The 51,897-nt window shown below is 70.7% G+C and carries 42 protein-coding genes; 22 read left to right on the top strand and 20 right to left on the bottom strand.

Annotated features, from left to right (window positions below; all coding sequences use genetic code 11):
- Positions 1-28 precede the first annotated feature (28 nt).
- The 8 genes from D7Y21_RS00760 (at position 29) to D7Y21_RS00795 (ending at position 8,726) form a co-directional block, all read left to right on the top strand.
- A complete protein-coding gene (locus tag D7Y21_RS00760; RefSeq protein ID WP_121710596.1) occupies positions 29-700 on the top strand; it encodes a phosphoribosyltransferase in 672 nt (223 codons plus the stop codon).
- Positions 701-720: 20 nt separating this feature from the next.
- Positions 721-1,422, top strand: a complete 702-nt coding sequence (locus D7Y21_RS00765) for a dienelactone hydrolase family protein (protein ID WP_121710598.1) — start codon at positions 721-723, stop codon at positions 1,420-1,422.
- Positions 1,419-2,363 carry a ribokinase gene (locus D7Y21_RS00770; RefSeq protein ID WP_121710600.1) on the top strand — a complete coding sequence of 315 codons (945 nt, stop codon included), beginning with the start codon at positions 1,419-1,421 and terminating at the stop codon, positions 2,361-2,363. Before D7Y21_RS00765 ends, D7Y21_RS00770 begins: the two co-directional genes overlap by 4 nt.
- Before the next feature lie 217 nt (positions 2,364-2,580).
- Positions 2,581-3,873 carry an AHH domain-containing protein gene (locus D7Y21_RS00775; RefSeq protein WP_121710644.1) on the top strand — a complete coding sequence of 431 codons (1,293 nt, stop codon included), beginning with the start codon at positions 2,581-2,583 and terminating at the stop codon, positions 3,871-3,873.
- 108 nt (positions 3,874-3,981) lie between these two features.
- Positions 3,982-4,467 (top strand): imm11 family protein, encoded by a 486-nt coding sequence (locus D7Y21_RS00780; RefSeq protein WP_233611887.1) that lies wholly within the window; start codon positions 3,982-3,984, stop codon positions 4,465-4,467.
- 60 nt (positions 4,468-4,527) lie between these two features.
- Positions 4,528-4,821 carry an SMI1/KNR4 family protein gene (locus D7Y21_RS00785; protein ID WP_121710603.1) on the top strand — a complete coding sequence of 98 codons (294 nt, stop codon included), beginning with the start codon at positions 4,528-4,530 and terminating at the stop codon, positions 4,819-4,821.
- 659 nt (positions 4,822-5,480) lie between these two features.
- The gene (locus D7Y21_RS00790; protein ID WP_233611888.1) at positions 5,481-7,340 is read left to right on the top strand and encodes a serine/threonine-protein kinase; all 1,860 of its coding nucleotides are present in this window, start codon (positions 5,481-5,483) and stop codon (positions 7,338-7,340) included.
- A 75-nt stretch (positions 7,341-7,415) separates the two neighbouring features.
- A complete protein-coding gene (locus tag D7Y21_RS00795; protein WP_121710607.1) occupies positions 7,416-8,726 on the top strand; it encodes an AarF/ABC1/UbiB kinase family protein in 1,311 nt (436 codons plus the stop codon).
- 22 nt (positions 8,727-8,748) lie between these two features.
- On the opposite strand, the gene D7Y21_RS00800 is transcribed toward D7Y21_RS00795, so the two are convergent.
- Positions 8,749-9,144, bottom strand: a complete 396-nt coding sequence (locus D7Y21_RS00800; RefSeq protein ID WP_120548103.1) for a response regulator — start codon at positions 9,142-9,144, stop codon at positions 8,749-8,751.
- Between the two features lie 257 nt (positions 9,145-9,401).
- Between D7Y21_RS00800 and D7Y21_RS00805 the strand changes: the two genes are divergently transcribed.
- Both D7Y21_RS00805 and D7Y21_RS00810 read left to right on the top strand, forming a co-directional pair.
- The gene (locus tag D7Y21_RS00805) at positions 9,402-9,821 is read left to right on the top strand and encodes a hypothetical protein (RefSeq protein ID WP_120562391.1); all 420 of its coding nucleotides are present in this window, start codon (positions 9,402-9,404) and stop codon (positions 9,819-9,821) included.
- 115 nt (positions 9,822-9,936) lie between these two features.
- Positions 9,937-10,986, top strand: a complete 1,050-nt coding sequence (locus D7Y21_RS00810; RefSeq protein WP_121710609.1) for a chemotaxis protein CheB — start codon at positions 9,937-9,939, stop codon at positions 10,984-10,986.
- A 10-nt stretch (positions 10,987-10,996) separates the two neighbouring features.
- On the opposite strand, the gene D7Y21_RS00815 is transcribed toward D7Y21_RS00810, so the two are convergent.
- Together D7Y21_RS00815 and D7Y21_RS00820 are read right to left on the bottom strand one after the other, a co-directional pair.
- A complete protein-coding gene (locus D7Y21_RS00815) occupies positions 10,997-12,250 on the bottom strand; it encodes a sensor histidine kinase (RefSeq protein ID WP_120562389.1) in 1,254 nt (417 codons plus the stop codon).
- A complete protein-coding gene (locus tag D7Y21_RS00820; RefSeq protein ID WP_120562388.1) occupies positions 12,247-14,181 on the bottom strand; it encodes a CheR family methyltransferase in 1,935 nt (644 codons plus the stop codon). Before D7Y21_RS00820 ends, D7Y21_RS00815 begins: the two co-directional genes overlap by 4 nt.
- Positions 14,182-14,413: 232 nt before the next feature.
- Here D7Y21_RS00820 and D7Y21_RS00825 point away from each other — a divergent pair, with 232 nt between their 5' ends.
- Complete coding sequence (locus D7Y21_RS00825; RefSeq protein ID WP_120562387.1) at positions 14,414-15,103, top strand: response regulator transcription factor; 690 nt, start codon at positions 14,414-14,416, stop codon at positions 15,101-15,103.
- A gap of 10 nt (positions 15,104-15,113) precedes the next feature.
- Here the strand turns inward: D7Y21_RS00825 and D7Y21_RS00830 are convergent, their stop codons facing one another.
- The 9 genes from D7Y21_RS00830 to D7Y21_RS00870 all read right to left on the bottom strand — a co-directional run bounded on the left by D7Y21_RS00830 (position 15,114) and on the right by D7Y21_RS00870 (position 28,770).
- Positions 15,114-15,776: a dienelactone hydrolase family protein gene (locus D7Y21_RS00830; RefSeq protein ID WP_121710611.1), complete on the bottom strand. Its 663-nt coding sequence runs from the start codon at positions 15,774-15,776 to the stop codon at positions 15,114-15,116.
- Between the two features lie 334 nt (positions 15,777-16,110).
- On the bottom strand, positions 16,111-17,157 hold the full coding sequence (locus D7Y21_RS00835; protein WP_233591465.1) for a methyltransferase: 1,047 nt from the start codon (positions 17,155-17,157) through the stop codon (positions 16,111-16,113).
- Positions 17,154-18,293 (bottom strand): aminotransferase class V-fold PLP-dependent enzyme, encoded by a 1,140-nt coding sequence (locus D7Y21_RS00840; protein ID WP_233611890.1) that lies wholly within the window; start codon positions 18,291-18,293, stop codon positions 17,154-17,156. The genes D7Y21_RS00835 and D7Y21_RS00840 overlap by 4 nt, the downstream gene beginning before the upstream one ends.
- 2 nt (positions 18,294-18,295) lie before the next feature.
- A complete protein-coding gene (locus D7Y21_RS42155; protein WP_199735339.1) occupies positions 18,296-19,984 on the bottom strand; it encodes a tryptophan 2,3-dioxygenase family protein in 1,689 nt (562 codons plus the stop codon).
- Between the two features lie 212 nt (positions 19,985-20,196).
- Complete coding sequence (locus D7Y21_RS00850) at positions 20,197-20,616, bottom strand: response regulator (RefSeq protein ID WP_014393466.1); 420 nt, start codon at positions 20,614-20,616, stop codon at positions 20,197-20,199.
- A complete protein-coding gene (locus tag D7Y21_RS00855) occupies positions 20,609-23,575 on the bottom strand; it encodes a response regulator (protein ID WP_121710615.1) in 2,967 nt (988 codons plus the stop codon). The genes D7Y21_RS00850 and D7Y21_RS00855 overlap by 8 nt, the downstream gene beginning before the upstream one ends.
- 7 nt (positions 23,576-23,582) lie before the next feature.
- Positions 23,583-24,746: an FIST signal transduction protein gene (locus D7Y21_RS00860; RefSeq protein ID WP_120562383.1), complete on the bottom strand. Its 1,164-nt coding sequence runs from the start codon at positions 24,744-24,746 to the stop codon at positions 23,583-23,585.
- 27 nt (positions 24,747-24,773) lie between these two features.
- Positions 24,774-26,645, bottom strand: coding sequence for a cytochrome C (locus tag D7Y21_RS00865; RefSeq protein WP_121710617.1), 1,872 nt, complete (start codon positions 26,643-26,645; stop codon positions 24,774-24,776).
- Between the two features lie 268 nt (positions 26,646-26,913).
- Positions 26,914-28,770: an ATP-binding protein gene (locus D7Y21_RS00870; RefSeq protein WP_121710619.1), complete on the bottom strand. Its 1,857-nt coding sequence runs from the start codon at positions 28,768-28,770 to the stop codon at positions 26,914-26,916.
- A gap of 342 nt (positions 28,771-29,112) precedes the next feature.
- Here D7Y21_RS00870 and D7Y21_RS00875 point away from each other — a divergent pair, with 342 nt between their 5' ends.
- From D7Y21_RS00875 to D7Y21_RS00895, 5 genes are all read left to right on the top strand, one after another.
- A complete protein-coding gene (locus D7Y21_RS00875) occupies positions 29,113-32,157 on the top strand; it encodes a helicase-related protein (RefSeq protein WP_121710621.1) in 3,045 nt (1,014 codons plus the stop codon).
- Between the two features lie 101 nt (positions 32,158-32,258).
- On the top strand, positions 32,259-33,053 hold the full coding sequence (locus D7Y21_RS00880; RefSeq protein ID WP_121710623.1) for a TadE/TadG family type IV pilus assembly protein: 795 nt from the start codon (positions 32,259-32,261) through the stop codon (positions 33,051-33,053).
- Complete coding sequence (locus tag D7Y21_RS00885; RefSeq protein WP_120562378.1) at positions 33,032-34,570, top strand: pilus assembly protein; 1,539 nt, start codon at positions 33,032-33,034, stop codon at positions 34,568-34,570. The genes D7Y21_RS00880 and D7Y21_RS00885 overlap by 22 nt, the downstream gene beginning before the upstream one ends.
- Entirely contained in the window at positions 34,570-35,550 is a 981-nt protein-coding gene (locus D7Y21_RS00890; protein ID WP_121710625.1) for a TadE/TadG family type IV pilus assembly protein, read from the top strand. The genes D7Y21_RS00885 and D7Y21_RS00890 overlap by 1 nt, the downstream gene beginning before the upstream one ends.
- A complete protein-coding gene (locus tag D7Y21_RS00895) occupies positions 35,547-36,260 on the top strand; it encodes a hypothetical protein (RefSeq protein WP_120562376.1) in 714 nt (237 codons plus the stop codon). Before D7Y21_RS00890 ends, D7Y21_RS00895 begins: the two co-directional genes overlap by 4 nt.
- 36 nt (positions 36,261-36,296) lie before the next feature.
- Here D7Y21_RS00895 and D7Y21_RS00900 read toward each other — a convergent pair whose 3' ends face one another.
- The gene (locus tag D7Y21_RS00900) at positions 36,297-36,851 is read right to left on the bottom strand and encodes a hypothetical protein (RefSeq protein ID WP_199724210.1); all 555 of its coding nucleotides are present in this window, start codon (positions 36,849-36,851) and stop codon (positions 36,297-36,299) included.
- A 2-nt stretch (positions 36,852-36,853) separates the two neighbouring features.
- Entirely contained in the window at positions 36,854-37,615 is a 762-nt protein-coding gene (locus D7Y21_RS00905; RefSeq protein WP_120562375.1) for a hypothetical protein, read from the bottom strand.
- 145 nt (positions 37,616-37,760) lie between these two features.
- Here D7Y21_RS00905 and D7Y21_RS00910 point away from each other — a divergent pair, with 145 nt between their 5' ends.
- A complete protein-coding gene (locus D7Y21_RS00910) occupies positions 37,761-38,453 on the top strand; it encodes a hypothetical protein (protein ID WP_233611891.1) in 693 nt (230 codons plus the stop codon).
- Here D7Y21_RS00910 and D7Y21_RS00915 read toward each other — a convergent pair.
- From D7Y21_RS00915 to D7Y21_RS00925, 3 genes are all read right to left on the bottom strand, one after another.
- Complete coding sequence (locus D7Y21_RS00915; protein ID WP_147443143.1) at positions 38,422-39,354, bottom strand: hypothetical protein; 933 nt, start codon at positions 39,352-39,354, stop codon at positions 38,422-38,424. The genes D7Y21_RS00910 and D7Y21_RS00915 overlap by 32 nt on opposite strands.
- Before the next feature lie 82 nt (positions 39,355-39,436).
- Positions 39,437-39,829: a hypothetical protein gene (locus D7Y21_RS00920; protein ID WP_121710629.1), complete on the bottom strand. Its 393-nt coding sequence runs from the start codon at positions 39,827-39,829 to the stop codon at positions 39,437-39,439.
- 126 nt (positions 39,830-39,955) lie between these two features.
- Positions 39,956-41,719, bottom strand: a complete 1,764-nt coding sequence (locus tag D7Y21_RS00925) for an ABC transporter ATP-binding protein (RefSeq protein WP_121710631.1) — start codon at positions 41,717-41,719, stop codon at positions 39,956-39,958.
- A 159-nt stretch (positions 41,720-41,878) separates the two neighbouring features.
- On the opposite strand from D7Y21_RS00925, the gene D7Y21_RS00930 reads away from it, so the two are divergent.
- The 4 genes from D7Y21_RS00930 to D7Y21_RS00945 all read left to right on the top strand — a co-directional run bounded on the left by D7Y21_RS00930 (position 41,879) and on the right by D7Y21_RS00945 (position 47,526).
- Entirely contained in the window at positions 41,879-42,319 is a 441-nt protein-coding gene (locus D7Y21_RS00930; RefSeq protein ID WP_014393482.1) for a hypothetical protein, read from the top strand.
- Positions 42,320-42,445: 126 nt separating this feature from the next.
- Entirely contained in the window at positions 42,446-43,567 is a 1,122-nt protein-coding gene (dnaJ, locus tag D7Y21_RS00935; protein ID WP_120562370.1) for a molecular chaperone DnaJ, read from the top strand.
- 189 nt (positions 43,568-43,756) lie between these two features.
- Positions 43,757-45,901 carry an ABC transporter substrate-binding protein gene (locus D7Y21_RS00940; RefSeq protein ID WP_233611892.1) on the top strand — a complete coding sequence of 715 codons (2,145 nt, stop codon included), beginning with the start codon at positions 43,757-43,759 and terminating at the stop codon, positions 45,899-45,901.
- Positions 45,898-47,526: a WD40 repeat domain-containing protein gene (locus D7Y21_RS00945; RefSeq protein ID WP_121710635.1), complete on the top strand. Its 1,629-nt coding sequence runs from the start codon at positions 45,898-45,900 to the stop codon at positions 47,524-47,526. The genes D7Y21_RS00940 and D7Y21_RS00945 overlap by 4 nt, the downstream gene beginning before the upstream one ends.
- Here D7Y21_RS00945 and D7Y21_RS00950 read toward each other — a convergent pair.
- The gene (locus D7Y21_RS00950; RefSeq protein WP_121710637.1) at positions 47,520-48,212 is read right to left on the bottom strand and encodes an NAD-binding oxidoreductase; all 693 of its coding nucleotides are present in this window, start codon (positions 48,210-48,212) and stop codon (positions 47,520-47,522) included. The two genes, D7Y21_RS00945 and D7Y21_RS00950, sit on opposite strands and share 7 nt — an antisense overlap.
- Positions 48,213-48,267: 55 nt before the next feature.
- On the opposite strand from D7Y21_RS00950, the gene D7Y21_RS00955 reads away from it, so the two are divergent.
- The gene (locus D7Y21_RS00955) at positions 48,268-49,053 is read left to right on the top strand and encodes a transglycosylase domain-containing protein (protein WP_120562366.1); all 786 of its coding nucleotides are present in this window, start codon (positions 48,268-48,270) and stop codon (positions 49,051-49,053) included.
- A gap of 7 nt (positions 49,054-49,060) precedes the next feature.
- Here D7Y21_RS00955 and D7Y21_RS00960 read toward each other — a convergent pair whose 3' ends face one another.
- Positions 49,061-49,543 carry a hypothetical protein gene (locus tag D7Y21_RS00960; protein WP_120562365.1) on the bottom strand — a complete coding sequence of 161 codons (483 nt, stop codon included), beginning with the start codon at positions 49,541-49,543 and terminating at the stop codon, positions 49,061-49,063.
- Between the two features lie 10 nt (positions 49,544-49,553).
- Positions 49,554-51,281: a serine/threonine-protein kinase gene (locus D7Y21_RS00965; protein WP_121710646.1), complete on the bottom strand. Its 1,728-nt coding sequence runs from the start codon at positions 51,279-51,281 to the stop codon at positions 49,554-49,556.
- Between the last annotated feature and the right edge of the window lie 616 nt (positions 51,282-51,897).

The following is a 51,897-nucleotide window of genomic DNA, read 5'->3' on the forward strand; positions in this document are numbered from 1 at the left end:
AGGAGGAGGACCTCACTGGGGGCACGCCATGCAATTGTTTCGAGACCGCGTCGACGCCGGCCGTGCGTTGGGCCAACGGCTCCGCGTCCTGCTTGGCGGAGGCGGTGACCTGTTGGTGTTGGCGCTGCCGCGCGGCGGTGTGCCCGTGGGTTTCGAGGTCGCTCGGATTCTCGGGGTGCCGCTGGACGTGTTCATGGTGCGCAAGCTCGGCACACCAGGGCACGAGGAGCTGGCCATGGGGGCCATCGCCACGGGCGGCGTCACGGTCCTCAACACGGGCGTCGTGCGAAGGCTGGGGATTCCCCGGTCGGCCATCGCCGCGGCCACGGAGCGTGAGACGCGGGAGCTGGCCCGGCGGGAGCATCTCTTCCGTGAGGGCAGGCCGCCCGCGCGGGTCGAAGGGCGGACGGTCATCCTGGTGGATGACGGGCTGGCGACGGGCTCCACCATGCGGGCGGCGCTCCGGGCGCTTCGTCGTCAGAAGCCCGCGCGCATCGTGGTGGGCGTGCCGGTGGGCGCGCCGGAGACGTGCGCGGAGTTCGAGCGCGAAGCGGACGCGGTCGTCTGCGTCCACACCCCAGAGCCCTTCTATGCGGTGGGCCAATGGTTCGAGGACTTCACGCAGACCACCGACGACGAGGTGCGCGAGCTGCTGGCGCGCGCGGCGCAAGGTGAAGAGGCTGCCCCGGTGGCGCCGTGAGTCCGGCGGAGGATTGAGACATGACTGAATACAGAATTTCGGAGCACGCGGTGCGGCTGGAGGCGGAGCCCGGTGTCTGGTTGGACGGAACGCTGAGCGTGCCGGATTCGGTTTCGGGCGTGGTGCTGTTCGCGCATGGCAGTGGCAGCAGCCGCTTCAGCCCGCGTAACCAGTACGTCGCGAGAGTGATGCAGCAGGCGGGGCTGGCGACCCTGCTCATGGACCTGCTCACGCCGGAGGAGGAGGAGGCCGAGCGGTGGACGCGGCACCTGCGCTTCGACATCGAATTGCTGGCGCGGCGGCTCGTGGGGGCCACGCGGTGGCTGGCGCGGGTGCCGGGGCTGGGGGGCCAGCCGCTCGGGTTGATTGGTTCGAGCACGGGGGCGGGAGCGGCGCTGGTGGCCGCGGGGCGGATGCCTGAAGCCATCCAGGCAGTGGTGTCCCGGGGTGGCCGTCCGGATCTCGCGGGCGCCGTGCTGCCGGCGGTGCGGGCGCCCACCCTGCTCATCGTGGGTGGGGATGACACGCAAGTGATTGCGCTCAACCAGGAAGCACTGGAGGCGCTGCGCACGCACAAGCGGCTGGAGATTGTCCCCGGGGCGACCCACCTCTTCGAGGAGCCGGGGACGCTGGAGCAGGCGGCCCGGCTGGCCCGGGGCTGGTTCCTTCAACACCTGGCCACGGCCGCACGGGAGCGTCCGTCCGGCGAGGCTCCGCCATGAGCCCGCACATCGTGGTGGTGGGGGGCGTGGCCACGGACTACCTGGTGCGCGGGCCATCGCTGCCGGAGCCGGGAGGCAGCGCCGAGGGCGACGTCTTCCAGGAGGCGCTCGGAGGAAAGGGGGCCAACGGCGCGGTGGCCGCCGTGAGGTTGGGGGCGCGTGCCTCGCTGGTGGCGCGGGTGGGGACGGATGGGCGCGGCCTGAGGCAGGTGGCGTTGCTGGAGCGGGAAGGCGTTGCGCTGGAGGGGGTGGTGCCGGATCCGAATGCGCCCTCGGGCGCGGTGCTGGTGATGGTGGATGGAGCCGGGAGGAAGCAGACCCTCTTCTCGCCGGGCGCCAATCACAGACTGTCCATCCGGGATGTGTTGAGGAGCGCGGAGCGGATCGCCACCGCGAAGGTGTTGCTCGTGCAGTTGGAGGTGCCGCTGGCCGCGGCCCAGGCGGCGGTCCGTCTGGCGCGAGCGGCCGGAGTCCGGGTGGTGTTGGATCCCGCGCCCGCCGTGCCGCTGCCGGAGGTGTTGCTGGAGGATGTGCACGTCATCCGGCCCAACGCCTCCGAGGCGCGGATACTGACAGGCATCCCGGTGCATGGCCGGGCTTCCGCGCGGAGAGCCGCCCGCAATCTGCTGATGCGTGGCGTGGGGGCGGCCATCATCGCGGCGCCTGGGGGCAGTCTGCTCGTGTCGCGGGAGGAGGAGGCGTGGCTGCCTGAGCTGCCGGTGGACACGGTGGATACCACCGGAGCGGGGGATGCGTTCTCCGCGGCGCTCTGTGTCGCCCTGGCGGAGTCCCAGTCGCTGCTCTCCGCCGCGCGCTTCGCGCATGCCGCCGCCGCCATCGCGACGACACGGCTGGGCGCGCAGGCGGGACTGCCGTACCGGGATGAGGTGCTCGGACTGCTCGCGGACGTGGTGCCAGACGTGCAGCTCGCGCCGCCGTAGCGAAGACATCCGGCACGTGTCGGCAACACGCTGTCACTATCGAGCAGCGCACCCATGGCGGTGAGGTGCGCCGCTCGCAGCTGGTGCTCCCTGACGAGCTGGTCTGCTGATGACTGTGGTGCGCTGAGGGCACCATGGGATTCGTCGAGGTTGTCAGTCCCACTCAAGACTATGATGCTGCGTTTCATTGTTCTTGTGGCTGTCTCGGGGGGATTTCATGAGATGGGTTTCGAACATCTGGCTGTTCTTTCTCGTGTCTGGGTGTGCGACTGCCCGTGTTGTCCATGTCGATACCGGGAACGGTCAGCGGATCGTCCACGAGTCGGTGGCCGTTGAACCGGTCGAGGTGAATGAGGCTGAGTTCAAGGCTGCACTCACACAGCTCATCCTCGGCATGCGCATGGACGTCGCCTTCCGTGAGGCGGAAGAGGCGGACGCACGTGGTTGGGTGCGCTCCCGGGCGCTGTTCGCATCTTCGAGTGGCCTCGTGGATTCTGGCTCGAGGAATTCCCCTGAGTCGCTGTATGCGCGCATCTGCCCCGAACCGGACGACTGCCTGTCCCTGATGGGTGGGACAGGGCTGACGTTCTCGCGCAAGGATCGGACCCTCATGGCCCTGTCCTTCGCTCTCGATACCGTGTGGGAGGGCGTCGAGGCGGAGGTTGGCAAGATGCTGAACCCGGCCGCGCTCAAGGCCATGGTGACCTCGGCGGCACTGAGCGTTCTCCTCACGATGACCCTGCCTGAACCCGTCACCAAGCTCATCGCGGTCGCGCTGACGGCGGCGATGGTGGCCTACCTCGGCGTGGTGCCGGTCTGGCAGATGGGTCAAGGCTTCATCCAGTTGTGGGAGGATGCGGGCAAGGCCATGAGCGTCATCGAGCTGCAAGACATCGGGCACCGGTTCGGGCGGGTGTTGGGAACGAACGGCTCGCGCGTCCTCGTGCTGCTGGTCACCGCGGCCCTCGGCGGAAAGAGCGCGATGGCGGCCCAGGGCCCCAGACTTCCGGGCTTCACCCAGGCGGCGCTTCGCGGGCAGGCCGAGGCGGGATTCCCACTGCGAGCAGCCCTGACTGGTGGCGTGACCTCGATCGCGATGCCCGCCGCTGGAGTGCTCAACGTGGCACTGGCTCCGGGGGCTGCCGCGGCGCTCGCGATGTACTCGGACAACCGGATTCCAGGTGACGCCGAGGGGCCGGTTCACCACATCTGCACGAACAAGAACAGGGTCTCTGCTGTGTCAGGGGGGCCCTGGACGCCCGCGTGTGAGGAAATCTTCGAAAAGGCTGGGATGACGCTTGAGGATGTCGCGAACAAGGTGCGGCTCAAGGGGCACGAAGGGCCTCATCCCGAGCTTTATCACAATCAGGTTGTGAATCGCCTGCAGGCGTCCGTGCGGACTTGCAGGACCACGGAGGCCTGTCGTGCGAAGTTGCTGAATGAGCTTGCGAGGATTGCGAGCGAGCTGCTTGCGCCGGGCTCGGAGTTGCGTAGCTACATCGTGAAGTAGGAGGGCGGAGTGAGGCGGAACTTCTATTGGGTGAATATTGCGGATGTGCCTCAATGGTATGTCGCGACCCCTGTGCCCGCATCAGGCGGATCATTCAATGAGCCGTGGATGTTCGGAGAAGGCCACCCTCTTCCGGACCCTGGACTCATCAAGGCACGGGTCAGGAGCCCAGGGGAGAAGCGCGCCTTTGTGTTCGCGGGGGTTGAACGCACGCCTATCGTCAGCGAGGCGGTCGCGGACGTCTTCAGGACGCACGCTCCCGGCGACGTTCAACTCTTTCCAGTCAACGTGGAAGGGGAGTCTGAGCGGTATTTTGTCGTCAACGCGGCCAGGACGGTTGATTGCATTGACGAGGCGAGATGCCGCGAAGTGCAGCACTACGCCGAAGACGACCCCTTCCCTGAGTATGCAGGGGAGTACCGGTGGATCAACGGCCTGCGCATTGACCCCGCGAGGACCGACGGCGCGCATGTCTTGCGGCCGAAGAGATTCAGGACGGCCTTCATCGTGTCAGAGGAGATCAAGGATGCACTCGAACGGGTCGGGAGTCTGGGGGTCGCGTTCGAGCGCGTGACGACATCCGATGGGGGATAGGATGAGCAGCGTGCCTGACCGGTGGACGTTCAATGTCGACACGCAGGTGGTCCACTTTCGATGAACGCCCTGCTCGAAGAGGTCTCGCGCCTCCACGACGCGCGCCCTCCCGCGACGCCCGCACAGCTCGATGCCTTCGAACAACGCGTCGGATTCCGCGATGGGAACTACGTCCTGCTCGACGTGAGCCAGCAGCACGACGGCCGCTATCCCCTGCGCGACGGCTTCCGCGAAGGCTTCCCGGATCCGACGCAGTGTCCCCAGATCGCCAGCTCCTTCTCCGAGTTCCTGGCGGGCGCGCTCCGCTCCAACGGCCGCTGGTTCTGGCTGAAGAAGCGGATGCAGGACGGGTGACGGACCCCGCGTCCCCACCGCACGCAGCCGCGTCCCGCCAGAAGCCCGGAAACCCCCGCCATCCTCGGAGGACGCTTCATCCCAGGCCGATTTGTCGGCCTCCCGACACAGTCGGCTCCGTATGTTCCTCTCGCGCCACAGCGCCTTCCCGGCACCCGCAGCCAGATGCGCAATCACGGCTTTCTTCGAGAGTGAACGAGATGTTTTCCAACATGGGTGTTCGTGTCGCTGCGGACTGGAAACCCGCACGGCGTGCTGTCATCTTGAAGGGACTTTCGCGGCGCGGCAGGACGGTTGATGGGAAGGCGGGGCGGAAGTCGTCCAAGGTCTTGCGGACCGAACGTATAGGGATGTGCTGGACGGAAAACTGTTCCGTCCCGGGGCTGTAAAAACTCCCCGTAACCGAGGGGTGTCTGCCGATGAGCTGGGACCCAGGTCGCATCCGAGTGTCGCAAAAGCGAAGCGGATCAACCGGTTGGCGCGCCCGTCCGCGCGAGCCGGAAAACCCCGGTTCCTGGCACACCGCTCGCATCGGCCGCTGACGCTGTCCTCACCCCCACGTCGCCTTCCCTGGTTACCGGTCCCTCGTGCTCGCCCAGTCGCCTCTCATCTGTTCCTGCGGTCAGCCCCACTCGGACGCGGAGGCGTGTCCCACGCTGATGCGCGGGCTGGACCTCAACGGCGGCACGCTTCTCTACGCCGGCACGCCGCCGCCGGGACCCGCGGCGTCACTGCCCGCTCCGCCCACGCCCATGTCGTCTCCCACGCCCGTGGTGCCTTCCCTCGTGGGCCAGGAGTTCGGCCGCTTCCGCATCGTGCGCGAGCTGGGCCGCGGCGGCATGGGCACCGTGTTCCTCGCGGAGCACGCGCTCATCCAGAAGCGCGTGGCCATCAAGGTGCTCCACGCGCACCTGGCCCAGGCCCCGGAGCTCGTCGCGCGCTTCCTCTCCGAAGCCCGCACGCTCACGCTCGTGCAGCATGAGAACGTCGTCACCCTCTATGACCTGGACTCGCGCGACGGGCGCCCGTACCTCGTCATGGAGTACCTGGAGGGTGACAGCCTGGCCAACTTCGCCCGCGGCCCCATGGCCCCGGCGCTGGTGGTGGAGCTGATGTCGCAGGTGTGTGACGCCCTGGGCGCCGCGCACTCGCACGGCATCGTCCACCGCGACCTGAAGCCCGCCAACGTCTTCCTCGTCCCCAGCCCCAGCGGCAAGCAGCGCGTGAAGCTGCTCGACTTCGGCATCGCCAAGCTGCTGTCCCGCCCCGCCGGGGAGATGACCACCGAGGTGGGCGTCCTCCTGGGCACGCCGGAGTTCATGGCCCCCGAGCAGTGCGGCGACGGCATCGTGGACGCGCGCAGCGACCTCTACGCGGCCGGTGTGCTCGCGTACCTGCTGCTCACCGGCCAGGTGCCCTTCTACGGCCGCACCGCCGCCGAAATCCTGGTGGGCCACCTGCAGAAGGAGCCCGTCCCGCCGCACGAGCTGAACCCCGCCGTGCCGGAGCCCCTGTCGCGCGTGCTCCTGCGCGCGCTGGCCAAGCGGCCCGAACACCGCTTCGCCTCCGCCGCGGAGCTGCGAGCGGCCCTGGAGGCGTCGCTCGCGCCGCCGCCCGCGCCCACCGCCCCGCCGCTCACCGCGCTCATGCGCGGCCAGGGCACGCAGGCCCCCGTGGAGCTCAAGGGCGAGTGGGTGGGCCGCTCCGGCCTCTTCTTCCAACTGGCCACCCCGCCGCCCGCGCTCCTGTCGGACGTGTCGCTGGTGCTGCGGCTGCCCGGCGGCGAGCTGCCGTGCTCCGCGCAGGTGGTGCGCCACGTCACCGCCGAGCAGGCCCAGGCGTGGAACATGTCCCCGGGCTTCGGCGTGCAGCTGCGCGACGCCAGCCCCGCCTTCCAGGCCCAGCTGGCCCAGCTTCGCAACGCCACGCGCGCGACGTCCGCGCAGGCCGCCGCCACCGCCGCCATCCCCACGCCCGAGGACGCGCAGGCGGAAGGAGTCCTCCAGGGGTTCCGCCGGCGGCTCGCCGGGGACCCGTACGCCGTGCTGGAGCTGCCGCGCGACGCCACGCTGGAGTCCGTGCGCACCGCGGCCCAGCGCGCTCGCGGGGCGCTGGAGCTGCTCAAGGCCCGCCCGCTGTCGGACAGCCAGCGCGCCCAGGTGGACCGCGCGATGGAGCGCGTGGCCGGAGCGCTCCACACGCTGGGCCACGTGGAGCGGCGCGTGGAGTACGACGCCACGCTGGGCAACGTGGAGGGCATCGAGCGGTGCCTCGCCGCGGGCCTCACCGCCACCATGCTGGAGCAGTGCCGCCGCCGCTTCCTCGCGGGCAACACCGGCCGCGAGGGCCGCGCCGCCGTCCACCGCCTGTCCGGAGACGCGCTCGCGTCCGTGGGCCGGCTGGAGGAGGCGCTCGCCGCCTATGAGCTGGCGGTCCGCGCGGACCCCCTGGATCTGGAGGGGCTCAAGCGCTGGCGCTTCCTCCGGGCCCGGGTGCGGGGCTCGGCCGCTCCCCGGTAGGGGAGCCGGGCTCGCATCCACCCCGGGGGCGTCTTGCGTATGGGAGAGGAGTCTTCGTTAATCCTCTGCTCTCCCATGGCTTCCGAACCCGACGACAAGCTGCCGCCCCAGGGGCGCTTCAACCGCCTGCGCAAGCTGGCGGGCCTCTCCCTGCACGTGGGCTCGGAGGTGCTCAAGACGGGGGCCAAGAAGCTCTCCGGGACGAGCCCCACGGAGCTGCTCAGCCTGGGCACCGCGGAGAAGCTGGTGGCCACGCTGGGGGAGATGAAGGGCGCGGCCATGAAGCTGGGCCAGGCGCTCTCCATGGACCCGGACCTGCTCACGCCAGAGGTGCGGCAGATGATGGCCCGGCTGCAGAACCAGGCCCCCGCCATGTCCTACGCGCAGGTGTCGCGCGTGGTGCAGGAGGAGCTGGGCGCGCCGCCGGAGGCGCTGTTCAAGGAGTTCTCCCCGGACGCGCTCGCCGCCGCGTCGCTCGGCCAGGTGCACCGCGCGGTGCTGCACGACGGCCGCCCTGTCGCCGTGAAGGTGCAGTACCCCGGCATCGACGTGTCCATGGGCCACGACATGGACAACCTGGGGCTCATCGTGAAGACGGTGTCCAAGACGTCGCGGATGATGGACGGCACCGCCTACTTCCAGGAGCTCCGCGACGAGCTCATGCTGGAATTGGACTACCGCCGCGAGGCGAAGCTCGCCCAGGGCTTCGCGAAGAGCGTGGCGCGGCTGCCGGACCTGTACGTGCCCCAGGTCATCGAGGAGCGCAGCGCCCACCGCGTGCTCACGCTGGAGCTGTTGGAAGGCCAGACGCTCAAGGACTGGGTGACGACGTCGCCGGATGACGCCGCGCGCTTCCGCGTCGCGCGCCAGCTCATCCGCGCCACCTACGGGCCGTTCCTGGACGCGGGCGAAATCCACGCCGACCCCCACCCCGGCAACTTCATGGTGATGCCGGACGGGCGCATGGGCCTGTTGGACTTCGGCTCCATCAAGCGCTTCAGCCCGGGCTTCGTCGCGGCCAACCGCCGCATGTTCCAGCAGGCGCTGCGGCTGGAGACGCTGGACGTGCTGGGCCTGTGCCGCGAGGTGGGCTTCTCCGTGGAGTTGCCGGAGGCGGAGGCCGAGGTGCTCCTGCGCGAGGTGCTCCACATCGCCGGGCGGCCCATGCGCACGGCGCCGTATGACTACGGCACCTGCGACATCAACCGCGACATGCGCAACCACTTCACGCGCAACGCCGCGCGCATCATGCGCATCCGGCCGCCCCCGGAGGCGATGATGTTCTTCCGCGCCACCGGCGGGCTGGCGCAGAACCTGCGCCTCGTGGGCGCGCAGGGCGACTTCCGGCAGGTGTTCCTGGAGGTCGGCGCGCTCGTGGGCGAGTGAGCCCCGTGTGAGCCCAGGGGCGCTACGTGCCGGCGGCGACGCGCGGGCGCTTGTGCAGCCGCTCCAGCTTGCGCGCCAGGTCCGCGCCCTGCGTGCTCTTGGACAGGTAGCCGTCCGCGCCCGCCGCCAGCGCCAGCGCGCGCAGCTTCGACTCGTCGGAGGCGGAGTAGAGGACAAAGCGGGTGTTCTCCGGGGCCTGCTGCCGGGCCAGCGCCAACACCTTGTCGCCGCTCAGCGCGGGGATGTTCACGTCCAGGAGCACCAGGTCCGGCGCCGTGGTGCGCACCAGGTTGGAGACCCCCAGGGACGAGCGGTGGGTGCGCACCTCGAAGTTGTACGAGGACAACGAGCGCTCCGTCAGCGCGAGCTGGTCCGGGTCATCGTCCACGATGAGGACGCGAATCTTGGTCTCCGACATGGTGGCTCCCCCTGGAACCGACAGTTGGGCGCCCCGGTCGGCAGGATGCCGCCCCAAGGAAGACAGTGGACCCAGGCACTTCCCGAGTATGACCCACCCCCCTCCCTTCTGGCCACCCTCCCTGGAATTTTCTGGAAACTTCCGATTGAAACCACATGCCTCGCCCCGCCGGGTGGGCAGCCCGGGGGCTCGTCCCTAGCCTTGGAGTGGACACACGTCACGTGACAGGTGGGTGTCCGTCCGACCTGGAGGTACCCATGGCATCCCAGTGGAAGGTGCAGGAGCCGGACTCGCGGGAGCATGCCCTGGAGGTCCGCGCGGAGGCCCGGCGGCTGGAGTCCCTGGCGGCACAGGCACAGGCGGAGGCCTACGCCGCGCTCTCCCGAGCCTGCGCGCGGCGGGCCCAGGCGCTGAAGGCCGTTTGGCTGGCGGATCACGCCGTGGCCCGGCTGGGCGGGAGCGAATACGAGCGGAGCTGGGCCTGGCACGACGGTCAACGGGCGGAGACCCACTCGGAACTGATGGAGCGCGAGGCCTCGCTCCACGCGACACAGGCCCGCCGGGCGGAGGCCGAGGCGGGCCGGGCGGAAGCGGAGGCGCAGGTGTCCTGGCAGAAGGCGCACCTGGCACCCATCGAGGGGCCCGCCAGCCCGCCGCCAGCAGAGGACAGCGCCTGAGCTCCGGCCAGGCGGCGGTGTCCCGCCGTCCCGGGCTGCACGGGGACAGGGCCCCTGCCTAGCTTGAGACAGACGCGCCCGACTCCCCTGGCGCGCCGACAGGGAGACGCGCCACGTGCAACGTCACGACATCATCGTCATCGGCGCATCCATGGGGGGAGTGGAGGCGCTGACCGCGCTGGCGCGGCAGCTGCCCGGAGACCTGGCAGCCTGCGTGCTGCTGGTGCTGCACGTGCCAGCGCAGCACCGCAGCTACCTGCCGGAGATCCTCACCCGTTCCGGTCCGCTGCCGGCCCACCATCCCCAGGACGGGGAAGGCCTGGAGCCGGGCCGCATCTACGTGGCGCCCAATGACAGACACCTGTTGGTGGAGCCGGGCCGCGTGAGGGTGATGAAGGGCCCCAAGGAGAACGGGCACCGTCCGGCGGTGGATCCATTGTTCCGCTCGGCCGCGAGTGCCCACGGCCCGCGCGTGGTGGGCGTGGTGCTGACCGGCGCGTTGGACTGCGGCACCGGTGGCCTCCTGGCGGTAAAGCGGGAGGGGGGGCTGGCGGTGGTGCAGGACCCGCGCGACGCGCTCTGTCCGGACATGCCCCGGAGCGCGCTGGAGTTCGTGGCGGTGGACCACTGCGTGCCCCTGGAGGACATGGGCGCGCTGCTGACGCGGCTGGTGGCCACGCCCGCTGCGCCGCGCTCGCGCAAGCGGTCGCGGCAGGTGGAGACGGAGGTGAAGGCGATGAAGGTGGACATCCCCTCCATGGACGACCCGCCCTCTCCGCTGGAGTACGCGAAGCCGTCCTATTACGGCTGCCCCGACTGTGGCGGCGTGCTCTTCGAACTGGAGGAGGACGGCCTGCTGCGCTTTCGCTGCCGCACGGGCCATGCGTACACGGCGGAGGCGTTGTCCGGCTCGCAGCAGAACCAGCTGGACGGCGCGATGTGGGCCGCGCTGCGAGCGCTGGAGGAGAGCGCGTCCCTGTCGCGCCGGCTGGCGACGCAGGCCCGGGAGCGCAGCCATGAACGTTCCGCGCTGCGCTTCGATGAGCGTGCCCGCACGGCCGAGGCCCAGGTGCAGCTGCTGCGCCAGGCGGTGCTCGCGGCGCCTCCGTCCGGCGCCGCGTCCGCGGAGTCCAGGCTGCCCGGCGAGTCGAAGCAGATGGGCTGAGGCCCCAGGGTCAGCGCGCTCCGCCGCGCGGCGGGGCGGGAGCGGCCTTCATCGCGGGGAAGGTGAGCGTGAACACCGCGCCGCCTTCCGGGCGGTTGGCCGCGGTGAGCGTGCCGCCCGCTTGCGTCACCACGCCATGGGCCATGGACAGCCCCAGGCCGGTGCCCTTGTCGCCCTTGGTGGTGAAGAAGGGCTTGAAGATGTTCAGCAGGTGCTCCTCCGGGATGCCGGTGCCCTCGTCCTTCACCGTGACCCGCACCGCCTTGCCGAACCGGAAGGCCCGCACGTGGATGGCGCCGCCCCGGGGCATGGCGTCACGCGCGTTGATGATCAGGTTGATGATGACGTAGCGCAGCTCCATGGCCGAACCGGACACCGGGGGAAGCCCTTCGGGCAGCTCCACCTCCAGGTGCAGGGGATGGCCGCCCTGGCGCGCCTGGTGCTCGATGCCGCCCCGGACGATGTCCACCGCGTCGCGGACCACGTCCGTCAATTTGACGCGCTCCAGGATGGTGCCGGGCTTGCGGCGGGAGAAGTCCTGGAGCCGGTCCACGCGCGCCTCCGCGTCGGACACGACGCGCACGAGCGCGTCCAGGTGCTGCTGGCCCTGGCCGGCGGGGTCCACGTCGCGCTGGAGCAGCTCCAGCCGCAGCCGCATGGCGTTGAGCGTGGCGCGCAGGTCGTGCGCGGTGCCCGCCGCCAGCTCCCCCAGGGCGCGCACCTTCTCGCGCTCCAGCAGGGTGGCGCGCGCGTTCGCCAGCTCGTCCTCGGCGCGCGCCTGTTCGGTGATGTCGCGCGCGAGCACCAGCACCTGCCCCTGCATGTGGCCGGTGACGCGCTCGGCGCGCACCTCCAGCACCCGGGGCTGGGCCTCGCGCGCCTGCCGGTAGCGGGTGACACGCGCGCCTTCGCTGAGCGCGATCACCGCCGCGGCCTCCGCCTGGCCCACGTCGCGCAGGGCCATCCGCTCCGCGCCGTCCTCCTCGCGCCGCCAGGGGCCACGCAGCCGTCCCAGCGCGTGCCAGCGGCTGTTGGCCAGCACCACGCTGGTGGTGTTCATCACCGCGAGCGCGCTGTCGTTGGTCTCCAACGCCCATCGCGACAGCTTGAAGGTGATGACCTGCCGCCGGGTGTGCTCCCCCAGCTTGCGCACCAGGTCGGTGTGCTTCTTCATGAGCTCGCGGTACTTGCGCAAGAGCCCCTGGGACTCCCGGACGCTGGGGCCCGGGACGGCGGCGGGCGGGGGCTCGCGGCGCGGGCTCATGCCTTGAGCTTCTCCTGCAGGGTCCGGTTCTCCTCCAGGAGGGCGGTGGCCCGGGTGGTGTCCTCGAAGAGGATGATGGAGCCCAGCACGTGCGTGTCGGTGATGAGCGGCGTGGCCACCAGCGTGGCGCTGCCCTTGCCCCCGTGCGGCAGCTGGTAGGGGATGCTCTCCAGGCGCAGCGAGCGCTTCTCCTGCAGGTGGCGGCGCAGCTTGAGCAGCAGCGCGCGCTTGAGCGCGGGCACGTGCAGGGACCACAGCAGCTGGCCCACCGTTTCGCGCTCGGTGAGGCCCAGCAGCCGCTCCGCGGCCAGGTTCCAGGTGGTGATGCGGCCGTCGCCGTCCAGCACCAGCACCGCGGCGGAGAGCGTGCGGATGATGGTGTGCTGGCAGAAGGTGAGCGCGTCCATCTCCAGCGTGCGGTGCGCCAGCTCGCGGTTGGTGGCGTCCAGCTCCGAGTTGGCGGACTGCAGCTCCTCGTTGGTCGTCTCCAGCTCCTCGTTGGTGGACTGGAGCTCCTCGTTGGTCGTCTGCAGCTCCTCGTTCGCGGACTGGAGCTCCTCGTTGGTCGTCTCCAGCTCCTCGTTGGACGCGCGCAGCTCCTCCGTGGAGGACTGCATCCGCAGCTGCATGGCCTGCAGCTCCTCCTGCGCCGCGCGCAGGTTCTGCTCCACGTCGCGCAGGTGGGAGATGTCGTGGACGATGTACAGCAGGCCCTGCCGGCCTCCCGCCGCCTCGCGCAGGGGCACCACCTGGATGCGCAGGGCGAGGGGCTCTGCGTTGGCGACCTCCATCATCCCGTCGTCCACCTCGCGCTCGGAGGCGCCGGAGCGCACGCGATGGCTCTGTTCGACGAGCAGGTCGCCGCTGAGGCCCGGCAGGCCCAGCGCGGCCAGCTTCTTGCCCAGCATCTCGCCCTCGTTGCGGTTCCACATCCGGGCCGCCGCGCGGCTCCACAGCGTCACCGTGCCGTCGTTGTCCGTGGCGATGTGCGGACAGGGATGCGAGTCCACGAGGTTGCGCAGGAACGAGCGCTCGAAGTCCATGCTGGGTTCGAGGATGCGCGGCAGGGACGAGGGCTCCGGCGGCAGCCGGTCCTGCGTCGTGCTGGTCACCTCCGATTGGCCGTCCTTGCGGTAGATGCGCCGGGCCAGGTCGATGGGCCGGAAGAGCCGGGCCGCGAAGGGGATGAGCTCCGAGCGGCCCAACACCATCAGGCCGTTGCGGCGCAGCGCGAACTGGAAGCGCGCCAGCACCCGCTTCTGCAGCTCCGAGTCCAGGTAGATGAAGACGTTGCGGCACAGGATGATGTCGATGCGCGACACCGGCGCGTCCGACACCAGGTTGTTCACGCCGAACACCACCGCGCGGCGGATCTCCTTGCGCACCGTGTAGCTGTTGCCGGTGCGGATGAAGAAGCGCGCCAGCCGCTCCGGGGAGACGTTCTCCAACTGCTCCGGCGAATAGATGCCCCGGCGCGCGGTGGCGATGGCGTCCTCGTCCACGTCCGTGCCGAACACCTTCAGCTCCGCGCCCGGGTAGCCCGGCCCCATCGCCTCCGCCGCGATGATGGCCAGCGAGTACGCCTCCTCGCCGGTGGCGCAGCCCGCGCTCCAGATGCGCAGCTCCGTGTCCGGCCGCTGGCGCACGAGCTCCGCCACGCACTGCTCCAGCGCCTGCCAGACCTCCCGGTCCCGGAAGAAGCACGTCAGCTTGATGAGCATGGAGGAGACGAGCGTGCTCACCTCGGCGGGGTCCCGCTCCAACAGCGACAGGTAGGCAGCCCGGCTCCGGCAGCGCGTGGCCTGCATGCGCCGCTCGATGCGCCGCTGCAGCGTGGCCCGCTTGTAGTTGCGGAAGTCGAAGTTCCGCACCTGTCGGACCTTCTCCAGGATGGCTTCGAGCTCACTGTCTCGTGGGGGCTTGTTCGCCATGTGGAGGGAGTAGCCCAGTGATGTTTACCGGGCAAGACCCGCACTCTCCTCTCGTAGAGACAACGTTGGGCATACTCCTCGTCCGGGTTTCGAACGACAAAACGTTCGCTGCCCTTCTCCTCGGCCGCCCTCATGCGGGGAGTGGTTTCACAGGGGGCGGCGGGATGGCGTAGGGTGGACATCCCTTCCCAGGGGGTGATGACCAATCGATGGGAAGGCGAGGGTGTCATCCATGGAATTGAACTCAACGGGGCGGGAGATCCGCGTCGCACTGCTGGAAGATCAGCAGGTGTTCCGCGAGAGCCTGGTGGCCCTACTCGAAGGCGCGGGAATGAAGGTGGTGGCCCGTTGCGCGGAAACAGGCTCGTTCCTGTCCAACGTGCGCGCGGCCGCGCCGGACGTGGCGGTGGTGGACCTGCGGTTGGAGCACGTGGGCCGCGAGGGCGCGGAGGACGGATTGAACGCGCTGAAGTACCTGCATGACTTCCATCCGCAGGTGCGCGCGCTGGTGCTGTCCGGACACCGGGAGCCGGACGTGGTGGAGCGCTGCTTCCAGGCGGGAGCGGCGGGCTACCTGTGCAAGCTGAACGTGGGTGTCGATGACGTGGTGCGGGCCGTGGGCCGCGTGGCCCGGGGCGAGCGGCTGCTGCCCGTGGACATGCTCCACGCCAATGCCATGCACCTGGACGACCTCGAGATGCCGGCCTCCGCGCTGTCCCGGTTGACCCTGCGCGAGCGCGAGGTGCTGGGCTACGTGGCTGCCGGCGCGGACAACCTGAAGATCGCCGCGCACCTGGGCATCACCGAGCGCACGGTGAAGGCCCACCTGACGAGCATCTACCGCAAGCTGGGGCCGGAGAACCGCGCCCAGCTCGCGGTGCTGGCGTGCGAGCTGGGCGTGACGCGCCCCGTGCTGGCCTGAGGCCTCTCCCTCAGGGCGGCGCGGCTTCCTCCGCGCCGTCCCGAGAGTCGCCCAGGTGCTGGAGGAACCACTCCCCGGCGAGCTCGGCCACCTGCTCCAGCTCGGAGTCCTCCTGGAAGTGGTGGGTGGCGCCCGGGATGATGTCCATGCGCTTGTCGGCGCGGAGCGCCTCGTAGGCCCGGCGGTTGATGTCCAGGCCCAGCGTGTCCGCGCCGCCCACCAGCAGCAGGGTGGGGGCCTGCACCTTGGGCAGCACCGCGCCTGCCAGGTCCGGACGGCCGCCACGCGACACGACGGCCTCCACCTGATCAGGCCGGAAGGCCGCGGCCGACAGCGCCGCGCCCGCGCCGGTGTGCGCGCCGAAGTAGCCCACGTTCAGGCCCGCGGTGGGGCCCTCGCGCCGGAGCCAACGGGCCGCGCCCGCCATGCGCATGCCCAGGAGGCCCACGTTGAAGCGCAGCTGCCGGGTCCTGCGCTCCTCCATCTCCTCGCGGGTGAGCAGGTCCATCAACAGGGTGCCCAGCCCCATCGCCTGGAACAGGCGCGCGGTCTGCGCGAGCCGTGGACTCTGGAGGCTGCTGTCGCTGCCGCGCGCCAGCACCACCACGCCCCGGGCCCCCGAGGGCACCGCCAGCCGTCCCCGGACGAGGACGGCGTCATCCACCGGCACCATCACCTCGCGCTCCAGATGCGTGCGCGCCGCCGGTCTACCGCCACCACGTTGCGCCTCGGACTCCCGCGCTTCTTCCCACCCGTGGTGCTGCCCTACCGCATTCAACCCCGTTCGTGACCGGGGACCTGTCATACAGGCTCCTCCCGTCTGCGTGTGGCTGGTTACCGCGTCTGGCTGAGACACAGTCTGAACATGGCCCTTCCCGTTGTGACCTGCCGGAAGGGGCCGGATGTCCAGCGTAGGACAGGGCCCGCGGGGCATGCGAGGACGCCCCGGGGAGGGCGCCCTGCTTCGCATGTCTCCCCTGACGGGGTGGGGAGGCGGCTTTAGGGCCTCAAGGCTTCGTGGCCACTACCAGCTCGAAGGGGCCGGGCAGCACGTGCGCGTCCGCGAAGCCCGCGGCGGTGAGCGCCTCCAGGTAGAACTCCACCTCGCGCAGCCGGCTCACGCACGTGTCCACGCCGATGAGGAAGTAGGACCAGAAGAACTGGGCCGCCAGCCGCTCCGGGGTGCGGAACTCCTCGCAGATGAGCACGCGTCCGCCGGAGGGCAGGGCGGCGAAGGCGGCCTGCATCAGCGACCGCGCCACCTCCGCGGGCCAGTCATGCAGCACGCGCACGAACGACAGCGCGTCGTAACCCCGGGGCAGCGGCTCCTTCAGGAAGTCGCCGCCCACGAAGCCCAGCCGCTTGGCGGACAGGTCCGCGCGCTCGCGCGTGCGCGCGACGAGCGGCTCGGTGGCGGGCAGGTTGTAGACGTCCACGGAGAGCATCGGGTGCTGGCGCAGCAGGTGCTCCGCGAGCGTGCCGTCCCCGCCGCCCACGTCGAGCAGCCGGGCCTCGGAGGGCCATAGGGTGCCCGCGTGCACGCGGAACGTCTCCAGGATGGGGCCCAGGCCCGCGGACATGCTGGCCTCGAAGCCCTCCACCTGTTCGGGCGTGCGCGGAGGCCAGTCGAACGACGTGGCGGACATGGAGTGCTGGCCGTGCAGCGTCTCCGGCAGCCGGCCGTGCAGGGCCTTCCAGTCGTACTTCTCGCGGTCGCGCTCCAGCGAGCCCTCGCCGAGCACCGTCTCCGCCGCCGCGCGCAGGCCGGGCACGCCGCGGTAGCGCGCCGCCTCCAGTGCGTCGCTGGTCTGCTCGCGCTGCACGAGCCCCAGGCTCTCCAGGCAGTCGAGGAACTTGTAGAGCCGCTTGGGCCGCAGGTCGTACTTCGTGGCCAGCTCGCCCAGCGTCACCGGGCCGGGCTCCAGCGCGTCCAGCAGACCCAGCTTCAGCGCCGTCTCCACGACGTCCATCGCGCGGGCGCCGTTGAACAGCAGGTGCAGGAGGGCGCGAGGCGACGGCGCCTCACGCGTGAAGGGAGGCATCTGGCTGCTCATGCGGCTTCATTGTGCTGCTCTTCGATGAGCGCGTCCATGAAGGCGTCCACTTCCTCGAGCGTGTTGTAGAAGTGTGGCGCGGCGCGCAGGAAGCCCCGGTGGCTGCAGATGAAGCCGCGCGCCACCAGCCGCGCCGTCACCTGGACGTCGCCGGGGAAGCTCAGCGCCACCACGCCGCCGCGCTGATGCGGCTCCCGGGGTGTCACCACGCGCAGGCCTGCCTCGTCCGCGCGGGCCATCAGCCGGCCGGTGAGCTTCAGCGAGTGCTCGCGCACGGTGTGGATGCCCACGCCCTTGAGCAGCTCCAGGCCGGGCCGGGACAGCAGCACCATCAGCGGCGCGGGCGTGCCGCCCATCATCCGGCGCGCGTCCGGCGCGTAGTCCGTCGTCTGCTGGAAGCCGAGCGGTGACGCGCCGGCCAGCCAGCCAGTGACCGCGGGCCGGAGCGTGGGCAGGAGCCCCGGGCGCACGTACAGGAAGGCGGCCTCGGATCCGCCCAGCCACTTGTGCGCGCCGCCCATGAGGAAGTCCACGTCCAGCTGGCGCACGTCCACGGGGACGGTGCCCACGGTCTGGTACGCGTCCGTGGCGATGAGCGCTCCGGCCGCGTGCGCCGCCCTGGCGATGCGCGCGACGTCCAGCACGGCGCCGGTGGCGAAGGCCCCGTGCGCGACGCAGACGATGAGCGTGCGCTCGTCGATGGCCGCCTCCAGCGCGGCTTCGTCCACGCGGCCGTCCTTCGACGGGACGACGACCAGCTCCGCCCCGTAGCGCGCGAAGCCCTTCCAGATGAAGGGCACGGTGGGGAACTCCAGGTCGGTGATGACGACGCGGCGGCGCTCTCCGGTGAACTCCAGGCACGAGGCCAGGCGCGACAGGTGCGCGCTCAGGTTGGTGTCCAGCGCGACGGAGCCGGCGGGCGCGCCGATGAGCTCCGCCACGCCGTCCGCGTACGCCTGCATCTGGGACAGCCAGGAGTCCCAGGTGTCATCGCGCCACGCGCGCATCGTGTTCCAGTACTGCGCCAGCACGCCCTCCACGGCCCGGGGCAGGGCCCCGGTGGAGTTGCTGTTGAGGTACGTGCAGGTCTGGAGCAGCGGGTACTCCGCGCGCAGGGCGCCCGGGAGTGCCGCCACGGTCACGACTGGCTCCGCAGCTCCTGGGCGTGGGCGTACGCCGACACATGCGCGGCATGCGAATGCGCGTGAGGGGTCGGAGCGTGAGGCACCGCCGCATGCGGCCCGTGCGCCACCGGCGCGGGAGCCGCCGCCGCATGGGGAGCCGGCGCGTGCGGAGCGTGGGCCACCGGTGCGTGCGGAGCATGGGCCGCCGCGTGCGGAGCGTGTGAAGCCGGAGCCGGCTGGGCGTGGGCGGCCGGAGCATGGGCCGCCGCGTGCGGAGCGTGTGAAGCCGGAGCCGGCTGGGCGTGGGCGGCCGGAGCATGGGCCACCGCGTGCGGAGCGTGTGAAGCCGGAGCCGGCTGGGCGTGGGCGGCCGGAGCATGGGCCACCGCATGCGGAGCATGTGAAGCCGGAGCCGGCTGGGCGTGGGCGGCCGGAGCATGGGCCACCGGCGCGTGCTGAGCGTGCATCGGGCAGCCGCCGCCAGTGCGCGCCTCGTGCGCGTGGGCCGGAGCCGCGTGCGCCGTGGCCGCGTGGGCCTCCGCGGCATGCGCCATGACGGCGTGAGCCACCGAGGCGTGCTGAGCGTGGGCCGCGGGCACGTGCGCCACCGAGGCGTGCTGAGCGTGCGCCGTGGCGGAGTGCGCGTGGACCGTGGACGCGTGGGCCGCCGGAGCGTGGACCGCGGAGGCGTGGGCCGGAGCGTGCTGCGCGCTCATCGGGCAGCCGCCGCCGGTGCGCGCCTCATGCGCATGGGCCGGGGCCGCGTGCGCCGTCGCGGGGTGATGCACATGCGCCGCCGAGGCATGCTGCGCGTACGCCGCCACATGCGCGTGCGCCGCCTGCGCCTGGGCCACCGGCGCGTGCACCGCCGTGTCCTGCATCGCGTTGATAGCGGCCATCGGGCAGCCGCCGCCGGAGCGCGACTCACCCGGCGTGTAGCCACCCTCGCGCTTCCAGCCCGCGGTCAGCTCCACGCGCACGTCCCACAGCGCGCGGAACAGCGGCAGCGTCATCCGCGCCTGCAGCACCTGCGAAGGCAGCCCGTCCAGCGCCTTCACCGTGCGGTCGATGCCAATCGTCCGGCGCACCAACTGGTAGTGCGCGTACAGCCATCCCTGGAAGCTCTCATCCACCGTCACCAGCTGCTCGCAGACGTGCTGCAGGTCCTTCGGCCCCCCAGCCGAATAGACCTGGAACAGCGTCAGCCCGCGACGCGCCAGCATGCGCTCCATGGCGGACTCCAGCCCGTCCGCCGCGAGGCGCAGGGTGTTGTAGCCCGGCGACTCCTGGCCGCTGCCGTTGCCCAGGCTGCGGCGGATGACCTGGTACTCGGCCGGGGTCATCGTCTCCAGGATGGCCATCTCCGCGCTGATGCCGGCGATGATCTTCTGCACCCGCGCCAGCCGGGCCACCACCGCCCACAGCGCGTCGCGGTCCATCTCCGCCACGACCTCCACCATCTCCCGCGACGCCAGCTTCAGGTACAGCTCCTGAGACTGGTGGACGATCTGGAACATCAGCTCGTCATGGGAGACCAGCTCGCCTTCCGGCGACTGCAGCGACAGCAGGGTGTCCGTGTGCAGGTAGCGCTCGTAGTCCAGCTCGCCCTTGCCCACCCACTTCTTCAACATCACGTTGAACAGGGGTTGAGTCAGCTCCTGCTTCAGCTTTTCGGCGTGGCTGTAATCGGTCGACGTATGCAAGGTGCCTCCGGGGGGACGCAGGCAGTTCCTGGTGGGTAAGGCGCGCCCCAGTCGGGAGGAACAGTGAGCGCGTAAATCTCTAGAAGCGACTACCTTACAGCCCTTTTGGTGAACTTCAAGTCATACAGGGCTTGCTGGTTATCGATTTTTGAGATTCCCATCCGTCCGGAGTACGGGGTGGCCCGAGGGTCCGGGCTCACCCAGGGGGTGGGTCAGCTCTCAACCGGTGAGGGATTCCGGTTGGGCGACGCCGGGCGAGGCTTGAGGCGCATGGCGTTGAGCTTCTGCGCCAACTCCGCGCCTTGGACGCTCTTGGAGATGTAGCCGTCCGCGCCGGAGGCGATGGCCAGCGAGCGCAGCTTGGCCTCATCCGAGGCGGAGTAGAGGATGAAGCGGGTGCCGGGGGGCGCGTACTGGCGCGCCAGGCCCACCACCTTGTCCCCCTTGAGGGCGGGGAAGTTGACGTCGATGAGCACGAAGTCCGGCTCGGAGGCGCGCACGATGTTGGACACGCCCAACGCGGACGTGTGGGTCTGCACATCGAACCCGTACGCGCTCAGCGAGCGCTGCACGAGGTCGAGCAGGTCCGGATCGTCGTCCACGACAAGGACGCGCGGTTTTGCTTCAGCCATGGCTTCTCCCTAGGTACTGACGAATCGTCTCGATGAGCTGATCGCGGTCCAGGGGCTTGGTCATATAGGCCGTGCAACCGGCCGCCTGAGCCTTGTCCTGGTATTCGCGACCCGCGTGCGCCGTGACGGCGATGACGGGCACGTTCTGCCCATCCGGCAACGCGCGGAGCCTGCGGGTGACTTCCCAACCGTCGAGCCGCGGCAGGGACAGGTCCATGAGGATGAGGTCCGGCGCGTCGTTGCGGGCCCGCTCCAGCCCCTGCTCGCCGTCCTCCGCCTCGATGAGGTCATACAGTCCGCCAAGGTATCTGCGGACGATGTCGCGGTTCTGCTCGCTGTCCTCCACGTACAGCACGCGAGGCAGCTTCCCCGCGGACGCCGCCCGCTGGGACATCAAGAGGCCCTTGGCCTGCGCGATGACGTCCTCCAGCGCGTGGCCGCCCTTGCGCACGAAGCCCGCGAAGCCGTCGCGCAAGAGCGTCTCTTCTTCGTTGGACAGCGTCTTTCCGGTGAGCACCACCACCGGCACGGACAGCTTCTCCGCGCGCAGCCGGCGCAGCACCTCGAAGCCGTCCAGGTTCGGCATCATCAGGTCCAGCACCACCAGCGACGGCGGCGACACGCGCGCCTTGAGCAGCGCGTCCTCGCCGTTGCGCGCCTCGTTGGTGGAGAAGCCCGCGCGGCGCAGGTTGCGGCTGACCAGCTCGCGCGTGGCGGCGTCGTCGTCCACCACCAGCACGTCGCCCGTGGCGGCGGAAGCGCCCGCGGAGGCCAGGCTCTTCTGCACCACGTCCACCAGGCGCTCCGGCTCCACCGGCTTCACCAGGTACTCGCACGCCCCCAGGCTGAAGCCGCGGGCGCGCTGCTCCTCCACCGACACCAGGATGACCGGGATGGCCGCCAGCGCCGGGTCGCTCTTCAGCTGGCTCAGCACGGACCAGCCGTCCATGCGCGGCAGGTGGATGTCCAGCAGGATGGCCTGCGGCTTCACCTCGCGGGCCAGCTTCAGCGCGGCGATGCCGTCATTCGCCGTCACCACCCTGAAGCCCGCGGGCTCCAACTGGCCGGTGACGAGCTGCTGGATGAGCACGTCGTCATCCACCACCATCACCGTGCTGCCCGGCCGCGCCATGGGCGCGAGCTTCTGGGCCACGTCGTGGAAGGGCACCAGGCGCTCCGTGGCGTGCGGGCTGTCCGCGCCCACCGTGGTCGCCAGCACGTCCGGCAGCCGCACCGTGAAGGTGGAGCCGCGGCCCAGGGTGCTCTTCACGTCCACCGTGCCGCCCAGCACGCGGGTGAGCTCGCGCACGATGGCGAGCCCCAGCCCCGTGCCGCCCACCTTGCGCGTGGTGGTGCCGTCCACCTGGCGGAACTTCTCGAAGATGAAGGCGAGCTGATCCGACGGGATGCCCACGCCGGTGTCCTCCACCGTCATCAAGAGCTCGCCGCCGCCCGCGGGCACCACCGTGAGCGCCACCTCGCCCGTGTCCGTGAACTTGGCCGCGTTGCTCAACAGGTTGAGCATGATCTGCCGCAGCTTCAGCGCGTCGGTGCGGATCTCCTTCGCGTCGTTGTCCACGTTCACCGTGAGGGCCACGTCCTTGCCCTTCAGGTACTCCTTCACGGTGGCCATGCACTCGTCGGCCAGCTCCTGCACGTCCACCGGCTCGGTGACGACCTCCACGCGGCCCGCTTCAATCTTGGACAGGTCCAGGATGTCGTTGATGAGCGCCAGCAGCGTCTTGGCGTTCGTCTTCACCACGTTGAGGTCGCGCCGGCCGTGCGGCGTCAGGCGGCTGCCCTCCTCGCGCATCAGCAGGTCGCAGTAGCCGATGATGCCGTTGAGCGGCGTGCGGATTTCGTGGCTGAAGTTCGCCAGGAACTCGCTCTTGAGGCGCACGGCCCCTTCCGCCTCGCGGGCGCGCTCTTCTTCGTTGCGCTTGGCCACGGAGAGCTCCTGGGCCAGCCGGTCCAGGTCCTCGTTCTGCTGGCGGATGATCTCCATCTGGAGCGCGCGCTGCTGGTAGCTCGCCAGGGAGCGGGCGGACACCGCGCGCGTCTTCTTGATCTCCTCCAGGCTGGCGGCCAGCTGCTTGTTGGCGGCCTCCAGCTCATCCCTGGAGGCGCGCAGGGCCTCCTCGTTCTGCTTGCGGTCGGAGATGTCCTCCGTGACGCCCATCACGAAGCGCGGGACGTTCTGGTCGTCCAGCAGCGGAATCTTGCGCGTGGCGAAGATGCGGTCCACGCCGTCCGCGCGGGCCACCTCCTCGAACGTCTTCATCTTGCGCGTCTCGAGGATCTCCGTGTCGATGGCGATGAACGACTCCGCCTGCTCCTTGGGGAAGTAGTCGTGGTCCAGCTTCCCCAGCAACCACTCCTTGGTGACCCGGAACGCGTCCGCGAACGTCTTGTTCACCACCACCAGCCGGCGCGTCTCCGCGTCCTTCACGAACAGCACGAAGGGCAGCGCGTCGATGATGTTGCTGAGCAGGTAGTTGGTGCGCTTGAGCTCCACGCCCGTCATCTGGTGCTGGGCGCGCTCGGCGTGCAGGCGCAGCTCGCGCGCCACCACGAAGGGCAGGTGGCCGTAGCGGTCCTCGCTGACGTAGTCGCGCGCGCCGGCGCGCATGGCGGCGGACAGCGTGTCCGCGCTCCAGGTGGGCGCGCTCACCACGAAGGCCGTCTCCCGGCCGCGCTTCACCCACGCGGCCTGGACGTCCTCCCAGCTCATGCCCGGCAGCTCGGAGCCCACCAGCACCAGGGCCCAGGGGCGCTCCAGCGCCTGCTCCAGGGCTTCCCGTGTGCCGACGGGTTCCAGCGTGAGCATGGAGAGGATGTCCTCCTTCTCCAACGCGTCGCGCATGGCGCGCGTCTCACGCTCGCTGCCCACCAGGAGCAGCGACAGGGTGTAACCGAGGGGCGCTTCGGCTTGGGCCACGTCGAACGGGTGGTGGGCCATGGTCTGTTTAGTTGGAGCCGAACGCGAGCACGGTCAGCGTGGTGTTGATGTGGAAGCCCGAGTAGATCTCGAATTGCACGTTCATCCCAGCAGCGGACGGTGCAAGCTTCATGGCCTCGGAGAGCTTTGGCAACATGCCCTGGGCCTGCGCGTACCACAGGCGTCCGCTGCAGTGGAACAGGAGGGCGGCCTGGGGGTTCTGTACCCGCCTGGGCAGTTCCTCCTGGAAGAAGTCCCGCGTCATGCCCGCCAGGTCGCCGGCCTTCATCAGGTCCAGCTCACTGCCCTCCTCCAGGAGGTTGGCGAACAGGATGGAGCCATCTTCCAGGGGGCGCCACGCGGCGCGGATGAAGTACTCGCGGCCCACCTTGAGCGCGGTGGGGCGCAGCGCGAAGCCACCCGGCCGGCCGAACTCCAGGTCCGCGATGTTCTCCACGCCCAGGATGTCCGCGTAGCGCCGGGCGGCGGGCTGACCGTCGATCTCCAGGGCGCGCGTGTGCGTCTCATCCACCTTGGTGATGGTCATGCGCTCGCCGGTGGGCACGTACCAGTGCGAGCGCAGCGCGGCCCAGGGCGCGTTCGTCTTGAACAGGGCCACCAGCACACCGTCGCCGGCGACCTCTCCGTCCACGTGGATGAGGGCGGACTGGCGCGCGGGGTCCGTCTCTGAATCGCTGGCGCCGCCGCCCACGAGCACCAGGGTCTGGTTCTTCTCCAGGATGCCCAGCAGCAGCTCTTCCTTCTTGTAACGGAAGCCGTCGTCAATCACGAGGCCCACGTACCGGCGCGCGTCCAGGTCCTGCTGGCGCACGCCCAGCTCCTCGCACGCGCGCTTGATGGCCTGCGCGCCCGCGGCGATGGCGTCCCCGGTGAGGCCGCTTCCCAAACCCAGGCCCACCTCGAAGTCGCCGGAGAGCGCGCCCATCACCACGCTGTTCTCGTGGATGCCGTTGTTGTCCAGCTCCCCGGCGGTGGTGGCGCCCACCAGCCGGGTGTCCTTGGGCAGCCGCTCACGCACCGCGCGGTTGAGCGCGCGCTGGTCGCGCTGGCGGGCCGCGAACAGCGTCACCAGCTTCGGCGGCGGGCCGTGCAACTGGCCCAGGAGGTCCTCGGCGACGGCGACCGGATCCGTGAGGGTGGAACGAGCCGTCTGCATCTTCACGTGCGCCATGAGGACCTCCGTGCGAACCGGCGGCGGCTAGAAGCCGGCGCCGGGGTGTGTCTTGTGACAACTGCCGGTGCACTGCTGGAACGACTCGCGGCCCCCGCCGACGTACATGCTCTCGATGGGGCCGAACTTCTCCACGTGGCTCTCAGGGTAGCTCTTGTGGCACGACAGGCAGGCGGCCTTGCTGGTGCGCTGAGTGGTCTCCTGCTTCAGGTGGCAGGACGAGCACTTCTCCAGGGGCGCGTCGAAGCGGTTGGAGCGCGAGTGGATGAAGTGCGTGCGCACGAAGATGGGGCCTTCCAGTTCGAAGCCCAGCGGAGCATGGCACGACGCGCACGCGGCGCGGTTGTCGTTCGCATGCAGGACTTCACCCAGCTCGCCGCCCTTGCTGTGGCAGGTGTTGCACGGACCCGTGGTCAGGGCCGCGCTGGTGTGCGTCTTCGTCCCCACCTGGATTTCGATGGTGCGCGACGCCGGCACGTCCTCACCCAGGTAATTGCGGCGCGCCTTGGCGGTCACCAGGTAGGTGCCGGGCTTCACGTCCGCGGGCAGGGTGTAGGTCCAGGTGTCGCTCACGGGCGCGTCCCAGCGGCCGTCATTGGGGAAGAAGGCGCCGCCGAACAGCTTGTTGGAGGGGGGGAAGGTCATGAACTGCGCATAGACGCCGTCGCGCGCCGGGGTGGCGATGGTCTGCACGTCCTGCGAGTCATCCAGGAAGGCCTCCAGGTCGACGATGGTCCGGATGGGCTGGATGTCCTGCGCCGGCCCGATGAGCTGGGTCATCATCATCCGTTCCTGGTGCTTGCGGCGATAGTAGGTCGTCGTGGGGTTGAAGAACGCCTGATAGTACTGGATCCCCGCCGGGCTGCCGGGAGCGCCCGGAGGTGCGACCTCATTGTAGGTTGGAAGGCTCCCGGCCTTGTGCAGGCGCTTGCCCTTGCCGTCCTTCAGGGTCATCTGGAAGGTGACCTGCGACCCGGGGGCATACGTGCCGTCCTTGCGGGGCGCCGTCAGGGCCTTGATGTCGATGCCAAACCCGTAGCTGAACTCCGGCTGGGACACCTGCGTGACGGGGATGTAGTAGGGGGCGAACGGGCGCAGGCTCCAGCGCAGGCGCAGACCCGCCGTGCGGGAGTTGAAGGTGAGGGTCTGCTTCTTCGCGTGGTTGTACGCGTTGCGCAGCTCCACCAGGGCCTCTTCCTCATAGGCCGTGGCGCCGTTGCAGTCCGTGAGCGAGCGGCAGTCGCGCGTCCACTGGATGGCGCGCATGCGGCGGATGAAGAAGTCGTCACGCTCCGTGCGGCGGGTGTCGTCGCTGCCGATGTTCAGGAGCACCGGGGCGCCCGTCAGCACGCCGCGCGCGTCCACCGGCTCCACCGTGAAGAGGCTGGTCGCCTTCATCCACGCGGCGTCACGGTAGAAGCGGCGGCGGGTGAAGGTGCCGTCCGGGTTCGACAGGCCCACGAACTCCTGGTCCGCCATGCGCACACCCGACCACCCGATGGCCAGGAAGTCGCTGTTCTGACGCAGGCCGTCCACGCCCTCGTCCTTCGACGCGGTGATGGAGGCGCGCAGGTCAATCTGGTCCACCCAGAAGGTCTGCCCGGCCTTCACCTTGATGGGCACGCCCTTGCCGTTGTCCACCTCCAGCGCCAGGCCCACGGGCGGCTCGCGGTTTCCGCCACCCAGGATGTCGCCCAGCGACAGGTCCTGGCCCTGGACCGCGAGCTGCGGCTCGACATTGGGCTCCACGACGGCGGAGGACTCCAGCTCCGTGGACTCCGGACCACCGCACGCCACCGTCAGGCTGGCGAGGGTCGCCAGCAGGCTCGCGCGGCCCGCCGTGAACAGGCGGGGGGAAGTGCGAGAACACCGCTCCCGAATCGTGACAGTTCCAGCCATGAGGGGACTCCTCCGAACGCGTATGTGCGGACGGCTGCCGGAGCAGCGTCGCGGCCAGTGGACCCGGGTGCCCTTGCGTCGGGGGGACGCTGGCGGCGGGTCACTCTCAAATCCGGCTTTTGCCGGAAACGAGCAGTTCTAGCCACACGGAGAATATCCATAATCAACAGAGCGATTCAACTTCTGAGAATAATTCTAGTCAGAGTCGAACTCGGACTGTTCGTGACTGGATGAGAAGGGCCTCTGGGGCGCAACCCACCCGGGAGGGTCAAACTCGAATCGTGTTTCCCACTCCCTCCTGTGCTTCCGGAGTGAACGGGAGTTCGACAGTGAACTCCGAGCCCTCACCGAGCCGCGAGTGGACGCGGATGGTGCCGCCGTGGGCTTCGACGAGCTGTCGGACGATGTAGAGGCCCAGGCCGAAGCCCGGCGCGCGGCTGTCCGTCGTGACCCGCTCGAAGCGGGTGAACAGGCGCTGCTGGGCCTCCGCGGGGATGCCGGCGCCGTGGTCCCGCACCGACATCTGGATCCGGTGTGAGTCCTCATCCACGTTCACATGCACCTCCACCGGCTGACCCCGGCCGAACTTGAGGGCGTTGCTGACCAGGTTGGTGAGGACTCGGTCCAGGCGCTGGCGGTCCCAGCGGCCGCGGGCCGCGTTCCGGGCGTGGACGGTGAGGGCGCAGCCGGCGGCGGCGGCCTGGTCCTCGTGGCGGGCGGCCACCTCGTGCGCCAGCTCCGCCAGGTCCATGGGCCGGGACTCCAGCACCAGCCGGCCGCCGGACAGGCGCGACAGGTCCAGCAGGTTGTGCACCAGCTGCCCCAGCCGCTTCGTCTCGTCCTCGGCCAGCAGCAGCCCCTCGCGCAGGCGCGGGTCCTCCGCGTGCGCGGGCGCGCACTGCAGGCGCACGCGGCGCAGGCGCAGCTGCAGCGAGCTGAGCGGGGTGCCCAGGTCGTGCGCCGCCACTCCAATGAGCTCCAGCGCGTTCTGCGTCGCCGCCAGCAGGCGGGCGTTGTCCAGCGCCAGCGCGGCCCGCGCGGACAGCTCCTCCAGGAAGGCCTGGTCCACCGCGCCGTAGTGGCGGTGCGGCCGGGTGGACAAGAGGCACAGCGTGCCCAGCACCCGGTTGTCCACGACGAGCGGCACGCTCAGCGCGGAGCGCACGCCCAGCGCGCGCCACAGCTCCGCGCAGGTGCTGTCGCTGACGGAGGAGGGCAGCCGGTCGGGGTCCACCTCCGCGAAGCGCTCGGCGCGGCCGGTGTGCATGACGCGCGCGGGGCCGGGCTCGTCCAGCGAGGGCCTGCGCATCAGCGGCTCCCACAGCCGCGCCTGGGTGGCCGCGTCCGCGCACGCCACCGCGCCGGGGCGCACGCCGCTCTGGCTGTCCGGCAGGTAGAGCACGCACGCGTCCGCGACTTCCGGCACGCACAGGCGGGTGAGCGCGTTTCCCAGCTCCTTGGCGCCGGCCTGCGGCTGCAGCACGCGTCCAGCCTCCGCGAGCAGCGCCTGCATGCGCTCGGTGCGCTTGCGCTCGGTGATGTCGCGCGTCACCTCCGCGAAGCCCTGCAGCGTGCCGCCCTCCGCGTAGAGCGCGGTGAGCAGCGTTTCCGCCCAGAAGCGCGAGCCGTCCTTGCGCATCCGCCAGCCCTCCGACTGCAGGCGCCGCTCGCGCGAGGCCCGCTCGCGGTGGGAGGCGGGCAGCCCGTGCGACACCGCGTCCGGCACGTGCAGCACCTCCACGCGCTGGCCCACGATGTCGGAGGACGTCCACCCGGTGAGCCGCTCCGCGCCCGTGCTCCAGCAGGACACCGTGCCATCCGGCTCCAGGAAGCACAGCGCGTAGTCGCTCACGCCATCCATGAACAGGTGCAACCGCTGCTCACTCTGCACGGCTTCCGCGTGCATGGGGCCCAGCGCGTTGCGCAGCACCATCACCAGCGCGACCAGGGCGCCCAGGCCCAGCAGGCCGGAGAGGATGTCGGAGGCGTGATGGAGGACGGCCCCGTCGTCCACCGTCAGCGTGTGGGCCGTGAACACAAGGGTGGCAAGCAGGATGAGTCCGGCCAGAAGGCATACGGACAGACCTGCCCCGACCCGCTGAGCGAAGGTCCAACGTCGCAGCATGTGGCACTCCCCCCCGACGGCACCGAGCGCTTCTGTGCAGAAGGACGCTCAACATCACCGAAAAGGTGGGGTGAGCGACATCGCACTGTCGGGCAGGGTATCCTATAACCCTGTTTTTACCTGTTTGTCATGAAATCAAGGACCCTACCCGTGGGGATGGGAAATTTCTGGCGGGCAGGACGCGGCGGGGCTGTCGGATGGTGGACGGTGCCTGGCGCTTTTCAGGGAACTCGGGCCTGGAATCAAGGGGTTGGACGGGGTGGAGGTGCCTGCGAAATGGCCTTCCGGGCGCCGGGACGTTATTCAGCGCCCCCTCCTCGTCACCCAGGTGTTGCACGGCATATGGCGTCTCTCGTCGAAGGTCTGAAGGTCCGCTACCTCCCGCAGCCCGAATGGGGTGTGGGGCATCTGGTGTCGCTGCAGGAGCAGGGGGCCAAGGCCCTCATCGCCTTCCCGTCCCGCGAGGACGAGCCGGTGCTGGTGTCCACGCGCGGCGGTGCGCTGGTGCCCTACCAGTTGCCCAAAGGTGAGCCCATCCAGACGCCGAAGGGACGCAAGGCCACCATCCTGGGCGAGGAGCCGGGCGCGCGCGGGCTGCGCCGCTACGTGGTGCGCTTCGAGGACACGGGCGAGGAGGACGAGCTGCCGGAGTCCGAAGTCCGCGCGCTGGCGCCGCGCTCCGACCTGCTGTCCACGCTGCGCGACGGGCGGGTGGGGGACGCGAAGGCGTTCATGCTGCGCAAGCAGGCGCTGGTGCTGGACGACGAGCGCCGGGGTGACGCGCTGGGCGCGCTGCTGGCCAGCCGGGTGATGGTGAAGCCTCACCAGGTGGGCGTGGTGCAGCGCGTGCTGTCCGCGCGCCGGCCGCGCTTCGTGCTGGCGGATGAAGTGGGCCTGGGCAAGACGATTGAAGCGGGCATGGTGTTCAGCGCGCTGCGGCTGGTGGGCCTGGCGCGGCGGTGCCTGGTGGTGGCGCCCAGCCACCTCACCGTGCAGTGGCTGGTGGAGCTGTTCCACAAGTTCAACCAGCTCTTCACGCTGATGGACTCGGACCGCTACGAGCAGTCGCTGAAGGAAGCGCCGGACGTCTCTCCGTGGGCGCGCTTCCCGCTGGTGGTGACCAGCCTGGAGCTGCTCAGCCGCACCCGCGAGCACCGCGAGGAGGTGGCCGCCGAGGACGCCTTCTGGGACCTGGTCATCATCGACGAGGCGCACCACCTCAAGGGCGAGAAGGCCTTCGCCGCCGCGAAGGGGCTGGCCGCGAACTCGTGGGGCCTGCTCCTGCTCACCGCCACGCCCATGCAGCTGGATCCGGCGGAGTACCACGGCCTGCTCACCCTCATTGACGCGGCGACCGCGCCGTCCGTGAAGGGCTTCGAGGCGCGGCTCCAGCGCCAGGAGGAGCTGTCCACCGCGGTGCGCGCGCTCATGGAAGGCAAGGACGCGAAGGCCTCCGTGGCCGCGCTGGCCAAGCGCTTCCCGGAGGACGCGCGGCTCCAGACGTTGAAGGAGAAGGAGGCGCTGCTCGCGCACCTGGCGGAGACGTACAGCCTGTCGGACCGGCTGGTGCGCAACCGGCGCGCGGTGGTGGGCGGCTTCTCCACGCGCAGGCTCCACCGGCACCCGGTGCAGCTCACGCCGGAGGAGCTGACGGCGCGCGACACGGCGCTCGCCACGCTGGCGAAGGGCACGCTGCGCGGCGCGCCGCTGGCCAACGTGCTGCGCCGTCTGGAGTCCAGCCCCGCGGCGTTCACGGGCGCGGTGAAGTCCAACCCGGCGCTGAAGGGCGCGGACCTCAAGCTGACCGGCCGGGACGCGAAGCTCCTCGCGTTCGTGGGCGTGCTGCGCGGCATCTGGAAGGCGGAGCCGCGCGCGAAGGTGCTCGTGTTCACGGAGAGCCGCGACACGCTGGACTCGCTCCAGTCGGAGCTGTCGCGCGAGGGCGTGGAGGCGCTGGGCTACCACGGCGACCTGCCGCTCGTGGAGCGCGACCGGCAGGTGGCGCGCTTCCGCGACCCGGAAGGCCCCCGGGTGCTCCTGTGCACGGAGGTGGGCGGCGAGGGCCGCAACTTCCAGTTCGCGCACCACCTGGTCCACTACGACCTGCCGTGGAGCCCCTCCACGGTGGAGCAGCGCATCGGCCGCCTGGACCGCATCGGGCAGGCTCACCCGGTGGAGATCCACGTCTTCGACCCCGCGGGCACGCTCGCGTCGGACGTGCTGATGCTGCTGGCGGACGCCGTGGGCGTCTTCGGTGAGACGGTGGGCGGCCTGGATGCGGTGCTGGAGGAGGTGGAGGACCGCATCGCGGACCTGGCCCTGCTGCCCCGCGAGGCGCGCGTGGAGTACGCCGCGGAGCTGAAGGCCCGCGTGGAGGTGGCGCGTGAGCAGGTGAAGCGCGCGTACGACCCGCTGCTGGACGTGCGCAGCTTCGACAAGCCCGCCGTGGCCCGGCTGGTGGCGCGCGCGCAGGAGCGCATGGGCGAGGAGCCGGAGGAAGACTCCGACGAGGAGGCTCCGCCGCTGGAGGACGGGCTGTGGAGCGTGGCGCGCGACCTGGACGAGCGCCTGGAGGAGACCGTCACGGAGCTGGCGCGCCGCGTGGGCATTGGCGTGGACACCGACGAACAGGTGGAGGCCTTCCAGGTGGCCTTCCAGTTCGGCCACGCGCTCAACGTCGAGGGGCTGCCCGGCATCGACGTGATGCAGGACCGCACCGTGCTGGGCACCTTCTGGCGCGACACCGCCGTGGAGGCGGAGGAGCTGGAGTACTTCGCCACCGGCCACCCGTTGGTGGAGGCGCTGTTCGGCTTCCTCAAGGACGGCCCCTATGGCCGCAGCGGCTTCCGCCACATCGAGAAGCGCGGCGTGAAGAAGCCCGCGCGCGGCCTGGAGCTGCTCTTCCACGTCCAGCTGCCGGAGCCCCAGGACACCTCGCCCGGTGCCCGCGTGCCCAGCCGCCAGCTGGCCCGCTTCCTCGCGCGCACCCTCCTGCCCGTCGCCGTGGTGGAGGGCCCGGAGGGGCCCGTGGCGGACGGTTCCGTACTCGCCGCTTTGGAATCCGAGGGCAAGGCGCTGAAGGGGGATGAGGTCCACCAGGCCTTCCCGGGCTTCGGCGCCTTCGTGGACGCCGCGCTGCCCGTGGCCCAGGCCGCCGCCGAGGCGGAGCTCGGCCGGTCCGCGAAGAAGGCCCGGGCCGCCATCGAGGCCGAGCGCGACGCGGCCGCCGCCCGTCTGCGCCTCTCCCTCTCCCACCAGGGCCTGTCACCGGAGGCGGTGGAGGCCCAGGTTGACGCGGAGCGCAATCACTACGAGCGCCTGCTCCAGGCGCTCGCGGGGGCGAAGGTGGCGCTGGACGCGGCCTGCGGGTTCACCCTCAACCGCTGAGCCAAACCATCCTGATAGTATGGAATCGGTTCTAATGGTGTTCCGGCCATTTGACCGATTCCCCAATCATCGAGAATCTAGGAGGAAGGCAGCCTCCCCCCATGGCCCTTCCCCACCCCCCACGTCGGCAGCGCGAATCCGGTCAGGCCGCGGTTGAAGCGGCGCTGTGCATGCCGCTGGTGGTGTTCATGGTGCTGGGCACGCTGCAGCTCTTCATGCTGCTGCAGGGCCGCATCCTGGCGCAGGTGGCGGTGTACCGCGCGGTGCGCGCGGGCAGCCTCAACCACGCCAGCTGCGAGGCGATGACACACGCGGCGCTGGTGACGATGCTGCCCACGGTGGAGCACACGCGCACGCCCGCGCAGCTGGCCAACGCCTTTGACGAGCGCAAGCGCAACTACCTGCGCGTGCGCGGCTCGAAGGGGACGCTCTTCACCGAGGGGCCCATGGTCGAAATCGTCCGCGAGTCCCCGAACGTCGGTTGGGTGCGCGGCCTGGGGGACGAGGACCTGCTGTTCGACGTGCCCACGGACGACGCGGCGCTGATGCGCCAGCGCACGCTCGAGATCCGCATGGTGGCCTGGTACTACATGCGCATCCCGTTCGCGGACTGGGTGATGAGCCGCATGTTCCTGGCCCAGTTCCACCTCAAGAACTACACGGACGCGAACCCGCTCAACCCGGCGCAGAAGAAGTCCGACTGGTGGGCGGACACGGACGTGGAGCTGGGGCCGGATGACTGGCCCGGCGGGGACCTGGGGGACCGGATGGTGCGCTGGAACGCGCAGGGGCACTACCTGTTCCCCATCCAGGTGCACGCGGCCATGCGGATGATGACGCCAGTGAAGGCGGCGAACTTCCAGGGAGGTGCCGGATGCAGCCTGCACGGCTTCTGAGGCACGGACGCGGCCAGGCGCTGGTGCTGTTCTCGCTGACGCTGCTGCTCCTGACGTTGATGGTGCTGGGCACGCTGGGCTTCGGCATGCGCGCCAAGGAGCGCGTCGAAATCCAGATGGCGGCGGACGCGGCGGCCTACAGCCAGGCGGTGTCCACGGCGCGCACGTTCAACGCCATCGCGGTGATGAACCGCGCCCAGATTGCCCACATGGTGGCCATGGCGGGCACGCAGTCGATGATCAGCTACGGCAGCCAGCATTACGCCGCGCGGCAGGCGTCCCCGTGTGCCATGCCGGACACCGTCTTTTCCGGCCTGGACCAGGCGGCGGCCACGCAGGTGGCGCAGTTGCAGGGGCGTGCGGGCGACATGTTCCGCTCGGAGCTGGCCATGTACAACACGCTGGTGGGCACGCACCTGGCGCGGCAGGAGCTCTCGAAGCGCATCGCCCGGGAGATCAACAGCGAGCTGGATGCCCCGCCCGCGGGCGCCAACAAGTCGCTGTCGGAGGTGTCGGGCGGCGCGTCCTCCGGTACCTCCTACAGTCAGTTCGAGGAGCAGATGCGCACCGGCGGCGTGCCGGACAGCTCCGGCGCGGTGGCGCTCGCCGGCGGGCAGAGCACCGCCAACCTGAACGCCACCATGGGCAGCCTGGGCTGGACGTGGGTGCACAACCGGGCGTCCGGCAGCGCGGGCTTCGGCTCGGGCGCCGCGGCGCACAACCCCGGCTTCAAGCGCTACGGCAGCGCCTCCTCGATGGACTCCTCCACGTACGAGACCATCTCCGGCCGCAACTCGTGGGCGCACGACCACGGGCGCGCGGTGGTGATCACCTGCCCGGACGGCACCGTGGTCCCCGGCGCCGCGACGGACGCGTGGGTGATGTCCGACGAACTCCAGTCCAAGCAGGACCAGCACGTCTACGGCGCGGGCAAGCCGCCCCCGGGGCAGGGCTCGGAGAACAACACCACCGTGGACGAGCGCCACACGCTGGGCGCCTGCAACGTGTGCCCCGGCATCTGGCCGTACGCGGTGGGCTTCAACGCGGGGCTCTTGAACGGCCCCCGCCCGGACGAGAACGACTTCGGCCAGCCCAAGCTGTACGCCATGCTCCACCGCGACTACGCCAGCGCGTCGCGCCGGGCGAAGCCGGACCCGTGGAACCTGCTGTTCACCTTCAAGTTCGCGAACCAGGAGACGGAGTTCGACAACGCCGCGCCGCTGGGGCGCATCCAGCCCACCGGCATGGAGGACGTGCAGCGCAACCAGGTGGCCCTGTCCGCGGGGCTCGCCTACTACCACCGGCCCCGGGCGGCGGCGGCGGGCGGTGGCTGGGCGGAGCCGCCCAACTTCCTCAACCCCTTCTGGCGCGCCACGCTGGTGAGCACCGAGGGCGCGCGTGACGACAAGCCCGCGCGCAGCCTGTCCGAGGCGGGCTTCACCGAGCACGCGGACGCGCTGCGCCGGCTGGACAACGCGGGCTACCGGGGTGGCAGCAAGACGGGCGGGAGGTACTGATGGACACGCGCGCTTCCAGGTCGCGCCGTGGACAGGCGCTCGTCGAGACGGCGCTGGGGGCGCTGGTGTTCGTCACCGTGCTGATGTTCGGCATCTACTTCGCGGAGGTGAGCGCGCTGACCCTCAAGGTGCAGGAGGCCGCCAACTTCGCGCTGTGGGAGGCCACCGGGCACGTGATGCACAACCCGCAGAACGGCGTCTTCCAGCGCTCCAACGCAGAAGCGCTGGCCTCCGCGGAGGCCGCCGGGCGCTACCAGGACTTCGACGGACGCGCGGGCCGCACCAGCGGCGCCATGACGTTCCAGCTGGCCCTGGCGCGCGCCACGCGAATCCAGGTGGACTGCGAGCCGACGCGGCCCGCGGGCAGCGACATCGAAATCCTGGGCACCCGCCCGCAGGACGCGGACCCGGTCTCGACGGCGCTGAGTCAGTCCATGGACACGCAGTCCGACGGCATCTCGTGCACCGCCTCCACCCGGATGCGCGCGGAGCGCCTGGGCACGTTCATGGAGCCGGAGTTCTTCAAGGTGTCTCACCGGCGCGCCACCGACCAGTTCGTGGTGTGCGCGGCGGGGCGCGCGTCCAACGGGCGCTGCACCCGGCGCTTCTTCATGCTGCTGGACGACTGGGGCCTGTCCACCGTGGCCGAGGGCCGCGAGTGCCCCCTCAGCACCAACACCGGGGGCGCCTGCGGGAACGTGGACTACTACGAGTGGGCCCAGAGCGTGTACCGCAACAACGGTGGTGGCGGGAGCGCGGGCAGCGCGCTGATGGCCGGCGTGGGCGCGGCGGGGGGCGTGAACGAAGACCAGTTCTTCATGAGCTTCCGCGGCCAGGAGAGCAACTACGAGCAGAGCATCGGCGGCTCGCACGCGGGCAACCAGACCGTCTGGGAGACGACGCCCTTCAAGGCCAGCAACATCAATCCCAAGTACGACGTCCAGCGCGAGAACAAGTGGCTGGGAGGCGTGCCGCATTGAGCCGGGGCGGGCGCGTGGCGGGGGCGCTGCTCTCGCTGCTGCTGGGGCTGTCCGCCCGGGCCCGGGCCCCCGACGCGGGCGTGCCGGACTCGGGCGTGCCGGACGCGCCGCGCTTCGCGTGGCCCCGGCTCCAGGTCATCGCGCACGTGGAGTCCAGCGACATCGTGGAGGCGGGTGGCATCCCGGTGGCGCTGCGCGCGGTGCACGTGAAGGAGAACATCCGGGACCTGGTGCAGCGCTTCGCGGACGCGTTCCGCGACGGCGGGCTCTACGTGCCGCCCGGCAAGGAGCAGGCGCAGTACGCCAACAACGCGGCCATGCTCACCGCGTTGGATCCGAAGCGGCGCATCACCTACACCGTGGTGATGATGCCGCAGCCGGATGGCACCACCACGCTGTACCTGGGGGAAGCCAACCACGCGCTGGCTCGTCCGCAGGAAGCGCCCGGGGACTTCGCGCCGCTGCCGCCGCAAGCGAATGGCGTGCTGCGCGTCAACGCGGAGGGCTCGCGCACGCTCACCTTCCAGGTGCCGCTCACGGGGCCGCAGGTGGAGGCCTTCTACGGCGACGCCCTGGCGAAGGCCGGGTGGAAGCGCGGCGACGAGGCCGGCCTGTACTCGCGGCCCGGCGCGGAGCTGCGGCTCACGCACCAGCCCGCGAAGGACGGCCAGCGCGGCGTGGTGCTCATCTATCAGCAGCGCGCGCGCTGACTGCATCAGACGCGCTGGCAGCAGCGTGCGCGCTGATCAGGCGCGCAGCTTCTCGCGCAGCGCCTTGGCGCGGCCCTGCATGTCGGGGTCCAGGCCGGTGAGCTCAATGGACTTCAGCCGCTGGTCCAGGCTCTTGGGCAGCTTCTTCTGGAGCGTGCCCGCCTCCTGCAGCGCCTCCAGCTTCGCCAGCGCCTTGTCCACGATGCGCTCGCGCGGGTGGTCCAGGAGGCTGTCGAGGAAGTACGCGTCCTCGGGCAGGTCCGGATACTTCTCCAGGTAGTCCACCACGCCCTTCACCCAGTCCGCGCGCGTCTCCGACTCCTGCACCTTGCGCAGGGCGTCCTTCTGGGCCTTGCGCTTGCCTTCAGGGTCGAACGTCTTCGCGAGCCCCTCCGGCAGCTCGCCGCCGGTGAAGAGGGCGTCCGCGGCCGTCTTGTATTTCTGGTAGCTGGCGCTGCGCTCCAGCTTCTGCTGCGCCGGGTCGTCCTGGCGCGAGTGGTACTTGCTCTTGCCGCGCTGCGCGTCCAGCTCGCGGTAGGACTTGTTGCGCTTGCCGGTGAAGCCACCACCGTCGTTGTCGTCTCGGGCCATCTTCATCTCCCCTTGCGGGCGCGCCACAGCGCCGCCAGTCCCCGCCGGACGAGGGTGCGCACCTGCGCCAGCTCCTCGGGGGCGAGGGGGTGCTCCTCGTCCTGCTCCGCCTCGAACAGCGCTTCCGTCACGTATTCCTGGAGGGCATCCGGCGCGGGCGGCGCATCCGGTTCCCTGTCCAGGGCCCTGGCATCCGCGGCCAAGAGCCCCGACGGCCAGCCCAGCTCCAGCATGGCGTGCAGCTCGAAGAGCAGGTGGCGGGCGACCCCATAACCTTCGTCCGTGAGGCCAGCGGCGTCAAGCGCACCCAGCAAGCCGTCCTGCCGGTTCTCGAAGGCATGCATCAGCCGCGTGCGCGCCTTGTCGTCGTCTTCCAAATAACGCCAGGCGGCCTCCACGAATTCGCCGGTGGGCTCGTCCGGATGGAAGGGCGCGGGCGGCTGCAGCCGCTCCTTCTTCGGACGCGGTGGGCGGGGGCCGTCTTCCAGTCGCACCGCCTTCCCCTCCAGCACCAGGTCCCAGAGGCCCAGCAGGTTCTGGTACAGGCGGCGCGCCAGCTCCGGGTCCTGGAAGCGGGGCTCCCCGTCGAAGAGGGTGGGAATCACCTGGCTGGCATCGGCGCCTTCCGCGCGCGCCTCGTGCATGCGCTCGAGCACGTCGGCGGTGTCGCAGGGACTGCCAGACAGCTCCAGCAGTCCGTCGAGCGTCTGTGCACCCTCGAACTGGCGGACGAAGTCGGGGGCTCGGTTCTTGGAGCGGCTCATCGTGGAATGGACGGTAGGCACAAGGCGGGCATCCGCGCACGGGGCAATCACGCGGGAGCGGCCGTCGCTTCCGTTTCGGGCGCGGCGCCCCTACTGTGCGGCAGTCATGGCCGTGGAAACTTCGTCCGACCCCTTGAAGTCCGCGATGCAGGAACTCTACCGCGCACGCGCGGTGGAAGGCCCGCTGGGGGAGAACGGCCTGCGCACCGTCTGGCACCTGTCTCCCCAGGGCGCGGAGCTGATGTCGCTGGTGGACGAGGACGGCCGGGTGCGCCGCCAGGAACTCACGCTCCTGGATGAACACTGCATCTGGGCCAGCGGCCAGGGCGTGCGCACCGGCAGGGTGGAAGCCGGCGAGGCGCGGCCCGTGTCCACGGAGGTGCGCGCGGACCCGGAGCTGGTGCCGCAGCGGCTGGTGCGCGCCGCGCAGGCGCTCGCCACCTACGAAGGCCAGGACCGTTACATCCTGCACATGCAGCGCGTGCTGGCGCTGGCGCGCGAGGGGCTGGAGATGTCCAGCGTCACGCCGCCAGAGCACCTGGCGGAGCAGCTGGGCCGCACCCCCGGCACGCGGGACACCGTCGCCACCCGGGCCGTGACCTTCACGCCGGTGGCGCCGCCTCCGCGCGAGGCCGTTCCCGCCGCCGCTGCTTCAGCGCCCGCGCCGCGGGTGGCCCCGGAGCCGGAGCCCGTGCTGCTGCGGCACGGTCAGCCGCTGCCCAACGAAGTCCTGCCCCCGGTGGTGCGCAAGTCGGAGGGGCTGGTGATGGTGGCCGTCTTCGGCTTCGCCGTCGTGGTGGGGCTCATCATGCTGTACGTGCTGACGCGGGGAAGCTGAGCCGCACGGGCGAGCGCTCGCCCATCAGGTGTGTCACGTCCGCGTCGGTGGGAACGGGGCCGGACGTCCTGCGGCCGGTGGTGACGCGCTCTGGGCCCAGCGTGGTGTGCAGCGGGTGCGCGTCCAGCACCAGCAGGACGGCCACCGCGGCGGTGAGCACCAGGCCGCCCACCCACTCCAGCGCGCGGGTCCGCCGGGCCTCCGCCGCGCGGTACGTCATCAGCCAGGCGAAGCCCAGCACCAGCAGGCAGGAGAAGCAGCTCCAGCGCACCGTGCGCAGCCGCGCCGCCTGCGCCATGCCCTCCGCCATCAGGTCCGGGCGGAGCGCGCCGGGGGCCCGCGACAGCCGGGACAGCAGCGTGAAGAGATGGTGCGCCTCCAGCGTGCCCACCACCGCCATGCCCGCCAGCGCGGCGGACACCAGGCTGCCTAGCAGCAGGCTGCGGCGCGTGTTGTCGTGGACCGCGCGCGCCGTGTTGTAGCGCGCCATGCCCAGCGCCACCGACAGCGCGCCCAGCAGCACCGCGCTCGTCCAGGCGCCCAGCAGTCGGGGGGCCATCGCCTTGCCCAGCCCCGCCGTCAACGCGATGCCCGCGTCCGTGGCGGACACCATCGGCAGCGCCGCCTGCATCCGCTCCAGCGCCACCTCCGTGCCCAGCAGGCCCAGCGTCCACGGCACCGTCGCCATGCCCACCATCACCGCCAGCGGCACCGTGCGGCCCAGCAGCGTGGAGCCCGTCGCCAGCATGAGCAGGGGCACCTCCACCACCAGCGCCAGCACCAGCAACGCCGCGAAGGGCCCCGCGGAGGTCACCACGCTCACCAGGCCGGCGGGACTGCCCAGGAGCACCGGCAGCGTGCCCCCCAGCACGCACACCATGGTGGGGACGGCCAACGCCACGACGAACGGCCCGGGCGCGACTTGAGGTCTGACTGGAACAAGCATTTCCAGTGAGAATAGGGGGCCTGTGATTCCTTGTAATTCAGACGGGGGGACGGCCCACGAGCCAGTACACGACAGAGCAGACGGCGCCGGCCACGGGAGCCAGCACGATGCTCCAGAGCAGCGTCTGGCCGCAGTCCGCGCCCTCGCAGCCGATGCGCCCGTAGGCGAGCACGCCGCCCGCGAGCATGGGCAGGTGCATGCCCGCGATGAACAGGCCCAGGCCGCGCAGCACGAGCCCCCGGTACCAGGGCCGCGTCCACAGCCGGAAGACGAGCGGGACGAGCACCAGGGTGCCGGTGAACGCGGCGGCCAGCGCGAAGTGCCGGGCGGCCACCGCGACGCACGCGCCCGCGGCCAGCAGCAGGGCGGGCACCAGCAGGAGCGCGTTGAGCGACAGCGGCTCTCGTTCGCGGGGCGGCGTCTGAGGCATGGGCCTGAGCGGAAGGCTCGCAGGGCGTCCCCGGTCGCGCAAGGCCGACAATGGCGTGGAGCGGATGGGCACGGGGCCCATGAACACCCCTTCGCAAGCGAAGGCCATGGCCCCGCGGGGCGGCGTTCAGGCGGCGACGGCGCCTTCGCCCAACAGGCGCGCGTAGCGGCCCCGCAGCGCGAGCAACTGCTCATGCGTGCCGGCCTCCACCACCTGTCCGCCCTCCACCACGGCGATGAGGTCCGCGTCGCGCACGGTGCTGAGCCGGTGCGCGATGACCAGCACCGTGCGGCCCTTCATCAGCGCCTGGAGCCCCGCGCCGACCGCTGCCTCGCTGGTGGCGTCCAGGGCGCTCGTGGGCTCATCCAGCAGCAGCAGTGACGGGCGGCGCAGGAAGGCGCGCGCCAGGGCCAGGCGCTGCCGTTGTCCGCCGGACAGCCGGCTGCCCCGCTCTCCCACGGGCTCATCCAGGCCGCCGGGCAGCGCCCGCACGAAGTCCTCCGCGTGCGCCAGCCGCAGCGCTTCCCACAGCGCGTCGTCCGGCGCGTCCGGCTGGCCCAGGCGCAGGTTGTGGCGCACGGTGCCGGAGAAGAGCACCGGCTCCTGCGGCACCCACGCCAGCTGCGCGCGCACGCTGGACGCCTTGAGCGAGGACAGCGGCACACCGTCCCACTTCACTTCACCGCCGCTCGGCGGCAGGAAGCCCAGCAGCACGGAGAACAGCGTCGTCTTGCCCGCGCCGGACGGGCCCACCAGCGCCACGCGCGCGCCCGCGGGAATCGTCAGGTCCACGCCCTTCAGGGCCTCGCGCCCGTCCGAGTACGTGGCGCGCACGCCCGACAGCTCCAGGGCGCGCGACAGGGGAGGGGCCTCCGCGCCCACGTCCGGCGGCACCGGCGAGTCCGCGAGCTCGAACAGGCGCTCCGCCGCCGCCAGCCCCGTGAGCACCTGGGACAGCGTGCCGCTCAGTGACTTCACCGGTTGGTAGAGCAGCAGCGCCGCCGCCATGAAGGACAAGAGCCGCCCGGCCAGCGTCGGATCCATGGACACCGCGCGGGCGCCCCACGCCACCGCCACCGCCACGCCGACGATGCCCAGAAGTTCCACCGTGGGGCTGAAGGCGCCGCGGATGAAGAGCGAGCGGCGCATCTCCGCCAGGTACGCCTCGGCCTCCGCGTCGAAGGACTCCAGCGCGCGGGGCACCGTGCCGTAGGCCTGCACCACGGGGAGGTTCTGCAGCTGCTCGGCGGTGATGGCGCTGAGCGCGCCCAGGTTTGCCTGCGAGCGGGTGGCCACCTTCTTGAGCGACCGCGCGAAGCGGCTCACCGGCACCACCGTCACGGGCACGACGACGAACGTGAAGAGGAAGAGTTTCGCGTCGATGAGGAAGCAGGTCGCCAGCAGTGCGCAAATCTGGAGCCCATCCCTTACGTACGATGACAACGCCTGGGTGACGGAGAACTCCACCAGGGGTACGTCCGAGGTGAACCGGGAGACAAGTTCTCCCGAGTGGCGCTGCTCGAAGAACGCCGGCGGCTGGGCGAGCAGCCGGCCGTAGAGGAAGCCCCTCAGGTCGGCCATCACCCGCTGGCCCAGGCGCTGCATCAGGCCGCCCTGGAGGAACTGGGCAGTGGCCTTCACCAGCGCGACCGCGACGACCAGCAGGGGCAGCCGGGACAGCAGGGCCTCCGGCGCCAGGGTCATCCCCGCGACGGTGACGGGGGCGCCGGTGAGGACGGCGCGCAGCAGGGGCCCGACGATCCAGGCGTACGCGGCGGTGGCGGCCGCGGCGGTGAGCGAGGCCAGCGTGCCCGTGAGAAGCAACCGGCGATACGGGCTCAGGTAGCCCAGGAGCCGGCGATAGACGTGCGCGGAGGGACGGGGGGCCACGGGAGGGGGCGCACTCTGTCACCGAGGCGACGGTGCCGTCCAAGCCAAAGGGAAGTGGGAAGCGCGCGTGCATGGCCGCCCGCCCCACGGCCGGTCAGGGAGCGCTCGCGCCCGCCTGCGTTGCCGCATCCCACACACGCGGACAGCTTGAGATGCGCCATGGAAACCAACTCCGAGAAAGAAGTCCTGTTCAATCCCGGCTGCGAGTCGGTCGTAGATGACGAAGAGCGCCGCCGTCTGCTCTGGCTGATGGCCGAGTACTTCCGCACCATCGGTTACTCGGACATCAAGGCCCGGCTCCCTGGCTTCATGCCGCCGCCCGTGCTCTCCGGCACCATCGAGGACCACCGGCCGGACTTCACCTGTCGCCAGTCCGACTCCGCCCGCACGCCCATCATCCTGGAGATCGTCACCCCGGGCATGGTGGATGATCCCACCGCGGAGAACCGCTGGAGCCTCCTGGCGAGCGCCGCGAAGCTCTACAACGCGGAGCTGCACTTCGTGGTCCCCAAGTGGTCCATGAACGGCCCCGTGGACCCGGCCCTCAAGCGCCGGCTCGCTCGCATGGAGCTGACGGTCAACCGCGTCTGGACCGTGTAGCGCCAAGGCCCGGCTTCCCACAGGGTTGGACCCCGGCCTGGATTGCTGGCGTGTTTCGCTGCGTTATAGTGACTCCGATTCTCTACGCAGCTTGAAAACGCCAGTAATTTCCAGGGGTTCGATTCAATGGCAGGGGCCGCAGGGCAGAAGCGCGACTACTACGAGGTCCTGGGCGTCCAGAAGAACGTTACGGCGCAGGACCTGAAGAGCGCGTTCCGGAAGGTCGCGTTGCAGTACCACCCGGACCGCAACCCCGGGAACCACGAGGCCGAGGAGAAGTTCAAGGAAGCCTCGGAGGCTTATGAGGTCCTGAGCGATCCGGACCGGCGCACGAAGTACGACCGCTTCGGACATTCGGGCAACCCCTTCGGGGACGCGGGCGGCGGCTTCCAGGGCGTCAACATCAACGACATCTTCGGAGAGATTTTCGGCGACATCTTCGGGGGTGGCGGCGGGCGTGGCCGGCAGCGCCAGAGCCGGGGCGCGGACCTGCGCTACAACCTGGAGATCAGCTTCGAGGAGGCGGCGTTCGGCTGCCGCCCGAAGGTGACCATCCCTCGTCCGAAGAAGTGCGAGACCTGCTCCGGCTCCGGCAGCAAGAGCGGCGCGGCGCCCCGGCAGTGCGCGGCGTGCGGTGGCAGCGGGGAATTGCGCTACTCGCAGGGCTTCTTCGCGGTGTCCCGTCCGTGCGGTGACTGCGGCGGTTCGGGCGCCACCATTCCGGATCCGTGCGCGAAGTGCCGGGGCTCCGGGAAGACGCCGTCGGAAGAGGTCATCGAGGTCGCCATCCCGGGCGGCGTGGACAACGGCACGCGCGTGCGGCTGGCGGGCATGGGTGAGCCGGGAGACCGGGGCGCGCCCGCGGGCGACCTGTACGTGACGGTCATCGTGCGGGAGCACCCGCTGTTCCAGCGCGAGGAGTACGAGGTCTTCTGCGAGGTGCCGGTGTCCTTCACGCAGGCGGCGCTGGGCGCGAAGATCGACGTGCCCACGTTGGACGGCAAGGTGAAGATGACCATCCCGGCGGGGACCCAGTCCGGCAAGGTGTTCCGCCTGCGCGGCAAGGGCATCCCGCACCTGCACAGCCAGCAGCGCGGGGATCAGCACGTGCGCGTCATCATCGAAACGCCCACGGAGCTGTCCTCCAAGCAGCGCGAGCTGCTGGAGCGCTTCGCGGAGGTGTCCGGCGAGGAGACCCATCCCCAGTCGAAGTCCTTCTTCGACAAGGTGAAGGAACTCTTCGGCTAGGTGGCCGGGCGTGCGTCCGGGGCCGCGCGAAGGCGTGGCTCAGGGGCCGCACGAAGAGGGGGAGGGGATGGGGCTCCCCCTCGGTGACGCACGCGGGCATGCGTGGTGCATTGAAGCGGACGTTCCAGGGGAATCATCCCTCCGCTCAAGTGTCGACGGAGCCTCACCCGCGCTGCTATGCACTTCGCCATGGAAGTCCTCTCCGCATCGCGCCGCGCGCTCGTCGCCGCGCTGGCCCTGACGTTGACCGCCTGCCCCAAGACGCCTTCCCGCACCGACAACCGGGACGACACCTCCGGGGGCGACTCCACCCAGCCCAATCGCCCGCGCGTGGAGGTGAAGCAGGACGCCACCGCGAACGCCGCGCTCGCGCAGGCCCGCACCCAGGCGCAGGCGAACCCGGACAAGAAGCAGGCCGCGGAGGCCTACTTGTCCGTGCGCAAGGCGTACCCCGCCACCACCGCCGGCCAGGACGCGCTCTACAACGCGGGCGTCCTCTACTTCGAGGCGAAGGACTACGCGAACGCGCGCAAGACCTTCAACGAGCTGCTCTTCGAGAACCCCCTCCACGCCCAGGCCGAGGACGCCAAGCACAAGCTGGCCATCTCCGCCATGGAGGTGGGCGCCTACCGCGACGCGTACCAGACGCTCACCAGCCTGGCGGAGCGCGCGGAGGGCGCGGAGAAGGAGCAGCTGCTGAGGGAGGCCGCGCGCGCGGCGGAGGGCGCGGGCCTGTACACGCAGGCGCTGTCCTCCGCTGTCAAAGAGGCGGGCGACGCTCGGACGGCGGAGGAGAAGGCCGCCGCGGTGAAGAAGGTGGAGCAGCTGGTGGAGGGCCGCGCCAGCTTCCTCGACATCGCCCGCGTGCAGGAGGGGCTGTCCCCGTCCAACCCCGCGTGGCCGGTGCTCCAGTTCAAGCTGGCGCGCATCTACTACCACCTGCGTGACTGGACCCGCCTGGAGGAGACGCTCCAGACGTTCCTGCGCGAAGCGCCCAACAGCGCCTTCGCGCCGCAGGCCAAGGAGCTGCTCGCGCGTGCCACCCGCCGCGTGGAGGTGCGTCCGCGCACCGTGGCGGTGCTGCTGCCCATGTCGGGCCGCTACCAGCCCATCGGCGAGGCGGTGCTGCGCGGCGTGAAGCTGGGCCTGCAGGGCAGCGACATCGAGCTGGTGGTGAAGGACACGCAGGGCGACGTCAACAAGACGGGCACGGCGATGGAGCAGCTCGCGTTCGACGACGGCGCCATCGCGGCCCTGGGCCCGCTGCTGGTGGACGACACCAAGCGCGCGGCGCTCTTGGCGGAGGAGCTCCAGGTGCCGCTGCTGACGCTGAGCCGTCAGGAGGGCATCACGGACATTGGCCCGTACGTCTTCCGCAACATGCTGACGAACTCCGCGCAGGCGCGCGCCATCGCGGACTACGCGATGAACGTGAAGGGCTACAAGCGCTTCGCGGTGCTCTACCCGAACATCCCCTACGGTGTTGAGCTGGCGAACGAGTTCTGGGACGACGTCGTGTCGCGCGGCGGCGCGGTGCGCGGCGCGGAGTCGTACTCCTACGACCAGACCACGTTCACCAGCGAGGCCAAGCGCCTGGTGGGCCGCTACTACCTGGAGGACCGCGGCGACTACGCGGAGGCCGTGCGCGACGTGCAGGGCGAGAACATCACGGACGCGTACCGCCGCCGCAAGGCGATGGAGAAGGCGCGCAGCGGCGTGGAGCCCATCATCGACTTCGAGGGCCTCTTCATCCCGGACGACTGGCGCCGGGTGAGCCTGGTGACGCCCGCGCTCGCGGTGGAGGACATCGTCACCAACGCGTGCGACCCGCGCGACCTGGAGCGCATCCGCAAGACGACGGGCAAGAAGGACCTGAAGACCGTCACGCTCTTCGGCACCAACCAGTGGTCCAGCCCCAAGGGCCGCTCGGGCCTGCCGGAGCTCTTGGAGCGCGGCGGCAAGTTCGTCACCTGCTCGGTGTACGTGGACGGCTTCTTCGTGGACTCGCAGCGGCCGGCGACGCAGAAGTTCGTGAAGAGCTACCGCGACGCGTACCGCGAGACGGGCCGCGACCCGGGCCTGCTGGAGGCCATCGGCTACGACTCGGCGCGCATGGTGCGGCAGGTGATTGACAAGCAGCGGCCCAACACGCGCGCGGCGATGCGTGAAGCCCTGGCGGGGCTGAAGGACTTCGACGGCGCCACCGGCCGCACCTCGTTCAACGACAAGCGTGAAGCGGACAAGCAGCTGTTCCTGCTGTCCGTGGACAACAAGGGCGTGAACGAGATCAACGTCGACAAGGAGAAGGCCGCCGTCCGCGGGTCGGGTTCATGAGCCCGCGCACCGGGGGCTTGGTGCTCGCGGGCGTGCTGACGCTCACGGGCTGCGCGCACACGGCCGTGGGCCTGACGCCGGACACGCTGGGCCGGCTGGAGTCCGCGCCCGGAGGCTTCCTCTCCGGCGCGGTGGAGGGCTTCGACGGGGAGCCCACCGTCCTCAACCGCAAGGACTTCATCTGGGCGCTGGACTTCGCGCCTCGCGGCCAGCGCGTGGCCTACACGCGCCTGGGGGACAAGGCGTACCACGTCTCCGTCTGGGACCTGGCGAAGTCCGGGGGCTCCGGTGCGCCGATGATGCGCGCGGATCCTTCGGTCAACATCCAGCAGTACGACCTGGAGGGCGTGGCCTTCTCTCCGGACGGCGCGCGCGTGGCCACGGTGAGCCGCAGCGGCGCGGTGCAGCTCTTCGACGCGGCGACGGGCTCGCAGGTGGGGGCGCTCGCCACGGAGGAGCCGCTGGTGTCGGTGGCCTTCCATCCGGATGGCAAATGGCTGGCGGTGGGCAGCGCGCAGGGGCTGGTGTCCCTGCTGTCCGTGCCGGAGCTTTCGTTCGGCGCGGAGGCGCGGCTGCACGTGGGGCCGGTGAGCGCGCTGGCGTTCGCGGCGGACGGGACGCTGTACTCGGGCGGCTGGGACAAGCACGTGCGTGCGTCGGACACGCCGGAGCAGACGCTGAAGCCGGACGTGGCGCGCACGCACTTCGAGCGGCGCGGCGGGTTCGCGGCGGTGCAGGGCCGCGTGGACAGCGGGCCGCCGGTGGTGCTGGCGCTGGACTCGCGCACTCCGGTGGTGGTGCTCACCACGGCGGCGGCCACGGCGGCCGGCATCGACGTGGCGTTCCTGAAGGACACCGTCACCGTGCCGGGCGCGCTGGGCAACACCGTGGCGCGGCTGTCGCGCGGACGCACGCTGCGCTTCAAGCAGATGACGCTGCCGGGCGTGGACGTGGCGGTGTGCGACGCGTGCGTGCCGCAGGGCAGCCAGGGCGTGCTGGGCGCGCCCTTCGCCGAGCGCGTGGACACGGTCTTCGACGAGACGACGGCGGAGGCGGTGCTCACGCTCAAGGGCGGCATTCCGGAAGGGGCGACCGCGACGACGGCGCGAGCGCTCACGCCGCGGCTGGACTTCACCTTCCCGGCGCACGTCAACGACGTCACCGTGGACGCGCGCGGAAAGCGGCTGGGCGTGGCCTTCAGCCAGGAGAAGGCGGAGCGCAACCGCACGGTGTACGAGCGCGAGCGCAAGGGCATCCAGGAGCCCCGGGGCCCGTGGAACGCGGGCGCGCTGGTGGACGCGGCCTCCGGGCAGGTGCTGCACAAGTGGGAGCTGCACCACGGCGTGGTGTCCACCGCGGCCATCGCGCCGGATGGGCGTTCGCTGGTGTCGGGCGGATGGGACCGGCGCGTGTATCTCTTCGCCGAGGGCGCGCCGGAGGCGAAGGGCGAGCTGGAGTTCGGCTGGTCCGTGCGGCGCGTGCGCTTCTCGCCGGAGGGACATCAGGTGGGCGTGGGCGCGTGGACGCCGCAGAAGGCCACCGGCAGCCAGGAGAGCGACCCTTCGGCGGTGGTGGTGGGCGTGCGCTACACGTCCCCCGCCGTCGAGACGCGAGCGGCTCAGTAGTTGAGGAACACGGCGCTGCGCGGCACGCCGCGCTGGGCCAGCTGGGCCATCACGTCCTGCACCATGTCCGAGGGACCGCACACGAACGCGATGGCGTGCTCCAGCCGCTCCTCGCCCAGGTGGGCCTGCACGTAGCCGGTGAGGCCCTGCCAGCCGCTGGCGCCGGGGCGGCTCACGGTGCACAGCACGCGCACTCCGTCCGCCATCCACTGCTGCAATTCGTGCTGGTACGCGAAGCCGCTCGCCGTGCGCGCGCCGAAGTACAGCGTCACCTGGCCAAACGCGCCGCGCTCCTGGCGCACGGCGGCGATGACGGGGCGGATGGCGGAGATGCCGGAGCCGCTGGCGAACAGCAGCAGGTTGCGGCCGCGCGCCTTCTCCATGGGGAAGCCGGGGCCCGCCGGCCGCGTCACCTCCACGCGCGCGCCCAGGGGCAGGTGCAGGAGCGCGGACGGCAGTGGGCCTTCGTCCTTGAGGAGGAACTCCCACCGCGTGCCATTGGGGACGGGCGGCGAGGCGATGGCGAACATGCCTGGCTGCCCACCGGGAAGCCGCAGCTGGACGTACTGTCCCGGGTGGGCGTGCGAGCCCACGAGCGGTGTCCCGCCGATGTCGAGCACCCAATCGGTGAGGCCATCCGCCGCGGGGGTGCGGGCGGTGACGGTGGCGGTGTGCCAGTCGCTCATGGGGACTTTCTAACCCGTCCTCCTGGCGCGTGCCTGCCCTGCTAGAGTCGTGCCCGTGAAGACCGTGTTCTGGCTGTTCATGTTCCTCGTCGGTCTGGCCGGCGTGGTGATTCCGATCACGTACCTCTACACGGCCAGCAAGCTGCCGCGGCTGGAGAGCGAGTTCGACGTCGAGAGCCAGCTGCGCCATCGCATCGAAGGCGACCGGATGAGCATCCTGGCCGGCCGGATGGACCAGGGCATCCGGGATCGCTCGGCGGTGACGTTCACGCGGCCGGACTTCTCGCGGATGCCCAAGGACCTGGTGGCGCTCTACATCCGCCAGATGAACTGCCCCACCTACTTCCAGACGCCGCGCGAGGACGGGCGTGCGTGGGCGTGGCGCCTGTTCGCCGGCGTGACGTTGGGCACGGCGCCCCCGGGGGATGGGTCCTGCGAGCGGCGGCTGGCCATGCGCATCGCGCGGGAGATGGGCATCGAGGGGGACCTGCAGCTGTCCGTGGCCGCGCACCGGCTGCACGCGTTCTTCCAGAAGGACCAGCTCGTCGCGTACGACCTGTCCATCATCCGCTTCGAGCGCGGCGTCGTCGGCGTGGAGGACGCGTCCCGCAAGCTCTTCCACCGTGAGCTGGGAGAGCTCCAGTTGTCGGAGCTGGCGGAGCTGCAACTCGCGCTGCCGCCGTACGGCTATTACGGCGACATCAAGGCGTGCAAGAACGCGAGCCTCATCCGGCAGAACCGCGACATGCTGCTGCAGGACCTGGCGGGCTACGCGCTGGTGAGCGAGGAGCGCGCGCGCAACGCCATCGCGCAGCCGGTGGCGTGCTCGTCGGTGAAGTAGCGGGCGGTCAGCGCCGCACTTCCGCGGGCACCTGCGGAAGCCAGCCCACCTCCAGCGCGCCCCACAGGCCCAGCAGGATGGCCTCCGCGGCGTCGTGGCGCAGCGAGGTGGGGCGGGGCGCGTGGGACCAGTCGATGACCCGCCGCGCGAGCGTGTCCGCGGCGTCCTTGGCCAGCGAGCCGCTGCGCTGCTCCCGCGCGTAGAGCAGCCGGTGGCGCCAGTCCTCCGCGGCCACGCGAAGCACGGGCAGGGCGCGGCGCAGGGCCTCGCGCTCCCAGACGTCCGCGATGGGGCCACCGCCCTCCAGCACGAGCCACGCGAGCGGGGACGCATCCTGAAGCACTGCGGGCACCGCGCGCTTGAGCCGCGCGTGCGTACCGAAGTTCTGGGAGCGGTACCCCTGAAGCCGCCCGTCCGCGCCAAAGCGCGCGAGCCCGCAGCGCAGGCCCAGGTCCACCGCGAGCAGCGCAGGACCTGGGGGCGCGGTCATGGCGTGGAGCTTACTTGAGGTACTGCTGCTTCCAGCCGCGGAGCTCGCTGAGGATGTCCGCGCGGCCCGCCGCGTCGTCCGCGTTCTCCAGCCGCTTCAGTTGCCGGTCCAGGTAGTTGCGCGCGGCCTGCCGGGTGAGCCCCTTGTGGACCTTGTTGTCGGCGTACAAGGGGCTGCTCTCCACCTGACTCACGGCGGCCATGATTTGATCCCGCACGGCGGACTCGCTCGCGGACTCCGTGCGCTTGGGCGCGGGCGCCGGGACGTCGCGGACGGTCTTCACGGCCACGGCCTTGACGGTGGTCGGCTCCGGTTTCGCGGCAGGGGGCTCCTCGACGACAGGCGCGGGAGGGGGCTCTGGCTCGGGCGCGGCGACGACCTCGGGCGCGGGCGGCGGCGGCGTGGGTTCCACCTTCGGGGTGGGCGGCGGCGGAGTGGCGACGGCGACGACCGGCGGAGGCGTTTCACCACCCCCGCGCGTGGCGATGACCACGCCCACGGCGGCGAGCAGCACGGCCGCGCCCACGGCGATGGGCGCGAAGCGGCGCAGGGATGACGTCTCTTCCTGCGGCACCATCAGGTCGTCCGGCGGGACCGGCGGCGGCACCTGGGTGGTGGGGCGGCGCGCGTCCGCGTCGCTGACGACGACCGCGGCAGGGGAAGCGGCGGGCTTGGGCGGCGCGGGTTCGACGGGAGCGGGCGCGGTGGGGTTGGTGCGCGTGGCCCGCAGGGTGCGGCGCAGCTTGGAGAGGTGCTGACGCAGGGCATCCGCGGAGTTGGGGCGCGTCTCCGGGTCCTTGGTGAGCATCTGCAGGATGAAGGCGTCCACGGCGGGCGGCAGGTCGGGGACGAACTCCGACGGCCGGGGAGGGCGTGCCTCCACGTGCTTCATGAGCAGGTCCACCGGGGAGCTGCCGATGAAGGGCAGCCGGCCGGTGATGATCTCGAAGGTGACGACGCCCATGGCGTACAGGTCCGTCATGGGCCCCACGGACTGGCCGCGGGCCTGCTCGGGCGCCATGTACTCCGGAGTGCCGACGACCATGTCGGTGCGCGTCTGCGCGGTGCGGCCGGTGGGGCCTTCGCCGCGCTTGGCGAGCCCGAAGTCCAGCAGCTTCACGTAGCGCGAGCCGTCCGGCTGGCGCACGAGGAAGATGTTGCTGGGCTTGAGGTCGCGGTGCACCACGCCCGCGCCGTGCGCGGCGCCCAGGGCAGCGAGCACTTCATCCAGGAGGGACAGGGCCTCCGGGACGGGGAGGCGGCCCTTCTCCGCGAGGATGGCGTCCAGCGGCTGGCCATCCAGGTACTCCATGACGATGTACTGGCGACCGTCCGGGAGCTGGCCGAAGCCGAAGATGTCGATGATGCCGCGGTGGCGGATGGCGTTGACGGCGCGGGCCTCCGCGAGGAGTCGGGCCACCTGTTCGGACGAGTGCGCCAGTTCGGGGCGCAGCACCTTCACGGCGACGCGCTTGCCGATGAGGGGCTGGATGCCCTCGTAGACGAGCCCCATGCCGCCCACGCCGATGCGTGCGCGCAGCTCGTACTCGCCCAGCTTCAGGCCGATGAGGGGGTCGGTGATGGCGGTCGCTTCGGTACCGGGGTGCTCCACGATGACCTTCGGTTCCGGTGGAGTCGGCTGGAACGACGACAGCACGACGGTGCCATCGCGAGGGCACACCGCCGTCTCGGACGGAACGGTGAGGCCGCAGGTTTCGCAGATCAGCTCAGAAGACATCTCCACCACGGGGGAGCGTAACAGGTGAAATCCCGGGAAGCGAAGTCACGGCCCGGGGCACGCCAGGCAAGCAAACAGGCACCTGCCCCCGGGTCGCGTTTTCTCACCCGCTGGTGTCACCCAGCGGGCGATGCAGTGAGTCAGGGCGTTCCGGCGTCCACGAAGGTGCAGCCGATGTCCAGCTGCGACGTGCCCTCCGTGCCCTGCTTTCCATTCGGACTGGTGCCGCCTGAGCCGCCACCTCCCAGTTCGGGAAGCACACTCGGGGGAAGGCCAACGCCTGCGTCCAGACACCAGAAGATGACTGAGGGGCCGCCCGCGCCGCCACCACCCGCACCGCCAGGACCGCCCTCACCCCCTACTCCGCCTGTGCCGCCTGCGCCGCTGACAAGGAGGTATACGATTTTATTGTCCACGGCTGAGCCCGTCTTGCCTTCACCGCCGCTTCCGCCAGGGCCTCCTGTGCCTCCCGGACCACCTGTCCCGCCGGCACCACCGTTGCCCCCTCCCAGTGTGCGTGCCTGCGAGGTGGGCTCAAGGATGACCTGCGAATTGACAGCGATAACCGCGATGGACGCGCCACCGCCTCCGCCGCCCTGCCCGCCCTGACCTCCGC

Origin of the sequence: Corallococcus sp. AB045 (genome assembly GCF_003668895.1) — a bacterium.
In the GTDB taxonomy this organism is placed as follows: domain Bacteria; phylum Myxococcota; class Myxococcia; order Myxococcales; family Myxococcaceae; genus Corallococcus; species Corallococcus coralloides.

What these genes read in the sequence shown, in the direction of transcription:
- D7Y21_RS00805 (WP_120562391.1), top strand. Translation starts at nt 9,402, where the DNA reads ATGGCATCCCAGTGGAAGGTGCAGGAGCCGGACTCGCGGGAGCATGCC.
- D7Y21_RS00890 (WP_121710625.1), top strand. Translation starts at nt 34,570, where the DNA reads ATGGACACGCGCGCTTCCAGGTCGCGCCGTGGACAGGCGCTCGTCGAG.
- D7Y21_RS00830 (WP_121710611.1), bottom strand. Translation starts at nt 15,776, where the DNA reads ATGGTGCCGGTGGATGACGCCGTCCTCGTCCGGGGACGGCTGGCGGTG.
- D7Y21_RS00880 (WP_121710623.1), top strand. Translation starts at nt 32,259, where the DNA reads ATGGCCCTTCCCCACCCCCCACGTCGGCAGCGCGAATCCGGTCAGGCC.
- D7Y21_RS00950 (WP_121710637.1), bottom strand. Translation starts at nt 48,212, where the DNA reads ATGAGCGACTGGCACACCGCCACCGTCACCGCCCGCACCCCCGCGGCG.
- D7Y21_RS00920 (WP_121710629.1), bottom strand. Translation starts at nt 39,829, where the DNA reads ATGCCTCAGACGCCGCCCCGCGAACGAGAGCCGCTGTCGCTCAACGCG.
- D7Y21_RS00905 (WP_120562375.1), bottom strand. Translation starts at nt 37,615, where the DNA reads ATGAGCCGCTCCAAGAACCGAGCCCCCGACTTCGTCCGCCAGTTCGAG.
- D7Y21_RS00775 (WP_121710644.1), top strand. Translation starts at nt 2,581, where the DNA reads ATGAGATGGGTTTCGAACATCTGGCTGTTCTTTCTCGTGTCTGGGTGT.
- D7Y21_RS00825 (WP_120562387.1), top strand. Translation starts at nt 14,414, where the DNA reads ATGGAATTGAACTCAACGGGGCGGGAGATCCGCGTCGCACTGCTGGAA.
- D7Y21_RS00875 (WP_121710621.1), top strand. Translation starts at nt 29,113, where the DNA reads ATGGCGTCTCTCGTCGAAGGTCTGAAGGTCCGCTACCTCCCGCAGCCC.
- D7Y21_RS00760 (WP_121710596.1), top strand. Translation starts at nt 29, where the DNA reads ATGCAATTGTTTCGAGACCGCGTCGACGCCGGCCGTGCGTTGGGCCAA.
- D7Y21_RS00795 (WP_121710607.1), top strand. Translation starts at nt 7,416, where the DNA reads ATGGCTTCCGAACCCGACGACAAGCTGCCGCCCCAGGGGCGCTTCAAC.
- D7Y21_RS00865 (WP_121710617.1), bottom strand. Translation starts at nt 26,645, where the DNA reads ATGGCTGGAACTGTCACGATTCGGGAGCGGTGTTCTCGCACTTCCCCC.
- D7Y21_RS00800 (WP_120548103.1), bottom strand. Translation starts at nt 9,144, where the DNA reads ATGTCGGAGACCAAGATTCGCGTCCTCATCGTGGACGATGACCCGGAC.
- D7Y21_RS00790 (WP_233611888.1), top strand. Translation starts at nt 5,481, where the DNA reads ATGCGCGGGCTGGACCTCAACGGCGGCACGCTTCTCTACGCCGGCACG.
- D7Y21_RS00860 (WP_120562383.1), bottom strand. Translation starts at nt 24,746, where the DNA reads ATGGCGCACGTGAAGATGCAGACGGCTCGTTCCACCCTCACGGATCCG.
- D7Y21_RS00815 (WP_120562389.1), bottom strand. Translation starts at nt 12,250, where the DNA reads ATGAGCCCGCGCCGCGAGCCCCCGCCCGCCGCCGTCCCGGGCCCCAGC.
- D7Y21_RS00885 (WP_120562378.1), top strand. Translation starts at nt 33,032, where the DNA reads ATGCAGCCTGCACGGCTTCTGAGGCACGGACGCGGCCAGGCGCTGGTG.
- D7Y21_RS00910 (WP_233611891.1), top strand. Translation starts at nt 37,761, where the DNA reads ATGCAGGAACTCTACCGCGCACGCGCGGTGGAAGGCCCGCTGGGGGAG.
- D7Y21_RS00765 (WP_121710598.1), top strand. Translation starts at nt 721, where the DNA reads ATGACTGAATACAGAATTTCGGAGCACGCGGTGCGGCTGGAGGCGGAG.
- D7Y21_RS00965 (WP_121710646.1), bottom strand. Translation starts at nt 51,281, where the DNA reads ATGTCTTCTGAGCTGATCTGCGAAACCTGCGGCCTCACCGTTCCGTCC.
- D7Y21_RS00820 (WP_120562388.1), bottom strand. Translation starts at nt 14,181, where the DNA reads ATGGCGAACAAGCCCCCACGAGACAGTGAGCTCGAAGCCATCCTGGAG.
- D7Y21_RS00870 (WP_121710619.1), bottom strand. Translation starts at nt 28,770, where the DNA reads ATGCTGCGACGTTGGACCTTCGCTCAGCGGGTCGGGGCAGGTCTGTCC.
- D7Y21_RS00900 (WP_199724210.1), bottom strand. Translation starts at nt 36,851, where the DNA reads ATGGCCCGAGACGACAACGACGGTGGTGGCTTCACCGGCAAGCGCAAC.
- D7Y21_RS00780 (WP_233611887.1), top strand. Translation starts at nt 3,982, where the DNA reads ATGTTCGGAGAAGGCCACCCTCTTCCGGACCCTGGACTCATCAAGGCA.
- D7Y21_RS00855 (WP_121710615.1), bottom strand. Translation starts at nt 23,575, where the DNA reads ATGGCCCACCACCCGTTCGACGTGGCCCAAGCCGAAGCGCCCCTCGGT.
- D7Y21_RS00785 (WP_121710603.1), top strand. Translation starts at nt 4,528, where the DNA reads ATGAACGCCCTGCTCGAAGAGGTCTCGCGCCTCCACGACGCGCGCCCT.
- D7Y21_RS00945 (WP_121710635.1), top strand. Translation starts at nt 45,898, where the DNA reads ATGAGCCCGCGCACCGGGGGCTTGGTGCTCGCGGGCGTGCTGACGCTC.
- D7Y21_RS00960 (WP_120562365.1), bottom strand. Translation starts at nt 49,543, where the DNA reads ATGACCGCGCCCCCAGGTCCTGCGCTGCTCGCGGTGGACCTGGGCCTG.
- D7Y21_RS00850 (WP_014393466.1), bottom strand. Translation starts at nt 20,616, where the DNA reads ATGGCTGAAGCAAAACCGCGCGTCCTTGTCGTGGACGACGATCCGGAC.
- D7Y21_RS00940 (WP_233611892.1), top strand. Translation starts at nt 43,757, where the DNA reads ATGGAAGTCCTCTCCGCATCGCGCCGCGCGCTCGTCGCCGCGCTGGCC.
- D7Y21_RS00835 (WP_233591465.1), bottom strand. Translation starts at nt 17,157, where the DNA reads ATGAGCAGCCAGATGCCTCCCTTCACGCGTGAGGCGCCGTCGCCTCGC.
- D7Y21_RS00930 (WP_014393482.1), top strand. Translation starts at nt 41,879, where the DNA reads ATGGAAACCAACTCCGAGAAAGAAGTCCTGTTCAATCCCGGCTGCGAG.
- D7Y21_RS00770 (WP_121710600.1), top strand. Translation starts at nt 1,419, where the DNA reads ATGAGCCCGCACATCGTGGTGGTGGGGGGCGTGGCCACGGACTACCTG.
- dnaJ (WP_120562370.1), top strand. Translation starts at nt 42,446, where the DNA reads ATGGCAGGGGCCGCAGGGCAGAAGCGCGACTACTACGAGGTCCTGGGC.